At 58.8% G+C, this 57671-nt stretch carries 41 protein-coding genes, 1 tRNA gene, 2 rRNA genes and 2 pseudogenes (2 of these 46 only partly in view); 19 read left to right on the forward strand and 27 right to left on the reverse strand.

The features are described from left to right. From FS819_RS22435 to FS819_RS22445, 3 genes are all read left to right on the forward strand, one after another. Window positions 1–1534, forward strand: a 23S ribosomal RNA gene (locus FS819_RS22435) (it extends 1265 nt beyond the left edge of the window). Between the two features lie 340 nt (window positions 1535–1874). Next, window positions 1875–1989 (forward strand): 5S ribosomal RNA (gene rrf / locus FS819_RS22440). 130 nt (window positions 1990–2119) lie between these two features. Further along, window positions 2120–2196 (forward strand) — tRNA-Met (locus tag FS819_RS22445). A gap of 20 nt (window positions 2197–2216) precedes the next feature. Here the strand turns inward: FS819_RS22445 and FS819_RS22450 are convergent. Both FS819_RS22450 and FS819_RS22455 read right to left on the reverse strand, forming a co-directional pair. Continuing rightward, window positions 2217–2909 carry a hypothetical protein gene (locus FS819_RS22450; RefSeq protein ID WP_156551626.1) on the reverse strand — a complete coding sequence of 231 codons (693 nt, stop codon included), beginning with the start codon at window positions 2907–2909 and terminating at the stop codon, window positions 2217–2219. Between the two features lie 43 nt (window positions 2910–2952). Then, complete coding sequence (locus FS819_RS22455) at window positions 2953–4491, reverse strand: IS3 family transposase (protein WP_234625165.1); 1539 nt, start codon at window positions 4489–4491, stop codon at window positions 2953–2955. Here FS819_RS22455 and FS819_RS22460 point away from each other — a divergent pair. The 3 genes and pseudogenes from FS819_RS22460 (at window position 4490) to FS819_RS22470 (ending at window position 7611) form a co-directional block, all read left to right on the forward strand. Next, entirely contained in the window at window positions 4490–4663 is a 174-nt protein-coding gene (locus FS819_RS22460) for a hypothetical protein (RefSeq protein WP_498724654.1), read from the forward strand. The genes FS819_RS22455 and FS819_RS22460 overlap by 2 nt on opposite strands. A gap of 61 nt (window positions 4664–4724) precedes the next feature. Continuing rightward, window positions 4725–5950: pseudogene (locus FS819_RS22465) on the forward strand (IS3 family transposase). A gap of 518 nt (window positions 5951–6468) precedes the next feature. Further along, entirely contained in the window at window positions 6469–7611 is a 1143-nt protein-coding gene (locus FS819_RS22470) for a polysaccharide biosynthesis/export family protein (protein ID WP_156549444.1), read from the forward strand. A 167-nt stretch (window positions 7612–7778) separates the two neighbouring features. Here FS819_RS22470 and FS819_RS22475 read toward each other — a convergent pair whose 3' ends face one another. The 14 genes from FS819_RS22475 to tssA form a co-directional block, all read right to left on the reverse strand. Next, window positions 7779–8666, reverse strand: a complete 888-nt coding sequence (locus FS819_RS22475; RefSeq protein ID WP_156549446.1) for a protein kinase domain-containing protein — start codon at window positions 8664–8666, stop codon at window positions 7779–7781. Beyond that, on the reverse strand, window positions 8653–10110 hold the full coding sequence (gene tagF, locus FS819_RS22480; protein WP_156549448.1) for a type VI secretion system-associated protein TagF: 1458 nt from the start codon (window positions 10108–10110) through the stop codon (window positions 8653–8655). Before tagF ends, FS819_RS22475 begins: the two co-directional genes overlap by 14 nt. 100 nt (window positions 10111–10210) lie before the next feature. After that, on the reverse strand, window positions 10211–13708 hold the full coding sequence (gene tssM / locus FS819_RS22485; protein WP_234624706.1) for a type VI secretion system membrane subunit TssM: 3498 nt from the start codon (window positions 13706–13708) through the stop codon (window positions 10211–10213). Then, entirely contained in the window at window positions 13708–15243 is a 1536-nt protein-coding gene (gene tssL / locus FS819_RS22490) for a type VI secretion system protein TssL, long form (RefSeq protein WP_156549450.1), read from the reverse strand. The genes tssM and tssL overlap by 1 nt, the downstream gene beginning before the upstream one ends. Further along, window positions 15240–16580, reverse strand: a complete 1341-nt coding sequence (gene tssK / locus FS819_RS22495) for a type VI secretion system baseplate subunit TssK (RefSeq protein ID WP_070163230.1) — start codon at window positions 16578–16580, stop codon at window positions 15240–15242. The genes tssL and tssK overlap by 4 nt, the downstream gene beginning before the upstream one ends. After that, window positions 16570–17829, reverse strand: a complete 1260-nt coding sequence (locus FS819_RS22500; RefSeq protein ID WP_156549452.1) for an FHA domain-containing protein — start codon at window positions 17827–17829, stop codon at window positions 16570–16572. The genes tssK and FS819_RS22500 overlap by 11 nt, the downstream gene beginning before the upstream one ends. After that, window positions 17826–18836, reverse strand: a complete 1011-nt coding sequence (gene tssG / locus FS819_RS22505; protein WP_156549454.1) for a type VI secretion system baseplate subunit TssG — start codon at window positions 18834–18836, stop codon at window positions 17826–17828. Before tssG ends, FS819_RS22500 begins: the two co-directional genes overlap by 4 nt. An 8-nt stretch (window positions 18837–18844) precedes the next feature. Continuing rightward, a complete protein-coding gene (tssF, locus tag FS819_RS22510; RefSeq protein WP_156549456.1) occupies window positions 18845–20626 on the reverse strand; it encodes a type VI secretion system baseplate subunit TssF in 1782 nt (593 codons plus the stop codon). Continuing rightward, the gene (gene tssE, locus FS819_RS22515; protein WP_156549458.1) at window positions 20619–21128 is read right to left on the reverse strand and encodes a type VI secretion system baseplate subunit TssE; all 510 of its coding nucleotides are present in this window, start codon (window positions 21126–21128) and stop codon (window positions 20619–20621) included. The genes tssF and tssE overlap by 8 nt, the downstream gene beginning before the upstream one ends. Beyond that, the gene (locus FS819_RS22520) at window positions 21121–21948 is read right to left on the reverse strand and encodes a type VI secretion system accessory protein TagJ (protein WP_156549460.1); all 828 of its coding nucleotides are present in this window, start codon (window positions 21946–21948) and stop codon (window positions 21121–21123) included. The genes tssE and FS819_RS22520 overlap by 8 nt, the downstream gene beginning before the upstream one ends. Beyond that, window positions 21945–23330, reverse strand: coding sequence for a type VI secretion system contractile sheath large subunit (gene tssC / locus FS819_RS22525; protein WP_234624618.1), 1386 nt, complete (start codon window positions 23328–23330; stop codon window positions 21945–21947). The genes FS819_RS22520 and tssC (FS819_RS22525) overlap by 4 nt, the downstream gene beginning before the upstream one ends. A gap of 84 nt (window positions 23331–23414) precedes the next feature. Further along, a complete protein-coding gene (gene tssC, locus FS819_RS22530) occupies window positions 23415–24896 on the reverse strand; it encodes a type VI secretion system contractile sheath large subunit (RefSeq protein WP_012654304.1) in 1482 nt (493 codons plus the stop codon). Between the two features lie 72 nt (window positions 24897–24968). After that, a complete protein-coding gene (tssB, locus tag FS819_RS22535; RefSeq protein WP_060716153.1) occupies window positions 24969–25484 on the reverse strand; it encodes a type VI secretion system contractile sheath small subunit in 516 nt (171 codons plus the stop codon). A 75-nt stretch (window positions 25485–25559) separates the two neighbouring features. Beyond that, on the reverse strand, window positions 25560–26636 hold the full coding sequence (gene tssA, locus FS819_RS22540) for a type VI secretion system protein TssA (RefSeq protein WP_156549464.1): 1077 nt from the start codon (window positions 26634–26636) through the stop codon (window positions 25560–25562). Window positions 26637–26855: 219 nt separating this feature from the next. Between tssA and tssH the strand changes: the two genes are divergently transcribed. The 5 genes from tssH to secD all read left to right on the forward strand — a co-directional run bounded on the left by tssH (window position 26856) and on the right by secD (window position 34278). Further along, on the forward strand, window positions 26856–29567 hold the full coding sequence (gene tssH / locus FS819_RS22545) for a type VI secretion system ATPase TssH (RefSeq protein WP_156549466.1): 2712 nt from the start codon (window positions 26856–26858) through the stop codon (window positions 29565–29567). Between the two features lie 62 nt (window positions 29568–29629). Then, on the forward strand, window positions 29630–30106 hold the full coding sequence (locus tag FS819_RS22550) for an Hcp family type VI secretion system effector (RefSeq protein WP_012654308.1): 477 nt from the start codon (window positions 29630–29632) through the stop codon (window positions 30104–30106). 177 nt (window positions 30107–30283) lie between these two features. Next, the gene (locus FS819_RS22555; protein ID WP_156549468.1) at window positions 30284–30790 is read left to right on the forward strand and encodes a hypothetical protein; all 507 of its coding nucleotides are present in this window, start codon (window positions 30284–30286) and stop codon (window positions 30788–30790) included. A 384-nt stretch (window positions 30791–31174) separates the two neighbouring features. Continuing rightward, the gene (locus FS819_RS22560) at window positions 31175–31588 is read left to right on the forward strand and encodes a hypothetical protein (RefSeq protein WP_156549470.1); all 414 of its coding nucleotides are present in this window, start codon (window positions 31175–31177) and stop codon (window positions 31586–31588) included. A gap of 170 nt (window positions 31589–31758) precedes the next feature. Continuing rightward, the gene (secD, locus tag FS819_RS22565) at window positions 31759–34278 is read left to right on the forward strand and encodes a protein translocase subunit SecD (protein WP_156549472.1); all 2520 of its coding nucleotides are present in this window, start codon (window positions 31759–31761) and stop codon (window positions 34276–34278) included. 46 nt (window positions 34279–34324) lie between these two features. Here the strand turns inward: secD and FS819_RS22570 are convergent, their stop codons facing one another. From FS819_RS22570 to sfnG, 3 genes are all read right to left on the reverse strand, one after another. After that, the gene (locus FS819_RS22570) at window positions 34325–35779 is read right to left on the reverse strand and encodes an FAD/NAD(P)-binding protein (RefSeq protein ID WP_156549474.1); all 1455 of its coding nucleotides are present in this window, start codon (window positions 35777–35779) and stop codon (window positions 34325–34327) included. A 76-nt stretch (window positions 35780–35855) separates the two neighbouring features. Further along, window positions 35856–37094 carry an SfnB family sulfur acquisition oxidoreductase gene (locus FS819_RS22575; protein ID WP_156549476.1) on the reverse strand — a complete coding sequence of 413 codons (1239 nt, stop codon included), beginning with the start codon at window positions 37092–37094 and terminating at the stop codon, window positions 35856–35858. A 43-nt stretch (window positions 37095–37137) separates the two neighbouring features. Beyond that, window positions 37138–38247, reverse strand: coding sequence for a dimethylsulfone monooxygenase SfnG (gene sfnG, locus FS819_RS22580; RefSeq protein ID WP_156549478.1), 1110 nt, complete (start codon window positions 38245–38247; stop codon window positions 37138–37140). Between the two features lie 290 nt (window positions 38248–38537). On the opposite strand from sfnG, the gene FS819_RS22585 reads away from it, so the two are divergent. Genes FS819_RS22585 through arsK form a run of 6 tightly spaced genes read left to right on the forward strand, consistent with a single transcriptional unit; the run spans window position 38538 to window position 42899 of the window. Then, a complete protein-coding gene (locus FS819_RS22585; protein ID WP_156549480.1) occupies window positions 38538–38879 on the forward strand; it encodes an ArsR/SmtB family transcription factor in 342 nt (113 codons plus the stop codon). Between the two features lie 9 nt (window positions 38880–38888). Next, window positions 38889–39425: an arsenate reductase ArsC gene (locus FS819_RS22590; RefSeq protein ID WP_156533535.1), complete on the forward strand. Its 537-nt coding sequence runs from the start codon at window positions 38889–38891 to the stop codon at window positions 39423–39425. Between the two features lie 13 nt (window positions 39426–39438). Beyond that, a complete protein-coding gene (gene arsB / locus FS819_RS22595; RefSeq protein WP_156549482.1) occupies window positions 39439–40527 on the forward strand; it encodes an ACR3 family arsenite efflux transporter in 1089 nt (362 codons plus the stop codon). Window positions 40528–40529: 2 nt separating this feature from the next. Then, the gene (gene arsC / locus FS819_RS22600; RefSeq protein ID WP_070148456.1) at window positions 40530–40952 is read left to right on the forward strand and encodes an arsenate reductase (glutaredoxin); all 423 of its coding nucleotides are present in this window, start codon (window positions 40530–40532) and stop codon (window positions 40950–40952) included. Further along, complete coding sequence (arsH, locus tag FS819_RS22605; protein ID WP_156549484.1) at window positions 40945–41652, forward strand: arsenical resistance protein ArsH; 708 nt, start codon at window positions 40945–40947, stop codon at window positions 41650–41652. The genes arsC and arsH overlap by 8 nt, the downstream gene beginning before the upstream one ends. Continuing rightward, on the forward strand, window positions 41649–42899 hold the full coding sequence (gene arsK, locus FS819_RS22610; protein WP_234624619.1) for an arsenite efflux MFS transporter ArsK: 1251 nt from the start codon (window positions 41649–41651) through the stop codon (window positions 42897–42899). The genes arsH and arsK overlap by 4 nt, the downstream gene beginning before the upstream one ends. Window positions 42900–42920: 21 nt before the next feature. Here the strand turns inward: arsK and FS819_RS22615 are convergent, their stop codons facing one another. The 7 genes and pseudogenes from FS819_RS22615 to FS819_RS22645 form a co-directional block, all read right to left on the reverse strand. Then, complete coding sequence (locus FS819_RS22615; protein ID WP_156549486.1) at window positions 42921–43607, reverse strand: response regulator; 687 nt, start codon at window positions 43605–43607, stop codon at window positions 42921–42923. Continuing rightward, window positions 43604–46312 carry an ATP-binding protein gene (locus FS819_RS22620; protein ID WP_156549487.1) on the reverse strand — a complete coding sequence of 903 codons (2709 nt, stop codon included), beginning with the start codon at window positions 46310–46312 and terminating at the stop codon, window positions 43604–43606. Before FS819_RS22620 ends, FS819_RS22615 begins: the two co-directional genes overlap by 4 nt. 9 nt (window positions 46313–46321) lie before the next feature. Then, the gene (gene kdpC, locus FS819_RS22625) at window positions 46322–46897 is read right to left on the reverse strand and encodes a potassium-transporting ATPase subunit KdpC (RefSeq protein ID WP_070163489.1); all 576 of its coding nucleotides are present in this window, start codon (window positions 46895–46897) and stop codon (window positions 46322–46324) included. Between the two features lie 2 nt (window positions 46898–46899). After that, window positions 46900–48963, reverse strand: a pseudogene (kdpB, locus tag FS819_RS22630) (potassium-transporting ATPase subunit KdpB). Between the two features lie 18 nt (window positions 48964–48981). Then, a complete protein-coding gene (kdpA, locus tag FS819_RS22635; protein WP_156549491.1) occupies window positions 48982–50691 on the reverse strand; it encodes a potassium-transporting ATPase subunit KdpA in 1710 nt (569 codons plus the stop codon). Window positions 50692–50843: 152 nt separating this feature from the next. After that, window positions 50844–50930, reverse strand: coding sequence for a potassium-transporting ATPase subunit F (locus FS819_RS22640; protein WP_070148480.1), 87 nt, complete (start codon window positions 50928–50930; stop codon window positions 50844–50846). 246 nt (window positions 50931–51176) lie between these two features. Then, entirely contained in the window at window positions 51177–52979 is a 1803-nt protein-coding gene (locus FS819_RS22645; protein WP_156549493.1) for an FUSC family protein, read from the reverse strand. 356 nt (window positions 52980–53335) lie between these two features. Here FS819_RS22645 and recQ point away from each other — a divergent pair, with 356 nt between their 5' ends. Then, window positions 53336–55192 carry a DNA helicase RecQ gene (gene recQ, locus FS819_RS22650; RefSeq protein ID WP_156549495.1) on the forward strand — a complete coding sequence of 619 codons (1857 nt, stop codon included), beginning with the start codon at window positions 53336–53338 and terminating at the stop codon, window positions 55190–55192. A gap of 15 nt (window positions 55193–55207) precedes the next feature. Next, entirely contained in the window at window positions 55208–56473 is a 1266-nt protein-coding gene (locus FS819_RS22655; RefSeq protein WP_156549497.1) for an FAD-dependent oxidoreductase, read from the forward strand. A 7-nt stretch (window positions 56474–56480) separates the two neighbouring features. Here FS819_RS22655 and FS819_RS22660 read toward each other — a convergent pair whose 3' ends face one another. Continuing rightward, window positions 56481–57671, reverse strand: partial view of a D-amino acid dehydrogenase gene (locus tag FS819_RS22660; RefSeq protein WP_156549499.1) — the 3' portion only. The gene runs 75 nt beyond the window's last position; only the last 1191 of its 1266 coding nucleotides appear in the window; its start codon lies off the right edge, out of view — the gene reads right to left on this strand; its stop codon occupies window positions 56481–56483.

Here is a 57671-nt window from a genome sequence, read left to right on the forward strand (position 1 = left end):
AGACATCCTGGAGGTATCGGAAGTGCGAATGTTGACATGAGTAACGATAAAGGGGGTGAGAGACCCCCTCGCCGAAAGACCAAGGGTTCCTGCTTAAAGTTAATCTGAGCAGGGTTAGCCGGCCCCTAAGGCGAGGCAGAAATGCGTAGTCGATGGGAACCACGTTAATATTCGTGGGCCTGGTGGTAGTGACGGATCACACAAATTGTACAGTCTTACTGGATTGATTGTGCAGTGGAGTGGTTCCAGGAAATAGCTCCACCGTATAGACCGTACCCGAAACCGACACAGGTGGTCAGGTAGAGTATACCAAGGCGCTTGAGAGAACTATGTTGAAGGAACTCGGCAAATTGCACGCGTAACTTCGGAAGAAGCGTGACCCCTTTTTACGCAAGTGGAGAGGGGTGGCACAGACCAGGGGGTAGCGACTGTTTATCAAAAACACAGGGCTCTGCGAAGTCGCAAGACGACGTATAGGGTCTGACGCCTGCCCGGTGCTGGAAGGTTAAAAGGAGAGGTGCAAGCTTTGAATTGAAGCCCCAGTAAACGGCGGCCGTAACTATAACGGTCCTAAGGTAGCGAAATTCCTTGTCGGGTAAGTTCCGACCTGCACGAATGGCGTAACGACTTCCCCGCTGTCTCCAACATAGACTCAGTGAAATTGAATTCCCCGTGAAGATGCGGGGTTCCTGCGGTCAGACGGAAAGACCCCGTGCACCTTTACTATAGCTTTACACTGGCATTCGTGTCGGCATGTGTAGGATAGGTGGTAGGCTTTGAAGCTTGGACGCCAGTTCGAGTGGAGCCATCCTTGAAATACCACCCTTATCGTCATGGATGTCTAACCGCGGTCCGTTATCCGGATCCGGGACAGTGTATGGTGGGTAGTTTGACTGGGGCGGTCGCCTCCGAAAGAGTAACGGAGGCGCGCGATGGTGGGCTCAGACCGGTCGGAAATCGGTCGTCGAGTGCAATGGCATAAGCCCGCCTGACTGCGAGACTGACAAGTCGAGCAGAGACGAAAGTCGGTCATAGTGATCCGGTGGTCCCGCGTGGAAGGGCCATCGCTCAACGGATAAAAGGTACGCCGGGGATAACAGGCTGATGACCCCCAAGAGTCCATATCGACGGGGTTGTTTGGCACCTCGATGTCGGCTCATCGCATCCTGGGGCTGGAGCAGGTCCCAAGGGTTTGGCTGTTCGCCAATTAAAGCGGTACGTGAGCTGGGTTCAGAACGTCGTGAGACAGTTCGGTCCCTATCTGCCGTGGGTGTAGGAATATTGACAGGATCTGTCCCTAGTACGAGAGGACCGGGATGGACATATCTCTGGTGGACCTGTTGTCGTGCCAACGGCATAGCAGGGTAGCTATATATGGAATGGATAACCGCTGAAGGCATCTAAGCGGGAAACCAACCTGAAAACGAGTATTCCCTATCAGAGCCGTGGAAGACGACCACGTTGATAGGACGGGTGTGGAAGCAGGGTAACCTGCGAAGCTTACCGTTACTAATAGCTCGATTGGCTTAATCGTTCTCATTGACCATGCTCATCAAAGCCTTCGGCTTTGATGATGCCATCTGTTTTGTCCTGACGCTGTCGGCTCTTTGAGCCTTCGCTGCGGACGGCCCGCACCATCAGGTGCGACGGCCCTTGGCCTTGCGAGCGGAGCTCGTCACGGCCACGGAAACAAAAAAGACGTGTTCACACAATAAGAAAACGGGCAACGCCCACCAGCTTCTCAATTATGCAAAGCATCAATACGGTTCCGTATCAACGCTTTGGCACCCTTCTGAGCGCAAGCGAAGAAGATGGGTTTGCCAAAGAAAAGGGAACAATGTTGATGCGAGAGCATCAACATTGCCCTTAGCTGACCTGGTGGTCATGGCGGGGCGGCCGCACCCGTTCCCATTCCGAACACGGCCGTGAAACGCCCCTGCGCCAATGGTACTTCGTCTTAAGACGCGGGAGAGTAGGTCGCTGCCAGGTCTGCTAATGGCAATGTTGTAAAGACATCAATCAAATCAATCATCTTCTCTCCAAAAATTCGGCCCTGCCGACAACAAAAAGGGTCGCATAAAGCGACCCTTCTTACGTTGAAAAATACACTAAAATATAACGCGGGGTGGAGCAGCCCGGTAGCTCGTCAGGCTCATAACCTGAAGGCCGCAGGTTCAAATCCTGCCCCCGCAACCAAATAAATCACCGCAATACCATCAAAGCCCCTCAACCGCAGGGGCTTTTTTGCGTTGCTTGGCTTCAATCCCACCGGCGCGGCGGCCCATGAGTTCTTCGAGGATTACCCTCTCATTCAGAAACTCGGGCTTCTTCTTGCCTGATGCGAAGGTGAGGATCGCGGCCAGATCGCCGCGCAGCACGATCACCAATTCCGCACCATCGGGCACGAGATCGATGAGACTGACCAGCGTGCGGAGTTTGTCGGCCGCCAGTGCCCGCGTCTCCTCGTTGCCAAGCTGCCTGTGTAGAGCAGCGATCTCCTCATGATAATACTTCGCTAGATTGGGATGCAGCAGGGGAGGCGGTTCTTCTGCGCCGTCGAGGAAGCCGGCCAGCTCTTTCTTGCGGGCTTCGAGCGCCACCATCTTCGCGTTGATCCTGTCGGCAGCACCACCCTTCAGAATAAGGTCGAGAAGGGTATCGAGCTCGCGGTCGATCCGTTTGATCTCGGCGGCCGATGAATCGAGCGACGCGCGGGCTTCCATTCGCGCCTTGTTCATTTCAAGTGTGAACTCTTCGCAAAACTCCTTGTAGAGGTCCGGTTCCATCAGATGCTTGTCGAGCCCGTTAAGAACGGGTTGTTCGAGCGTGTCGCGGCGGATGTTCAGCCGATTTTCACAAGTCCCCTTGGTCCGGGCATTGGTGCAGCCGAGCATGTCCTTCGAAATCATCGAATATCCGCCACCGGGGGTGCGGATAAAAAGTTGGACTGCTTCATAATAACAGGCCGAGGCTTTTACGATATTCGACCGGGCTGAGCGATCCCAGCGATATCTTGATACGCTTCTCATTGTACCATCGGATATAGGCATCCACCTCAGCCACGAACTGTTCGATTGTGATGGCCTTCCAGTCTCGTGGATAGAAGAGCTCGGTTTTCAACCGACCGAAGAACCCTTCGCACGCGGCGTTGTCTTGCGAGCAACCCTTTCGGGACATCGAGCGAACCAGTCTTGCTTCGCTGATACGGGTTAACCAGCCGGGCCATCGATAATGGGCTCCGCGATCAGAATGGATGATTGTCCGTTCCTCGCCGTTGGCGACGGTTCCGATGGCTGCATCCAGCATGGTGTTGACAAGCCCCGCATCTGGTTGCGTTCCGATCGACCAACTGATGACCATGCCGTCAAAGCAATCGATGATAGGCGAAAGGTACACCTTGCCAGCTGGGATCTGGAACTCGGTGATGTCTGTCAGCCACTTCACGTTCGGCGCTTTTGCATGGAAGTCGCGATTGATCAGGTTCTCGGGCGCTGGACTGATCTCTCCCAGATAGGATCCAAACCGCCGTCGACGCGGCCTGGCAACGACCAACTGCTCCTGCTTCATCAATCGCTGGACAACCTTTTCCGAGATTATCACGCTCTGTCTGGCCAGCGACGCCTGCAGTCGTCGATAACCGTAGCAACGACGGTTCGCTTCAAAGATCTCCGCTAGGCTGTGGCGGACGGCGGCATACTTGTCTGCCAGGCACATGCGGGCGCGATGGTAGAAGTAGGAGCTGCGGGCAATCCGAAGCTGGGCAAGCAGCTCTGGCAAGCGATAAACTTCCTTAAGGGCGTCAATCAGTTGTGTCTTCTCCCGATTACTCAGGATCTGCGGATCGACGCCCAGGTCTTTTTTTAGGAGTTCGTTGGCCTTCTTCAGGAGATCATGCTCGAGTTGTAACTGGCGGACATCACGCTGGAGGGCTTCAAGCTGTCGCTCGAGCTCTTCACGTTCAGGCACCTTGGGGTTGGATTTGCGGCGTTTCATGGATGAGGGAGCCTCGTGACCGAGTAGCTGATCTTTCCAGCTGTACAGTGTCGGCCTTGAGACGCCCAGTCGGTCAGCTACCTGTTGAGCGCTTTCATCTCCACTGCATAATCCGATGACCCCCGCTTGCCGGACCTCCTCGCAATAGCCAGGGTGCCACGATCGACCGACCATCGATGTCCGCGCCTCCGGAAACGCCTCACGAACCCATGCGGTTAGAGTTCCTCGACCAGGGTAACCAAGCGCCCTCATCGTCGAAGAGATGCAACGATCGTGAGTGCGGTAATGCTCAAGGGCAGCCTGCTTTTGAGCCTCGGAAAACTTTGGCGGTCGAGCTACCGCCTGAACACGCAAGTCGTGATTCTCGACGTACTCGCGGTACCAGCCCCTCAGGGCATTTTTCGTGGGATAACCCAACTGGCGAATGGTCGCCTTGAGCCGCTTGCCAAGTCGGATATAGAGCTCAACAGCTCGAAGTCTGTCTGCGTAGGAATACATGAACTACCTCCTGGTGGTCCAAGTTTTCGTCCGCACCCCCAACGGGTCAGTTCTCATTGAAAATCAACAGCTTGGGATAGAGTTGGGAGAGCTCAAGACCTTTGCCCGCGATCTGATGGGAGATATGGAGCGTGATCTTGGCACAAAGCTCGATTGGATTGGCGTCGATTGACCTTGCCCCGTTTAAATAATCCATTTTGAAGTAAGCTCTGGCCCATTGAGAGGACCAGGGAATGAAGCGCAACCGTTTTACAGACGAACAGATCATCGGCATTCTGAAGGAGCATGAGGCGGGCACGCCGGTCTCGGAGCTTTGCCGCAAGCGCGGTGTCAGTGATGCGAGCATCTACAAGTGGAAGGCCAAGTTCGGCGGCATGGACGTATCCGAAGCCAAGAGGCTGAAGAAGCTAGAAGATGAGAACGCGAAGTTGAAACGGCTACTGGCAGACGCCATGCTCGACAATGCCGCTTTGAAAGACCTTTTGGGAAAGAAGTGGTGACGCCCGCAGCCAAGCGGAAAGCTGTCGCACATCTGATAGATCATCACCAGATGAGCGAACCATTGCCCGGCAGGCGGTGTTTACACCGCTGAGAGGGGCGGGCGTGTAAAGCCATCGGCTTTTGCCGGATGACGATCCGTTATGAAACCAGGCGCAGCGATGACCATGATCTTCGCGAGCGAATGAAGGCGCTGGCGCATGAACGCCGCCGCTTTGGATATCGGCGCCTTCATGTGCTGCTCAGACGCGAGGGCCACCTTGTGAACCACAAGAAGCTCTTCCGGCTCTATCGGGAGGAGAGGCTTACTGTGCGCAAGCGTGGCGGACGTAAGCGGGCGATAGGCACCCGAGCGCCGATGTTGATCCCGACGGCTGCCAATGATCGCTGGTCGCTGGACTTCGTGTCGGATCAACTCACTGATGGCCGCAGGTTCCGGATTCTGACGGTCGTGGATGACTGCACAAGGGAATGCCTGGCTCTCGTCACCGATACGTCCCTTTCCGGGCTACGGGTTGCCCGTGAGTTTGATCGGATCATCGAAGCACGCGGCAAGCCGAAGATGATCGTCAGTGACAACGGCAGTGAGTTCACCAGTAACGCAATCCTGCATTGGGCGGATCGGACCAAAGTGGAATGGCACTACATCGCCCCTGGCAAACCAATCCAGAACGCTTTTATCGAAAGCTTCAATGGACGGCTACGAGACGAACTCCTGAATGAAACCCTCTTCTCGTCATTGATCCATGCGCGATCAGAGCTTTCAAATTGGCGAGGCGATTACAACGAGCATCGACCACACTCTGGACTTGGCTGGATGACTCCTGCCGAGTTCGCTCAAACCATCAACCCGCGACGTGATGCGGTGCTGCGCAGCCGAAATGGCTCCGCACCGCAACCCGCCGCTACCGCACCAAATACAGCAACCCAAAACCGCCGGAGCGAACTCAAAACTGGATAAAACTTGGGGGCAAGGTCAACACCATGCCACTCGAAGACATTAAAGAGGGCTTCAAGCTGATGCATTCCGGCGAAAGCATCAGCAGCGTGGTTCTGTAGTTCGCCACGAAACCGATCTCACCGAAAGTCGCCTGGTGCCATCCTGCTGAGCCGCGACACCTGTCGTCGACCGGAGAATGGCACGGACGAACTTGATAATTGTTAGTTTGCTTATGGTCGACGCTACACAATCGCCCTTCGCGATGACGTCTTTGGAATGTAGCTGCATTCTCCGCGAATTGCTTGGCGTCTGTCCCGTTCAAATACACCTGACAGACTCTCAACATCCTCAATGTGGTTCTTAACGTCGCAGCAATTGCTGGACGTGAGCTATCTTCGATTTCCACTCTTGGGGTTGCGCAAAAGCAACATGTGTTTTTTGAATGTCGTTTTTGCGGCATTTGTCGTTTTTTGCAATTGTTAGTTAGACATCTGCTGCTATCTATTTTTTCTATTGATTCTTGGATTTTGGAGCAGCGAATGCGCAAGGTTTTGCCAGTTCTTTTGATTGCGATTTTGTCGAGCTGTGCAAAACCATCGGATGGACCAAGTGCTGGGGCCATCCGGTCTGCGACGTTCCCGGGCAGTTCAAGCAAAGTGCCGGTAATTGAGCTTTCCAAGGCGCCAGCGGTCACGGCTGTCGCACCGCAGTCTGGTTATTCGGCCTCCGAGCCGGGCTTGTCTGTGCTTCGTGGCGCCTATAATCAACAGAGGCTGCGACCGGGCGATGTGTTTGACGTGACCTTGCTGGACACTGGCGAAGAAGGTTTGTTTTCCTCCACCCATAGCAGCACCCTTAATCTTGGTCGCTTCACTGTGGATCCCCAAGGTAGCGTCACCATGCCCTTCGTTGGCAAGCAGCGGGTGACGGATTCCACCCCGGAAGGCCTACAAAATCGTATTGTCCAGGGCATGAAAGGCTCGGCGGTTAACCCACAGGCCGTCGTGACGGTTGTGGACAAACCGTCCAGCGCCGTTCTGGTCAGCGGTGGTGTCAAGACCCCCGGAAAAGTGGCGCTGACAGCGCGGCGCGAGCGGGTTCTGGATATCATTTCGCAGTCAGGCGGGGCGTCTGTCGCACCGCAGGCCGCCAAGGTTACCGTGGTGCGCGGTCGCGAACGTGCGACCACGACGCTGGATCGGGTGATGAGCGATGAAAAACAGAATATCGTCCTGCTGCCCGGCGACCAGGTGATCGTCGATGGTGAACCGGCCAGCTATACGGCCCTCGGCGCCTTCAAAAGCACGGGTGAATTCCAGTTCGAAACCGGCAAACTCACCCTGGCTCAGGCGGTTGGCCGGGCTGGCGGATTGCTGGATGACCGGGCCGACGCCCGCAATGTCTATGTGTTCCGCAACCAATTGATCCAGGTTCCGGCATCGACGGTGACCGCAAGCGGCGCCAAGGGACCGGTAGCTATGACCACCAGCAGCAAGCCGGTGATCTACCATGTCAACATGAAGGACGCCTCCAGCATCATGCTGATGCAGCTGTTCCAGATGCAGAAGGGCGACGTGCTCTATGCCAGCAATTCGGGCATGGTTGATGCCGCCAAGTTGTTGACCGTTTACCAGAAAGTGCCATCAACATCGGCGGCACCGCTCCCCGGCTCCTCCAATTGAGCCTTGTAAGCTGAACCAACGGGCTGCTGGTTCTATGATTGAAAATGACCGTTAGAACTCCGGTCTTGGACACCTCAAATTCTTGACGGATTTGAGGTGTCTTCAATGCTTTGAGGGCGAGAACGCGTAAGCGTTGTTACGCTTTGATATCATTCCGTTGCCCCTATCTACGAGAGTTTCGCCAAGGCTTCTCTGGCAGTCTTTGGCCTGTTGGCAGGATCGACGCTACAGAGGTGATCCGCGAGCTGTGCAAGATCGACGTTCTGGCCTTCAGGCGCGGTGTCGAGCATTCGTAAGAGCACGCGACCTGCGCCGTAGAGATCCATCGTCGCCGATGCCTTGCTGGAAGTATTTTGTTCCGGGGCGCGATATTGTGGGGAGCCAACCTCTGCAAGACCGAGATCGGCCCAGCTAGCACCGCATTCTATGGTCAAACCAAAGTCGGCTAATCTTGCTATCCGCTGCTGCTGATCGAGAATGATGTTGCCAGGGGTAACATCACCGTGGACAAGACCGCGATCATGCAAAGCCGCAAGTGCCGTCAGCAGATCATGCAGGATTTGGGCTATGTCTAGGTCTGTTTCATCTGCCTTCTCCAGCCTCTCGCGCAGCGAATACCCAGCCCAGGGCTGGATGAGGCCTGGGCTGCCATCGTCCAGTCGCAACAGCATTGTGGTGCCGACCAAACTGGAATGGTGCAAGTTGAGGCCGATCCGGGCTTCACGGATCAGCAGTTCGGCCTGGCTGGCTGACGAAGCCCCATCCGTGGTCAGTGTTTTCAGGACATAAGCGGTTCCCAGATCCCGGTGCCGTAATCTCAGAACGCGGCTATGGCGTCCCTCGTAAAGCAGGGTTTCGACGGCAAATGTTCCTGCAATGAAGGTGGGGTCTGAGGGAGCCAATGTTTCGGCCCGCCGGTCGAGGGCGTTTCTCAACTGGTCGATCAGCAGCCGCTGCTCCCCGTCAGTATGGGGTGTCTCCCTATCCCCGCGCACCGCTTGTATCAGCGCGTTGAAACGGGCGGCAACTTCGTTGAAACCGTCAGGCAGAGGCATCGGTACGCGCCAGGCTCACGACGATAGCGCTCACATTTTCGCGCACATTGGCAATCAAAGCCTCCTGAACCAGCCGCTCGGCACTTTCGGCATCGGTGCATTGGTGCAGAATTTCCGCAACGGTGCGCTCCGTCAGGACCTGGATCAGCGGAAAACTGCATAACAACAGACGATCGCCCGGTAATATGTCGGTGGTCAGCGTTTCCGGCAAAAATTGCTGATCCAATCCAACCCCACGCCGCAGTCGTTTTTGCAGGCCGATGGCTATATGGTCGCGGGTCAGTGGTACCATTGTGCCGTCACGCAACAGATAGGCCCTGGCATCCCCCGCCCACACCAGCAGAAGTTGATGACTCACCAAGGCTGCAACAATAACGCTTGCAGCGGGTGCGGTTCCGTCTGTGCGTTGCGTGCGGGCTTGCAACAGGCTATTGGCCCGGCCAAGCTTGCCTTTGATTTCCTGCAACATGGTGTCCAGATCGGCGGTCTCACCGATTTCGGCCAGTTGGCCGGCAGTATAGCGTGCGGCTTCCTGCGACGCGGTGTCATCTCCGACACCGTCGGCAATGGCGAAAATCCTCGGTTTTTCGCAGATGAATAGCCCGTCCGCATTGATCGAAAACCGCGTACCGGCATGGGTGGCGTAACTGTAACGTAGCCCTGCTGTTTGCGGCTCAGCTGTTTTAGGGTCTCTGGGTGGCTTATCCGGGCTTGGAGCGGCCCGTTGAGGTGCAGGTTTTGCCTCGGCTGGTATCGGGACTGACGCTGGGGCCCGGGCTGTGGCAGGGGTGGACGCGGTATTGTCTTGCGGTCGGGACATAAGACCGGCGCTTTGCCGGAAAAGCCGCAGAAAGTCCTCGGCTTTCATCTGGCTTGAAAAGCGAAGTCCCTGCGGTTTTGAGGTTTGCGGGTCGATATACCACCAGAGCGCGGTGCCATCCTTGCTGGCTGAGGCGGTGCCTTCTTCCTCCTGGGGACGCGGCATACGCATGCGCTTCAGGGTTTCAGTAAAGCGGTTAATGTCGAATTCCCGCGTCATCGTTGATTCAGCTAGGCCTTCGGCGGCCATGAACCAGGTATTGTCCAGAAACAGCGTGCGGGGATGGTGGGTGAAACGGTGCATCTGCGCCATGATGATCAGCGGAAAACTGCGACCAACCCGATCACGGCTGGCCAGCATGACACCCGCATGAGCAACCTGGCCCCAGACGCCTTTTTCGACGATGAACCGCCAAGGAGGCGATGCACTGAACAGCTCCGGCCAGGCCGCGCCGAATTCCTGTTCACAGGCATGCAAGCCGCCGCGGATCCAGCCATCGAGCGTCGCGACCATTTCCCGTTCCAGGCCTTCCGAGAGGAAATCCCCATGGCTTGGTAATTTGCCGAAAAACCCGATCCGGTCCTGACCGGCGGGCTTTTCTGTCTGGGCAGGTCGCAATGCCATGGCTTGCCTCTTCCTCAGGATGCATCCCGGCGGAGTGATCCGGGGTGCCTTTGACAGGGAGGTATGACCCGGCCATCATGCCGGGTCGTACGATTGCGGGTCAGAACTGGGTCGGGCAGGTAAATTCGGACAGCGCCTTCAGCCTGAAGGCATTCAGCACCGAACCGAACTGCACATCGAATTCCGCCACCTGGTTATCGTTGGTGAATTTCGCCCGGAACAGATCGTCGCCTTGGTTTTGGATATTTGCATCGTCAAACAGGCGGAAAGGCGACCAGTCGCCATTTTCTGTTTTCGCCTGTTGCCAGCCGCCGGGCTGGAAGGCAATCCGCGACATGCTGGCGGCATCCTTCGATGGCCATGTTATGGTTTTCGCCTGGACTGGCCCATGGAAGTATACCACCCGTTCGCCCTGGATTTCCAGCATCACCGCCGTCGAGGTCTCGCCAAGCGACACCGGCTTGACATTGATGGCAATCGCCGGCGTCTCGCTGCCATTCGGGAAGAAGGCGCGGAAGATCTGGTCGGCCCTTTCAAACTCGGCAATACCCTCGCTGGGAATGCCTGCCGCGCCGAAGGTGCCTTTCCAGCCCCACGGGGAGATCGACTGATCGACGAAGGGCTCCATCCTTTGCTTGAAGAAGGTCTGGAACAGGCCCTTCGGTCCAAAAAGCCGGATGAAGTCGTTCATGGCGACATCGCGGCTGGAGGCGCGGTCGAAGGGATAGCGGCCCGTGACGATGGAGCCGCACAGGCCTGCCCCTTCGCTCGACCATAGGTCGCCAATCCGGCTGCGGGCCGATTTGACGGCAAGTGAGCCAGTATCGGCGGCAAGTCCGGCCATCCAGCCATCCAGCGGTCCCGGCAGGCGGCGGGCATCCTGGAGCAGGTCCTGATTGGCCCGTGTCAGTTGGCTATCGACATCGAACACTTTCGCTACCTCTGCTGAGGACGTAACCGAGCGGGCGAGCTGGTCATGCAGCGCCGTGATGACAGGCAATATCGCCTCGACCTGGGAGGCGGGCTTGTCCTGATTGCCTGTTGTGGCCTTGCGGTTATCGTCTGCGGCAGGCGTGTCCAGCGCCTCGCGCAAGCGGCTATAGGGATCGGGCGCGGCCATGGAGGATGCCAGCATGGCGGCCACCGTGTCACCGCTTGCAGATGAGACCAACGTGGTCATGCCCGCCGTATCGCCCTTCGGGCGCAAATCCGTTGCATCGGCAATCGAGCGGGCTGCCTGGGCGACGATATTGCGGTCATTTGAAAGGATGCGCGTAGTTTCTACCGCATCACCAAGACTTTGCGACGGCCTGACGGCGAGATCCCCCAGCACGGAGGCCCAGCGCTGTTCAAGCCGGTCATAGTAGATCTGCAAGGCCGCCTGGGCTACCGATTCCAGCGTCTGGCCGCGCAATTGCGCATTGGAGCCGCGCACCCATTCTTCTTGCAGCGCTTCGCGGGCGGCGTCGGCAATATGCGGCAGGACGACGGTGCGGTAGCCGGTCGCGGTAAACAATCCCTCGACCCCTTCCGTCAGCAGCGCGCCGGACTTGCGGATGAAGGCTTTCTCCCCCAGCGCGCCAAAGGCAAGCGATGGCTGCCACGGCATCAGCGCCTGCGCTTGTTTCGATCCGGCGAGGATGTCGAAAGCCCGTTCGGCAACGGTCTGGTTGCGGATGGTGTTGCGGGCCTTTTCAATAAGCCGCTTGTCGATTTCGACCGGCGGCAATACGCCTGCCGCCATGGCGCTGGCATGCTGGATCAGCGCTTTGCGGGCCGCTGTCCGGCCTTCGCCCGGATAAAGGGCGTTAAACATCTGGGTTGCCTGGGCAGAGACGAATTCCCGGTCGAGCCGCCCCAGTCCGCCGAGCATTTCATACAGCTTCAGCGCATTGAAGGTTCGCGTGACATCGCTTTCGCCGGTCAGGTCCTTTTGCAATTGTACCAGCATCCGGGGCAGCAAAAGGCTGTTCAGAGCGCGCTGATAGGCGTCGCGCTGGCGACCGGCAATCTTGTCGCGCTGGCTGAGACCGAAACTCGCTGCCCAGACATAGCGGGTGTCAAAACCGGTTGGAACTGCACGCAGATTGTCCAGCGCGGGCAGAACACGCAGAAAATCGGCATCCGACACATTGCGCACCGGTACATCCTGGATCAGCTTGTCATAGGCGTTCAGATGGTCTTCGGCCTGGGCAAGAGCGGCCCGGTTCTGGAAAAACGTCATGGTCCACCCGGCAAACACAATGACCACCGCCGCCACTGCCAGCCCCCAGACGGCCTGGCGCAGCAGAACCTGACGGGAGGAAAGGCGCTTGTCGCGGGCAACCAGGGCGGCCTCGTTGAAAATCACCTCGCTGAACAGTTTCGGCAGGAAATAGCTGCGCCGTGTCCGGTTGGCATTCGCATTGGTGCGGGTGAGGTTTTCCTCCGGCTGCGTAGCAGAGACGAAGTAAATGCCACGGATCAGGGGCGCCTCGACCAGTGAAGAGCCGGTGCAAAGCTCGCTGATCGCTTCACCGAGCTTTTCCTGCAAACTGGCCAGTTCGGCTGGAAAACGGAAAATCCGGCCGCGGATGTCAGCACTTTGTTCCTGTTGCAGCCGTTCGATCAGCATGGCATCGACACGCTGTTGCAACAGGGCGAATTCCTCGGCAAAACGCTCCGGCAAGGTCTTTGCGCCGTAGCTTTCCTCCAGGCCGAAGGTCGTACCCCAGACCTGTTCGCGGTCGCTCTTGTTGAAACTATCGTAGAATTCCACGAAACCGGTCAGAAGATCGGCCTTGGTCAGCAGGATATAGACCGGAACGCGGGCGCCGAGATGGTCGTCCAGTTCCGCCAGCCGCTTGCGGATCGCCCGCAATTCTTCACGCTGGGCTTCCGGGTCGCGGGTCAACAGGTCGCCGATGGAAAGCGTGAGGAGCGCGCCATTGACCGGCTGCGACCGACGATAACGGCGCAACAGGCCGAGAAACCCTTCCCATCCGGCTTTCGATGATCCATCGAGGTCGTCCTGGGTCGTATAGCGACCGGCGGTGTCGATCATGATCGCCTGATCGGCAAACCACCAATTGCAATTGCGGGTGCCGCCGATGCCTTTGACGGCATCGCTGCCAAGCGCGTCGCCAAGCGGAAATTGCAGGCCTGAATTGGTCAGGGCCGTTGTCTTGCCGGAGCCAGGCGCTCCGAAAATCACATACCAGGGCAGTTCATAGATGTAGCCGAAGCGCTTTTTGGTAATGCGCCGCAGCAAGGCCAAAGCTTCCTTCAGCCGGTTGCTGATTTCGCTGACCTCGGCCTGCTGATTGGCCAGCGCCTGTGCCTCGATACTATCGACCAGTTCCTTGTCCTGGCGCTTGGCGCGCACCATGGTGACGATCATATAGGCCGTCCAGATGGCAAAAATTACCACCATGGTCCAGATGCGGGCAGAGACGCTGGCGAGCGGCTTGAAACTGCCGAAGGCGGCCAGATAGCCGTAGAACCAGATCAGCACGCAAAGGGCGATGACCCAGATCAGCGAGATAAAGCGCCGCCCCACGACACCCGCGTAGGAATCGACATAGGAGCGTATGGTGTAAAACCAGCTGAGTGGATTGATCACGGCTTGGCCCCCTGCTGCGTCTTTATATCTGTGTTCGGCACTTGAGTATTTTGACCGTTGTCTATGCTTTCGACGGGTGGGGTCAGAATGCCGGCATCGGTGATCTTCTCGTCAGGATTGGTCAGAACAAGGATTTCCGTGCGCCGGTTCATTTCACGGCCTTCCGGCGTGTCGTTACCGGCAATCGGGTCGCTATCGGCGCGGCCTTCGGTCAGGATGGCATCCGGTCCGGTAAAGCTGGAAAGGATTTCGCCCACTGCCTTGGCGCGCGCCTCCGACAGGTGCCAGTTGGACGGAAACTGCACGGTCTTGATCGGCACATTATCGGTATAGCCGATCACCACCGCCCGGAATTTTTCCGCCGCCAGCGCCCCGCCGATGCGTTGCAGCAGATCGCGGAACTGGCCCTTCACATCGGCGCTGCCGGTGTCGAACAGGCCGGAATTGTTGATGCGAACACGCAGCCGTCCATTGGCGTCCGACAGCGAGACCAGCTTCTTTTCGACTTCCGGCTGAAGGAAGGTAATGAGGTTTTTCAAGCGGCTTGGCGGCGGCGGTGCCGGGGGCTTGACCGGCTGCGGTTCCGGTTCTTGTGGCGTAACCGTCGACTGGGGCTGCGGTTCCGGCACGGGAACCGTGATCATCACGCCCGGCGCCTCATGCGGACCAAGCCCGGCCAGCCGCTCGAAAGTCCGGTCGGAACTGTCGTTCAGGGTCAGGGTGAAAAACAGGTAGCCAAGCCCAAGCGCCAAGGCCAGCAGCGACAGCACGGTCCACAGCGCCGCCATGGTGCGAAGCGGCTTGTGGCGGGCATGGACACCCTGCCAATGGGGCGAAAGCTCCCGTTCAAACACGCCATATTGGCCAAGCAGGGTCTTGTAGAGACTGTCGCGAATGCGGGAAAGCTCAAGCGGTCCCTTGGAGGAAACGCGGGTGCGGCCTTCGAATGCCAGCGACAGGGACAGGTAGATCAGCAGCAGCAGATCCTTGGCAGACCCAGGCGATTGATGGAAATGATCGAGAATATCGAACACCCTGTCGCCGCCCGTCACGTCATTGTGGAAGGTGGAGACCAGGCCTGAGCGCGCCCATCCGGCCCGCACCCCCCATGGCGTGGACAGAACCACATCGTCGATGGTGGCGCAGACGACATAATGGGCGGCGCGCGCCCGTTCCGGGCTGATACGGGCGCTGGCGAGGTCACGCTCATAGCGGTTGACCGCGTTGATGCAGACCTGGCGCAGTTCCTCGATATCCGGTTGTTCGGCGCGGTAGCGTAGCGCATGGGCAAGGTTGAGCAGCGGTGCTGCCGAGCGCACCAGCACCGGCATTTCGCTGCTGCCGAAGCGGAAATTGTCGATCAGATGCGCGACAGGCATGCGCGCCGTACTATCGGCTGGCACCGGTTGCGATGTTTCGCCGTCGAGCAGGTCGGCGACCTTACGGGCGTTGTCGTCCTGGAGGCGTTTTTCCTCCGTGACTTCCACCACGGTCGGCAGATCCTGCCAGGAAGGAGGCCGTTCGTTGCTCATTCTCTCAAGGCCCACATTTCGAGTTCAAGACCAGGGAAGTCGCCTGCCAGGTGCAGGGCAATCGCCCCGGATGTTTCAAGCTGTTTCCAGAGCGGCGTCTTGGTATCCAGCTCGAAATAGATGGTCCCGGCCCGGTAAGGCAGCTGGCGTGGCAGAACGGGCAGCGGGCGCACTGGAATGCCCGGCAGCGCGACATTGACCAGTTCGGCGATCCGCTCCACCGGCCCGACCTTGATGCGGGCGGGAAGGGTACGGCGCACGTCTTCCGCCGACATGTCTGCCCGCACTGCCAGCACAAAACCAGCATCGCGCAGCAGGCTCCGGTCGTTGATCGTGCCGACCCGAACGCCGTGGCGACGCTCCACCAGCTCGATAGCAACAGCCGATTGCGCCAGCACCGAGGACAGCGAGGTGCGCAAATCCTCGAATACGGCGCCGAACGTCGCCTTCAGATCGTCATGGCGATAGGCCGGAAAATCCGTCGCCCGCTTGCTCTCCATGGTAAACGTGGCCAGCTCACCGGCCAGCTGGATGCATTGCTCGTAAAACTGCATGGGATGCAGGCGGGTGGCATTGGCCAGCGCATGTTTCAACAGCGGATCGGCGCGGTTGAGGATCTGCAACAGAAAGTAATCGCCGACTTCGGCGGTGCCGCGAATGGTTGGATCGCCGATCCGTTCGGCAATCGCTTCTGCTCGGTGCCGGACGATGCCCAGCAATTCGGTCATCAATTCATGCAGCCTTGAAGACGCCGTGCAGTTCAGGCTGGCTGGAATGAAATCCGGATCGAGGAGAACAGCCTTGTCGGAGCGCACCTCGACCACGCGGGCAAGCCCCAGCAGTTCATAACCAGCCAGATCGTCGCCGGTCTTCAACAGTTTCAGGTTCAGACGTCCGACATCGATGGGCGCCAGGAAATCGGTTTCCACATTGGCATCAGGCGCTTCATAGGGTGAAGCAACAAGCCGCACGCTGTTGACCGCCGAGGTGCCAGTCTGGGCCATGTCGGCCTTGCCGGGCTGGCGGGCGGGCAGGGCCAGATAGATCACCGCGTTCTTGACGGATTCGTCCAGCTCCAGGGCGGCTGGCAGGTCGGTATCCTCAGGCGCATCAAAGGGCGTGCCATCCGGCAACATGCCGCGCAGGCCCGATAGCGCAAACTGGCCGATGGCAAGGGCGCTGCGGTCGAGGCCAATTTCCAGAATGCCCCAGGGATAAGGTGTAAGGCTGCGCGCCACCGAGCGCACAAGGCGCTCCGTCCAGCGGTCGGACTGCTGGAAATGTTGGACGCGAAGGAACATGCCTTCGGTCCAGGCAACCCGGTTTTCATGTCTCATTTGATGTTTCAACCCCCATTATCCTGTCAGCCTGAACAGGTGCGGCAGGCTCTTCGGCCTGCTCGCCCATTGCGGCGCGACGCATGAAATCCCTGAATGAAAGAATACGGCCCTCGGCCTGAAACAATTGCCGATAGGCTGCCCAGTAGTCGCGCTCGGCAAGGAAAGGCAGCCGCATCGGCATGTTGGCGTCCACCTTGGCCTCCAGCAGGCGGGGGTCCAGCGAGCGGCCTGCCGCCTGCATCATGGTTTGCAAAATCGCCGCAAAGGCCTCTTGCTGTCCGGCAAAGGCTTCCAGCCGAGCCGCAAGATCGGTTCCGCTGCTGGGCGACAGGGCAGGCACAGCATCACCCGGCAGGTCGAAGGCCGCGATGCTTTCAGCCAGCGCCTCCTGGGCGCGGGCGAGCGCCGCCATCATCCGCTCCGCTTGCAAATCTGAAGCCGATGGGCTCTGTCGCTGATCCGGCTCATGATCCTCGGGATCGGCGAACACAGCGTCAAACTCGTCCTGCGGTTTTGACCGCTCCTCCTGCGGAGGGGGCAAGTCCTGCGGCGGACGGCGAACGGGTGGCGCGATGGTCACGAAGGTTTTCGGCGCGGCCAGATGTTCCATGGCGCTTCCGCCGGCATCTTCATCGAACCAATTGTCCGGCAGGACGGGTTTCATGCCGTCGGTCTGCGGCGGACCGCTCCAGCCGATATCGACATGACGGGTAAAGCTCTTTTCCTTGTCCGCCCGACGGTCAGATTGTGTGGCTCCTCCAGACATGCCTCGCTCTGAGGGCCGAGGTTGCTTCCACGGTTCCTCCACCTGCCGGTCTCCCAAAAGGCCGCGGGCGGTGGTGCCATTCGGGGCGATATCGGCAAGAATCGAGGAAATCGTCAGCGTCTCACTGCTGAGCGGCATGGTTGGATCGGGATCAACCGCTTCGGGCGCCGCCTCGCCGGTGATCGAAACGGTAAAGCGATAGCCGCGCACATCGATGCTGGCACCGTGTTTGAGCCGGATCGTATCGCCTTCCAGCAGCAGCTTGCCATCGACCAATGTACCATTGGCGCTCTGGTCGCTCAGGACATAACCGTCCCGGTCCCGGCTGATGGTGCAATGCAGTTTGGAGACGCGGCATTCATTGTCCGTCACTTGCCAATCGCAGGCAGGGGCGCGGCCAATGGTGCGGCGGCCATAGTCCAGCGTCCAGGTGGTCTGGCCTTTGGTAACTGGCTTTTCGGGGCGAAGTTCCAGCTTCATGCCCGGCCTCCCTGCGGCATGGCCTGATATTCGGTGACTACGGCATCGCGGCTGTCACTGCTTGCCGGGGCCAGCCGCGCCCAGCTGTTCCAGCCGAGCCGGGCAGGCATGGTCGCAGACCCCATCTGACAAAAAGGAATGTCTTCTTTCTTCAGGACGACCTGGGCATCGATATCGAAGCCGTTGCCGATAAACAGCCGGGTGAGGGCGAAGATTTCCGCAAGACGCGGCTTGCCAGGCGACAGGCTGATATAATCGTCATAGCCAACCGGACCGATGACGAGCCTCAGCGCTCCGCTCCGGTCCATGACGGATGCACCCGCCATAGCATTGACGCCGAGCCTTGGCCCGGACCCCTTGCCCATCTGGCTCAACTCGGCGGACGGAATGGAGACCCAGCGCGGGCGGAATTGTTCAATCGCCACCGCCATGCCGGTAAATTCCTCCAGCATGGCTCGAAGACTGGCGACATTGCGGGTACGATCGGCAAAAAATCCGGAAAACCGCAGGATCACATCTTCATCGACACCGGCTTTTTCGACCAGTCCGGCGGTGCCGAAGCCGGTCAGCGATAGCAGCACTTTGCGGAAGGTGTTTTGTTCCTTGGTGGCGCTCCAGCGCAGCCGCCGCGCCAACCGGTATTTTTCGCAGGCCGCCACGAACAGTTCGGAAAACCGGATGGCAAACAGGTTGAGAAAGCTGATCAAGGCGCGGGAACGGCGCCGCTCTTCGCGCAGCAGCAATTCGTTATATTCCGGCGGCAGCGCGCCGAGCGGTCCGACCAGTGGCGCAAAAGCCGATTTGACGACATTGCCCTGCAACTTGCGGCGAAAACCGCTGACGGCAAGGGGGGCTGGTTGAATGCCGGAATGGGGACCGACCTCCAGCTCCGTTCCCGATGACAGGTGCTGTGCCACCCGAAATGCCGTGGTTGGTTCAAAATGGCCGGGGTCCTGCTCCAGCAGGCGGGCCAGCTTATCCTCATTGGGTTTGATCTGGATATTCATCGCCACCCCTACAGCAAAGGCCGCTCGGCGGCCCGGGCGGGCCAGCGGACAATTGGCTCGGACTGGCCGCGCATGGTCAGGGTCAGCCGGGTGAAACTGTTGACCGAGGTATAGAGCCCGCAGAAATGATCAATGATGCTGCCGAAGATGAAGGCGGCTGCCCGGTCGATCATAGCCGGGTCAAATTCGATAGTGACATCGGTGCCTGGCACCATGGCGGGGCCAAGCCGGGCGAGCGCATGCTTGGCCTCGACACGGCTGATGGCTTCGACAAGCTGTCGCGTTTCCGGCGCATCGCGCAGGGCATAGAGCGACAGAATATCCTTCAGTGCCGAACCATCATTGTCGAACAGTGACAGATGGTTGAGCAGAAGATGGGAGACCAGCCGCCATTGGCGCGCCAGTTTTTCATGGATACGAATGGCGGGCGTCGGCGGTAAAAGCGCCTTGATCTCGGCTACGCTTTCGCTGCGCTTGACCAATTGAAGGTGTGGATGGCCACCGCCGAAAGGCAATTGGCTGGCCAGGTCTCTGTTCAGGCATAGGGTCTCGACGCTGGCCGTCAGTCCGGTCGGCTCAAGCGGGCCGCGATTGCGATCAACGAAGGCGATCTGGGTGTCCGATGATCCGTCATCCTCATCGAACCGGCGAACCGCCTGCCAGAACACACTGCTATTGGCGCCACGCTGGCTGCTTCCGAAAAACGGCCGGGCATCCTGTTCTTCGCCGGAAGGCGCCGAAAGCCGGACCTGTTCGACCATATAGATTTCCCGGGTGGTTTGTCGGCGGCTGTCGGGCAGCAGCGAATATTCCGTGCGGCTGCCATCCAGGGTCAGCGGTTCCGAGCTTTGCCGGAATAGATTGATGACCGGGGTGGCATTGAGGGCGATGTCGCTGGCGGAAATCATCCGCTCCAGTCGGGCGTCGCTGGTGTCCAGATAGATGTAAAGCTCGACATCATCGCCCTGCCAGCGATCCATGCCGGATACTTCCAGGAACAGAAATTTTTGCGGCAACGTGAAAAACTCGGTCAACAGCCGGTATCCGGCAAAACTGCCCGGTGCCGTGGGCAGCATCGCCTGCTCCGGCGCAAACCCCAGCGGGCGCAGATTTTCCGCTGGCAAAAAGACCGCATTGCGATCCTCCGAATGGCGCGCGAGTGCCATGCCGATGCAGTGATTGGCCAAAAGCTCGAACAGGGCGGCAGCCTGCGCCCATGCGGACGCAATGAAAAAAGTAAGTCGCTTGACGCCAAGCCCGGCCATGCTGTCCTGCTTGGGTGCGGTGGAGCGCAGGGACAGCCGCAACACGCCTGCCGCGCCTGCAAAGGGTGCCGCCGGCGCATCGAGCGGCAAGCCGGTCAGGCTGGCTGTGCTGACCGTCATCGGGACAATTTCTACATCCTGAGTTGTGCGAAACTGGCAGGGATCTCCGCCGACCGGTTCGGTGACGATGTCGGTATGGCGTGGCAGCAATTGCATGCCGGCCAGCATTGCGCCTGGCGCAAATTGCACGATGCTCATCGGCGGCACCGGTGCCAGATAATGCGGGTAGAGGGTTTCCAGCAGGCTGTCGGTCAGTTCCGGAAATTCATCGTCCAGTTTCTGGCGAACGCGGGCTGCGGAATAGGCGAAACTCTGGATAATCCGCTCCACATGCGGATCGTCGGCCACGTCACCCGACAGACGCAACCGCCCGGCAATTTTCGGGAAGGCGCGGGCGAATTTTTCCGCGCGCCTGCGCAGCGCGAACAATTCGTCATTATAGCGTTCCAGAAAGGTTTCAGCCATTCGACGCCTCGATGCGGAAAGCCTGGGTGGAGGGGTCAATGCGGGATTCGAAACTGACCGGCGGCATCCCGTCATAAAGACGGAACGCACCGTTGATGCGCATCCGCAGAGCGCGGTCGCCCTCTGTATTGCCTTTGAGGATCGTGACCTTGACGTCGGCGAGGCGGGTCTCAAACAGCGCAATGCGCCGTTCCACCAGTCTTGCCAGCCGAAGTTTGGATTCGTCGGTGGAAAGATTGGCCGAAAGAATACCATCGACGCCATAGGCGACCAGCGCGTCCTGCAATTCGCCAAGGCCATCCGGCGGCGCTTGCGGGCAGCGGCGGGTGTTCAACAGCGCTTCAAGGTCGCGACGGATCACTTCGCGCATCTCGCGCACCTGTTCGCTGACACTGGTTTGCGGATCGCTGTCCATGTCCGGCGTATCGTCCAGCAGCCGGTCCAGGACGGATCGGTTCAATACCCGTTCAGAGGCGCGAAACCGCTGTAGTGGATCAACCATGAGCAGCCTGCCTTTCGCCGGTCGCATCCGATTGCAAGCTTTCAAGATCGTGGAAAGACACCAGTTCGTCGCCCGCCAGCAGGCACCGCTGGCCAAGACCGGTGACGATCCCATCCACCGCATCCACCCACTCGGTCTGATGGCCGAGTTGCAGGGCAGGGCTGGAATCGGTGCCGTAATAAATGGCGGGGAGAAGCACGCTCGCCTCGGCGCCGCTTTCCAGGGTCAGTTCCGCCGGGCGGAAGGCTGTGTCCCGGGGGCGGCGGATCGGTTGCGGGGTAACCGCAGCGATCCTTGAGAAATCGACCCAGAGATAGGCGCCGCCGGTGGTCAGCACTTCAAGCGCATGAGGGATACGGTCGTCGAGATCACGAATATCGGCAACGGCGGCGCCGTTCCACAGCATCGGTACAGTGCCCCGGCTCTCTTCCAGTTCGGCAAGCAGGGCCACGGCCTCCCTTGCCGCTCCTTCCTTCAGGGCCAGGTTGAGCTTTAGCGCAATCTGGTCGCTGGCGGTTGGGCCGCCGGGAAAATCCGGTAGGGCACCTGTTTCAAACCAGGCTTTGCGGGCTGCCATCCCACGGATCTGCTGGCGCAGCATGGAAAAGCCGACGGCATCCTGCGGCTGGAAGCGGACGGCCAGTTCGCATTGGCTATCGGCCTTTTCATAATCGCCAGCCAGAATCAGCAGGTCGATATAGAGATGGCGCAGGTCATGATCGCTGGCCGCCGTTTTTAATTCGGTTTTGACGGCATCCATGGCCTGGGCAAGATCTGCATCATCGAGCAGGCTGGCAATGCGGCGGGAGGCGGTACTCATGCAACTATCCTTTTCGGTTCCGTCTGCCCGGCGCTAGCGCCCATCGCGGCAGCGCCCGAGGTTTCGGCGACGAGATGAAAACTGGTGGAGATATCATCGAGCTGGAAATGCGGCTGCAATCTGACCGTGCAGGAAAAGGCGCCGGGTTTTCCAGGAATTTCCGTGACGTGTATGCCTGCTGAACGCAGCGGATAACGGCTTCTGAGTGTCACATCCGCATCGTCATTGCCAAGCGTGTAGCCCGACAGCCAGTCTTCCAGCCGCCGCTGAATGACATTGGCGGTGCTGAGCTGGCCAATATTGTCGCGCATAATCACCTTCAGGTAATGCGAGAAGCGTGATGCGCAGAGCACATATTGCAGCATGGCCGCCAGCCGGGCATTTTGCCGGGCGGTTTCGCTGGAATAGTGGCCGGGGGCGTGCAGCGACTGGTTGGCGTTGAAAATGGCGGATGATGAAAGATAGGTCGTGGCAACGGGGACGATGCCGAGATCGGATAGCTGCAATTCCTGGGAGCGGGTCAGTTTGACCTCGACGGGCGGCTGGGCAGACAGGCCCTCGCTTTCCACACCGATATCAAGGCCCGGCAATTGCCAGGACGCCAGCATGCCGCCATCGATCTCGTCCTGGGTGACGCCGCGCATGTCGGCAAACCAGCCGGAATCGATAAAGGTGCGCAGGATAATCGCTGCAAACGCGAAAGCACTGTTTCCCCAGAGCAATGTCTCTCCGCTTTCCCCGATATGTTCACGAAACGGAAAACCGTCATTGCGTTTGCGCCAGAATGGTTTGTGCGGCGGGCGCATCAGCACGCGCGGGGCAACCAGGCCCAGGAACCGGGTATCGTCACTGCCGCGCAAGCTGTTCCAGCGCAGCCGCGTCTTGTCCTGTTGCAACCAGGAGAAATCGGAAACCCGGTTCAGTTCGCGGAAAGTTTCAAGCCCGATGGCCTGCGGCGATGCACCGGCTATGAAAGGACAAAAGGCTGCTGCTGCTACCGTTGAAAGGCGCGCAAGTGTACTGACGGTATCGGCGCCGTCGATGGTGGCGGGAGAGAGGTCATAATCGCCGACCAGAAGCCCGAACGGTTCGCCGCCCGGCATGCCGAATTCGCGGTTATAGACCAGTTCGAACAGGTGGCTCTGGTCGAAATCAGTGGCGCGTTCCATGCTGCGCGCCAATTCTTTCCAGCTGGCGCTGATCAGCTTGATTTTCACCTCGGCGCTGCGCCCGGCCTCGCGGACCAGCAAGTCAAGGCCAAGCCACCGCGCTTCCATCGCCTGGAAGTCGGGATGATGTAGAATTGCATTCACCTGCCGGTTCAAAACCGCGTCGATTTCCGCGATCAACCGATCCGCCAGCATCCGTGACGATGTCCTCACTATACCCCCCGGTGGACGTGCATGCCTGATGACGTTGACGATAGAGGTCTGCGCGAAACTCCCGCGCAGACCTTTGCTGATGGATCAGTTTTTCGATGGAATACGGGCAACCATGCGCAGCGAAGTCGTCAGCTCTTCCATCTGCAACCATGGACGCAGCCAGGCGACCGCATTGTAGGAGCCCGGTTTGCCGGGGATTTCCTGCACCGTCACCTTGGCATCACGCAGCGGATATTTTGCGCGGGAATCTTCGCCTGCATCGTCATTGGCATTGACGTAATTGGAGATCCAGCGATTGAGCCAGACCTCGCAATCATCTGCTTCCATGAAGGAGCCGATCTTGTCGCGGCCCATGACCTTCAGATAATGGGCGAACCGTGAGGTCGCCATCATATAGGGCAGGCGGGCGGACACGGCGGCATTGGCCGTCGCCTCGGGCTTGTCATAGAGTTTTGGCTTATGGGCGGTTTGCGCGCCGAAGAACACGGCGTAATCGGTGTTCTTGTAGTGGCAGAGTGGCAGGAAGCCCAGCTTGCCAAGTTCGGCGTCGCGCCGGTCGGTAATGCCGACTTCGGTCGGGCATTTCAGGTCGAGATCGCCATCATCGCTGGAAAATACATGCATGGGCAGGTTTTCCACCTTGCCGCCGTTTTCTGCGCCACGGATCGCGGTGCACCAGCCGTTCTTCGCAAAGGCTTCGGTGAGGCGCGTTCCCATCACATAGGCGGCATTCATCCAGCAATAGCTGTCGTGATGCAGCTCGCCGCTTGCCTCGCCCAAGGTCTCGTCAAAACCGAACTCGTCGATCTGGCTGGTTTTCGGGCTGTAGGGCATGCGCGCCAGCACTCGCGGAAGGGCCAGCGTGACGAAACGCGAATCATCGCTTTCGCGGAAGCTGCGCCATTTGGCATATTCCACCGTCTCGAAGATCTTTTCGAGATCGCGGGGCCGCGACAATTCCCGGAAATCGTCAAAGCCGAACATGCGCGGGCTTGCTGCCGAGACAAACGGAGCGAAGGCAGCGGCGGCAATCGAGGAGACGCCCTGAAGCAATTGCACGTCTTCGAAGGAATTATCGAATTCGTAATCGCCGACCACAGCACCCATCGGTTCACCGCCGGGTGTGCCGAATTCGTCTTCGTAAATCGACTTGAACAGCCGCGACTGGTCAAATTCAACCGCTTTGGCCAGGTCTTTCGACAATTCGCGCTTGGAGGCGTTCAGCACCCGGATTTTCAGGTTGACGCTGGTTTCAGAATTCTTGACCAGATAGTTCAACCCCCGCCAACTGCCTTCCAGCTTGGTAAATTCCGGCGATTGCATGATGGCGGCGAGCTGGGTGGAGATCACCTTGTCCAGCTCAGCAATGGCATTGTTCAAGGTGACCGTCAGGTTGCGGTCGTATTTGACCGTACCTTTCAGCGCCTGATCCGTCAGGGTGCTCAAAAGGTTGCGGGCGCGATCCGGCTCCGTCTGACGGGTGGCGGCCACGACCTTCGACAACAACCCCTGTTCTTCGGTGGCGGCGGTCGGTTCATTCGGCTTCAAAACGCTTTCAGCGCTCATCTCTTCAATCCTTTCAAAGCGGCGTCACACAAGGGCCGCCAGTCAAAGAGTTTTGGGTTGGACCGGCTGGTGTCAGCTCTGGCCGTTGCTGTCGGGCCGGTCTTTCAGCTCGGCGACGAGCTTTGAAAGATCACCACGGTTTTGCAGAATGTCTTCGAGAAGCCGTTCAAGATCTTCGGAACGGTCCGCCTTGCTGAGCAGGTCGCGCAATTCATTGCGGGCATCCAGAAGCGCTTTCAGCGCCGGAACCTGCTGCACCACCGATCCCGGCAGGAAATCGTCCATGCTTTCAAACTTCAGATTGACGCCGATGTCGGTGCCATCATTGTCGATGGTATTCTTCACCTGGATATTCAGGCCCGGCGTCATGCGGCGCATCACATCGTCGAAATTGTCCCGGTCGATCTGGACGAATTTCCGCTCGTTGAACGGCTTCAGCGGCTGGGTCGGGTTGCCCGAGAAATCGCCGAGCACACCCACCACGAAGGGCAGTTCCTTGACCACCATAGCACCTTCGGTTTCCACCTCGTATTTGATGTGGACCCTGGGCTTGCGAACCCGCTCGAGCTTTTCATGCACACTTGCCATCACTGACCCTCCTTGCGTGCCCCCTGGGCATCGAAAAAACTGCAGGCGGAATGCCGAAGCCTCCGCCGATATGTGTTAGTTTCCGCTCTCCTTGGCCGGTTTGATGCCGGCGGCGATGAGAATGGCATTTCTGGTCTGTGCTTCCGGCAGCAACTCCGTCAGCAATTCGGAAAAATCCATGCGTCCGCGCCGCACCAGGGTTTCGATCGAAAGCGAAATCGGCGAATGCGGTTCCGTGCGGCGGAAATAGCGGGCGACATTCATCAGGAGATCGAAGGCATCTTCACGCGAAGCAATGCCTTCAGGACCCTCGGCTGGACGGGCGGCGGGCTGAACTACGCCAGCCGCAGCACTTTGTTGGGTCGTCTGTCCATCTTCACCAGAAGGGGTGCCATTCTGATTGGCAGGCAAAGTCGCGTCGTCGCGTCCGCCAAGACTGCGAATCGCTGCAATGATTTCCTCGAGCACATTGCGGATATTGGATGCAGGCGGCGCAAACTGTCCGTAGCGCTGGGTGACGAGCGCATTGAAGCTATTGAAGGCAGCGAGGCATGTATTGACCTCGGCCAGATGAGCGGAGAGCGCAGCTATTCCTGCCTCGGCTGCGGCCTGATGCAGACTATCGCGCAAACCCGTTTCATCGCTGCGCTGGGCCAGTTGATAATCCCAAAGCGTGAATTCCCCGAATTTTCCAAACGGCAAAAGCGAAGACAGGCGCAAGGGCTGAATCAATGTTCCCTCGGCGCCAAAACCGTTTAATCCGGCAAAAGGCGCCAGCTTTTCCTCGATATCCTCATCATCGATCGAATGAAGTTCGTCGCTATGTCGTTCTATAAGCGACGCTGTCGCTTCATAGACTTCACTCAGGCCGGGAAAGCCTTCAAGTCGCAAACGGGATTCTGCAAGCCAAGCCAATACTTCGAGATCTTTGCTGACGGAAGAAGTAATTTGCAATCCAAGATTGCTCACAAGGTTCCAGCTTTGGGAAACTTTGATAACCTCTCCCGGTGTTGTAGATCTTTCTTCCGTCCTTGCTTGGTTTCTTGCGTCCTTAATTCTATAGTATACCTCACGATAATTGGCATCCATGCGAATATTTATTCCGCAAGGTCCATTTTCTACTAATGCTGTAGCCAATTCATTGTCGATCAACGATAGACTAGCCCCGTTTTGAATTAACTAATATATGCTACTTGTTAATGTGGGGCGCAGTTATATTTTTGTCAACCTGAGGTCATTTGTTTGATGCCGGAGATGATGCCTGGCTTTGCATATCTTAAAAAATTTATCTGACGCTCTGGACAGGGTGGGGTAATCGCCTTAGTTGTTCATTCCAACGAAGGTAAGGTCGTTGCTGGGGAGGCTTTTTGCATGTCGCATATTGACCTCAATCGATTGATTGAATCGCTTGAGCCTAATTTGCGTGTCGCGCTTGAGACGGCTGCATCCACAGCAGCCGGGCGCGGACACGGACAAGTTGATATTGCTCATCTGCTTGCCGCAGTCATGGACGCGGCGTCATTTCAACCGGTGTTGGAACAATTGGGCTTGCCCATTGCAGCGCTTCGCCGCGAAGTGGGCGATGCACTCGATGACACTGTCGTATCCGGGTCTGGTCAGCTCGCTTTGTCCCAGAATATCCTGACCCTAGGTCGGGAAGCATGGATTTGCGCTTCGCTCCAGTCTGGACGACGCGCCATTACGCTTGCCGATATATTTGCGGCCATGGACGATGAGCCATCGCTTCGAGCCTTGACCCGTGGTCGCTTCCCGACGCTGCGAATGCTGGATCGAACGGCGCTAGAAACTCTTTTGCAGGCGGATGTTGTAGCCGAGACGCCAAAATCGTCGCTGTCTCCGGCCTCCGCCCGGGAAGACGAGTTCCTGCGGCTTTACACTCATGATCTTACCGAGGACGCGCGGGCGGGACGGCTTGATCCGGTCGTCGGCCGTGATGGCGAGCTTCGCCAGATGATCGACATCTTGTTGCGCAGGCGACAGAATAACCCGATCCTGGTCGGTGAAGCGGGCGTTGGCAAGACAGCGGTGGCCGAAGCACTGGCGCTGGAGATTGCTGCCGGACGCGTGCCGGAAAAATTGCAATCCGTACGGTTGCTGATGCTCGATCTGACGTTGTTGCAGGCGGGCGCTGGCGTGAAGGGCGAGTTCGAACGGCGGTTAACCGGCGTTATCGAAGCGGTGAAGCGCTCGCCGGAACCTATCATCCTGTTTATCGATGAAGCGCATGGCCTGATCGGTGCCGGTGGGGCAAGCGGGCAGGGCGATGCTGCCAATATCCTCAAGCCCGCGTTGGCGCGTGGCGAAGTGCGCACCATCGCTGCCACGACCTGGAGCGAGTACAAGAAGTATTTCGAAAAAGACGCAGCACTGACGCGCCGCTTCCAACCCGTGCATGTGCGTGAGCCGGGCGAGGAAACCGCAATCCGTATGCTACGCGGCATTGCGGAGACCTTCATGGTCCATCATGGGGTGAAGATCCGTGATGAGGCTATCGTTGCTGCCGTGCAACTTTCTGCGAGATTCCTGCCCGCTCGCCAATTGCCTGACAAAGCGGTCAGCCTGATCGATACCGCCGCTGCCACGGTTTCGCTGGCGCGCCAGACAGTGCCGGAACAATTACTGCTTCTTAAAAGCGAGCTGTCCCATCTCACGGTTGAGACCGACTGGCTTGCCCGTGAGCCTGATGATACGGATGTGCTGGAGCGCCGCCAGGCGGTTATCGTTGAAATGGAGCGTCTGACGAGGGAAATCGATAGCCTTCAAGCGCGCTATGACGCTGAAATTGCAGCGCTTGCAGTCAGTGATGAAGCGGCAGCGGTAGGCGGTGATGCGACGGCGTCCAAGGATGTTCCTGACGTCAACGTCACACCATTGATCACCCCCCTGCGCACTCGCGGACTTGCCCGCCGGGCAGCGTCCCTAGCGCCGACCTCCGCTGGCGAGGAAAAGCTCATACCGCATGAGGTTGATCGCAATGTCGTGGCCGCCGTCCTGGCGCGTTGGACCGGCATTCCTCTCGGCAAATTGCTGGCCGATCAGATCGAAAGCGCAAAGAGCCTCGACATGAGGTTGAAGGAAAAGGTGATTGGCCAGGATGCCGCGCTGGAACGGATCGGCGACGCCATGCGCGCGGCGCGCGCCGGGCTTTCCGATCCGCGGCGCCCGCCTGCCGTGTTCATGCTGGTCGGCATGTCGGGAACCGGTAAAACCGAAACGGCGCTGACCCTGGCTGACCTGATGTATGGTGGCAGCCAGCATCTGACGACGATTAATATGTCGGAGTTCAAGGAAGAGCACAAAGTATCGATGCTGCTTGGCGCGCCTCCGGGCTATGTCGGCTATGGCGAAGGCGGTGTGCTGACCGAAGCCGTGCGGCGTCGGCCCTACGGTGTGTTGCTGCTCGACGAAATCGACAAGGCGCATCCCGGCGTTCAGGACATTTTTTATCAAGTCTTCGACAAGGGAATGTTGCGCGACGGCGAAGGCCGCGATGTCGACTTCCGCAATACCACGATTTTCATGACGGCCAATACCGGCTCTGAATTGCTGGCCTCCTTGGCCCTTGATCCAGACACCATGCCCGAAGGCGAGGCTTTGGAAGCACTGCTGATGCCGGAACTGCAAAAGCAGTTCAAGCCGGCGTTCCTCGGGCGCACGTTGCTGTTGCCGTTCATGCCGCTGGGCAAGGATGCCCTGTCGCGGATCGTCGATATCCAGATCGACCGTATTCGGGAACGGATTTCTTCGGCCTATGGAACAGATCTTGTTCTGTCCGAGAAGGCCCGCGATGCGCTGGTCGGACGCGCCGTTGCAAGTGAGATCGGAGCTCGCGCCATCGAAATCATGATTGGCCGGGATCTGCTGCCGCCGCTTTCCAGTTTCTTCCTGGATATGGTCGGGTCGGGCGAAAAGGTTGCCGAAGCTCAGGTGACTCATGACGAAAATGGGTTCGGCGTTCGCGCCGGGGCCGCTGGGGGAAACGAGGAATTCGTCGATGCCTCGGGTGCATCGGTGGATAAGGATGCCGCGTCGGAAGGGGTATCCAGACGCATGCGGCAGTGAGTGAAAGGTGAACCATACCTCGCCGTGAACGAGGTGATTTCAATTTATATAGGAGAATTTATATGCCGATTTATCTGAAGGTCGATGGTATCCAGGGTGATGCGACGCACGAAGAGCACCGCAACTGGATGGACATTGAGGCTATTCACTGGAATGTCAGCCGCGCCATGAACACCACGGCTGGTTCTACCGCCAATCGTGAAGCCTCTGAACCCGCAATTTCCGAAGTCATCCTGACCAAGGTCAGCGATTCCTCTTCCACGAAATTGTTCCAGGAAGCCTGCGCTGGCCGCACCGGCAAGCAAGCGGTGATCCACATGGTCACCACCGGCAATCCCGGCAATACCTATATCGAATACACGCTCACCAACACGCTGATCGCCAATTATTCCGTCGATTCCAGTGGTGATCGTCCGGTCGAAACCATCAAGCTGAACTTCACCAAGATCGAAGTGAAGTATACGCCTTACGACGACCAGAACAACCCGAAGTCGCCGATGATCGCATCTTACGATCTGTCGACCACAAAGGCTGCGTAATCCGCCTTTCTCTTGCCGCGGCACCGCCTTCGGGCGGTGCCGTATTTGTTGTGATGCCGATATTTCGGATGCGTGCGTTCGAGCGAATGTTCCCTGATAGCGTCTTCAAGGTGAGGGTGCGTGAGCAACTTCGGCCTTCGGTATCAAGCACGTCTATCGTGATCCAAGGAGAAGGCTATGCCTGATTTCGATGTTTCTTCATCACGTTTGAAGATGAAGCCGTTCAACAGCAATGATGTATCCGAGCCCATGAGCCGTATGGGACGAGGTCCGTCACTGGATTATATTACCTATGCACCCGGCCCACGCGAGGTTGCATCTCGCAACGCCGTTGGAGGGGCCGCGGCGTCTGCGCTCCGCATGGGATCTGAGGCTCTGAACAGCTATGCATTGACCCATTGGGCAAAGAAGTGGCTGGAAAACAACGAGACCAAAATCCTTGCAAAACTGATGGAAACCGGCGATGGCGCCTTTGTCGTTCAAGTGAACTACATGGAATCGGACGCCAATGAGACCCGGACCTATCTCAGCCGCGATATTTACCTGCTGGGTACCGTGCCAAAGGCTTCTGATGCCGGTCGGATACTGACGGCGGACCTGATGTATGGTCCGAAGATCGACGCGCAACGCCCCAATAATTCGATCAAGTTCCGCTATGCCTACCTGGTGGGCGAGCGCCTCTGACGGATTGGATTTTCTCACTCTGTTTGCACCGTATGCTTTCGTAGGCGACGTTTTGTCTCCTGCCCATCATTCTGGCCAGCCGTTTGGGGACGACCAGTTTCCAACGGCACTGGTGATGGTATGCGTCAATCGCTTGTTCGAGATACCTCGTCGGTACGTGCTACGTGAACGGCATAAGGATTGGCGAATGCTCCTCGCTCTTAGAAAGTGGAGCGATTATGAGCAGTACGGAGAACAAGCATTCGTCTGTTTTCCGCACCCCTGTCCTCTGTGTAGTGCTTAATCACAAAGTCGAGCGCGCATCGCGGTGAACTGTCGTTTAACCCCGCTCCGATCCAAACTCCTCAGGGTCGACAGCGTCCTGCTGCTCTGGTAATCACAGCCATGGCAATTAACCAAAATATGGTGTCGGGGGACGAGGAACAGACTTTTTCAAAAGGTCTGAAGCCCGGCGTTCTCATTGCGATTATTGCTCTTGCGGTTGCCTATCTCGGGTTCTTCTTTGCATCGCCTTTGCCAGCGTCGCCAGGCACGCATGGGGCGGCGCTTTTGCATGCGCCACAGCAGACCCAGCATCTGGCTGCAAGGGAAAATGGCAGCCGCGCCGTTGCGCTTGCTTCGCGGCACGATCCACGGGTTCCTGTCCCGCCACCTTTGGCTGTGTTAAGCTCGGGAGCTGAGCATTTCCTGTTTGTCGGGCGGTCTTCTGCCCAGCTTGTCGCAGGTTCTTCGCTGTTTGTTTCCGGGCGCATTTCTCGCGCCAACCTTGCAAGGGCCCCACCATCCTTGTCTGCCTGATCCCGTTTTTTGATCAACGCGCGACCGCGCGCCGACCGTCTGTCGTGACATGCCTGTGACCAGGATTATGCCGCAGACATCCAGCGTTTCATGAAAGCCCATCGCCTCTTCGTGGTGACTGGCTTGTGAATCCACCTCGGCAGCAGCGGCGCAGGTATGGATACTGTTCTATGAAAACCTCTCCCTGGCTTGTGGCCACCTATGTGGTCATCATTGCCTTTGGCATTCTAACGGCACTGCCGAATATTCTCTCGACAAACACTCTCAATAGCTTTCCCTCCTGGTTCCCGAAGGACAAGGTCGCACTTGGCCTTGACCTGCGCGGCGGCTCTCATCTCGTGCTTGAGGTTGATAGCGCCGATCTGGTGCAGGAAAGACTGCAAAGCCTGATCCAGGATTCGCGCCGTGCGCTACGCGACGATGGCGTTGATGCCGCGACAGTGCGCAAGAGCGGCTCTTCGCTGGTCGTGACCCTTCAATCGGCAGAGCAAAGAGCCGCAGCTTTGACTGCCTTGGGTAAGCTTGCCCATCCGGTCGGCCTGACGGGCGCGCCCGATCTGGCGTTTACGGGCGAGGGCACCACCATATCCGTAACGCTCGCCGAGGCCGGAATTACCGACCGGGCCAATGCCGGGGTGGAGCAGAGCCTGGAAATCATTCGCCAACGTATCGACCAGGTCGGCGTTGCCGAGCCAACGATCCAGCGCATCGGCGGCGATCGTATTCTTGTACAGCTTCCCGGCACGCAGGACCCGGCGCGCATTCGCGAACTTCTTGGCTCCACCGCCAAGATGAGCTTTCACATGCTGTCGGAAAGTGCCACGGATGGTACAGCCGTACCGCGCGGCGTCACCATGCTGAAGGATGATGAGGGCCGCGCCTATCCGGTTGATGACCGGGTGGAACTGGCAGGCGACCGTCTGACCGATGCCCGCGTCGGCTTCGATCCGAACACCAATGAGCCGCTGGTCAGTTTCCGCTTCGATACGGCGGGTGCGGCGCGTTTTGCCGAAATCACCCGTGCCAATGTCGGCAAGCCCTTTGCGATTGTGCTGGATGACAAGGTTTTGTCTGCCCCTGTCATCCGTGAGCCGATCACAGGCGGTTCCGGCCAGATTTCCGGGAATTTCACGGTGGAAAGCGCAACGGACCTTGCGGCATTGCTGCGCGCTGGGGCGTTGCCCGTCAAGCTCACGGTCATTGAAGAGAGGACGGTTGGCGCTGACCTGGGCGCGGACGCGATTAAGATGGGCGTCTATACAGGCTTGATCGGTTTTGCCCTGGTCGTCGGATTTATGATCGTGCTCTATGGCGGTTGGGGGATTATTGCCAATCTGGCCCTCGGTCTCAATGTCATCCTGACCTTCGCCTGCCTGTCGCTGATCGGCGCGACGCTGACCCTGCCGGGTATCGCGGGCATCGTGCTTGGTATTGGCCTTGCGGTTGACGCCAACGTGCTGATTAACGAGCGAATTCGGGAGGAAACCCGCAAGGGGCGTGGCGCCATGGCGGCGCTGGATGCGGGTTTCCGTCGGGCCTATTCTACCATTATCGATAGTAACGTCACGGCGCTGATCGCCACGCTGCTGCTGTTTTGGTTCGGCTCCGGCCCGGTTCGCGGTTTTGCCATCACCATGGGTCTGGGCATTGCCATATCGATGTTTACAGCAGTTTCGGTGGTGCGTGTCGTCATGCTCGCCATTGTCCGGCGCTACAAGCTGAAGCGTCTCGATATCAAGCCGCTGCTTCCTGTCCAGCTCATCCCCGACGGAACGCGCATTCGTTTTATGAAGGCGCGTTTCATTGGTATCGGCATTTCTGCCTTCCTTTCGATTGCCTCTCTCATTCTGTTCGTCACACCGGGCTTGAACTATGGCGTCGATTTTCGCGGTGGTATCCAACTTGAAGTGGTGACCCAGGACCGCGCCGATCTCGCGGCCTTCCGCTCTGGCTTGGATGGGCTCGGGCTGGGCGATGTCACCCTTCAGGAATTCGGCGATGTCCGCCATCTCTTGGTTCGCGTCGAGCGTCAGCCAGGTGGTGAAGAGGCGCAGACCACGGCGGTCGAACGGTTGAGAGCCGAGGTAAAGGTCATTGATGCAACGGCCTCGGTGGTGCGCACCGAAGTGGTCGGCCCGAAGGTGTCGGGCGAACTGGCAATGGCCGGTATTCTTTCGGTTGTCCTCGCCAGCCTGGCAATGCTCGCCTATATCTGGGCGCGGTTCGAGTGGCCTTTCGCTGTTGGCGCTATCGCCACGCTCGTTCTCGATGTTACCAAAACGATTGGCTTTTTCGCGCTTACCGGGCTTGATTTCAACCTGACGGCCATCGCGGCGCTGCTGACCCTGGTCGGTTACTCCGTCAACGACAAGGTCGTGGTCTATGACCGGATGCGGGAGAATATGCGGCTTTACAAGACGATGCCGTTGCGCGAACTGATCGATCTGTCGATCAATGAAACGCTGGCCCGCAGCCTTTACACATCGGCCACCGCGTTTCTGTCACTGCTTCCCATGGCCATTTGGGGCGGTAGCGCGGTTGAGAGCTTTGCCGTTCCGATGATTTTCGGCATTGCCATTGCGGCATCATCGTCGGTGTTTATTGCCGCGCCGATCCTGCTGTTCCTCGGCGATTGGCGTCGCAAGCGGGCGGCAGCTCCGGAAAAGCCAGCCGGTTCCGTCGAGGCTTGATCAACAGATCCCGGCTGCCGTCCACGGACGGCAGCCGGGCTATCGTTTATGCTGCGTCTTCGGCGGTTACTGGCGCATCGCGATGGGTTTCCTCAAGCCGCGCATATAGATGATCGGCGATGTCGCGGGCATGGTGCGCGACCTGGGGCAGACCCATCAATTCGCCAAATGTCCCACGGGCAAGCGGCCCGGCGACCAGTAGGCCCGGCGTTACCGCTCCATTTTGGTCGAGAAGGCGCGATTGACGATCGCAATGTAGCCCAAGACCGGTTGGGTCGAGGCCAATCAAGCCCTTAAGGGCAAGGTTGCGGAGATAGGGTTGGTTATCGATGATGGCGCCATGCGCTGGACCGGTGGCAATGACCACGGCGTCCACAAGCCGCGACACCTTTTCGGTGCTGCGCGCCAGACGGAGCGAAACTCGGATTTTCGAGCCATCATAGGTGGCTGTTTGTACCGAAGCTGCTAGTATCTCCATCTGGCCCCGGGTGATCGCCTGGTTGATGGCCCCTTCAACTTGCGGGGCGATGCGGAACCGATGCACATCCCAAAACGGGCGCAGGTGGCGCACCAGGCGCCGCCTGTCATCAAGCGGCAGGGCAGCCCAGATCTCCTGCGCCTGGGCGCGAACCGCGTCCAGCACAGCATGCCAACTGATGCCTTCCGCTGCGGCATGGTTGATCTGTTCACGGATGCGGCGGGTCAGCTGCCGGATTGACCGGCTGGGCGGGTCGATGAAGTCTCCGTAGGGCTCCTGCATCGTTCCGGCATGGCCCCTGGAGCGTAGGCCGCGTCTTGAAATGCCGGTGATCGGCCCGTGATGGCTTCGCGCCAGCAAGGACGCTGCGATATCGGCACCCGTCAGGCCATTGCCGACGATAAGAACGGCATCGTCCGGGCGAATGGCGTTGAGCGCATCCGGTACGGTCGCATCGGGAATGAAACGCGGGTGTCCTTCCAGAATGGCGGCAAGCGCCTTTGGTGGCCTGGGGGAGGGGTGGCTGGTGGCAATCACCACATCATCTGCTTCCAGTGTTGCTCCATCCGCTTGCGTTACGCGCCAGCCTCGCGTGGTTTGGTCCAGCGCAACGACATCGGATCTGACATGGTCGATCCGGCCATCGGCCAGATAAGGTGCCAGCTTTGAGGCGATATAGGCACCGAAATCGCGACGGCGCGGAAATATCCTGCCATCCTCCAAAGCCGCTTGCCTGTCGTCCTTATCCAGACGTTGCTTGCCGACCCAATCGAGGAAGTCGAGAGGCTCGTCCGGGTCGAGGCTCATCCGGTCTGCCGGGACATTGATGCGATGAGCCGGATCAGCCGTATCATAGGCAAGGCCGCCGCCAAGTCTGGCGCGCGGCTCAAATATGACAATGCGAACACTGCCGGGCTGTGTCCTGCGCGCCAGGTTCCAGGCGACAGCTGCCCCGGTAAAGCCGCCACCAATGATGGCGATTGTTGGTGGCTTTTTTACCTGAGGCATTTTAGCGGGAGGCATGAGGTTTCTCCACGAGATTTCATCGGCATTAGGCTACTGCATCGCGCAGAAAACCGGAAACGGCCCGATGCTTTTATCAACTCCAGGCATGCAGCGGCGGCTTCTCGCCATTCAGGTAATATTTGCCGAGAATGGAATATTTCCAGCGCACCGGGTCATGCAGCGTATGGGTTCGGGCATTACGCCAATGGCGGTCCAGATTGTGCTCGGCCAAAGTCGATCTCGTGCCTGCGAGCTCGAACAATTTATTGGTCGCTTCAATAGCAATCTCGGTGGATAGAATTTTCGCTTCAGCGGTGATGATTTGTGCCTGGGCCACAGTGTCGGCATTGGGGTCGGCAACAGCAACATCAATGGCTCTGCCAGCTTTTTCAAGCAATGCCTGGGCCGCATGCAGGCGGAGCGACAGGCTGCCAACCGCCTGGATCGTATAGGGGTCGTCGTTGGCACGCTCCAAGCCAGAATCCACCCAGGGGCGAGATTTGGTGCGGACGAAATCGATGGTTTCAACAATCGCCGCCTGGGCGATGCCGGTATCGACGGCAACCTGGATGATCTGGAAAATTGCGCCGTCTGCGGTCGGCACTTCATAGCCCTTGTAGCCTGGAACCAGCCAGGCCTTGTCCACTTTGACATTCTCCAGAATGACCGTGCCTGAAAGCGTGGTGCGCTGGCCGAAACTGGACCAGTCGTCGATAACAGTCAGGCCGGGTGCATCGCGGTCGGCGATAGCGTACCAGGCGCGGCCTTCCTCATCGAGGGCGACGATTGGCACCTTATGGGCGAGCAGCGCGCCGGAGGAGTAGAATTTCTTGCCGTTGACGATGACATGATCGCCGTGATCGCTAAATTTCGTTTCGAAATCGGCGGCGCGTTTCGAGCCGAATTCCGAAAAGGCATTGCCCAGTCGCAAGCCTTTCAGCACTTCTCCGAAGAGCAATTGCTGCTGGGCTTTGTCGGACACTGTGCGAATTGCTGCCACGACGCCCAGATGGTTTTGCGCCACCTGTCCAATGGAGGAATCGGCCTGCGAAATGATTTCAATGACTTTGGCCAGCGTCGCATAGGAAAGCTCGGGGCCACCGAATTCCTTTGGCACATTGATCGACCAGAGGCCGCTCTGGGAAAAAGCGTCGAGTTCCGCAACCGGCCAAATTCTGTCCCGGTCCCGGATTGCCGCATCCTTGGCGAAATCTGCTGCGAGGCGATGGGCGATCTCGATGGCTTCCGCATCGCTTCTGATCACATGTGCGGGCTCAAGGGGACGCGGGATGGCAGGTATTCCAACTGTTTCCGGCTTGGCAATGATATTCATGAAAATCTCCCTGGGTTAACGGGCAACTGTGTGTGGTGATCGGTTATTCGGCAGCTTGCAGTGCGCTGTCTTCCCGCGCTTCCAGTTCGCGCACCAACGGAATGACCTTTTTGCCGAAGAACTCCACCTCTTCCTGGAAATGCAGGAAGCCCATCAGGATCAGGTCCGCACCGGCGCGCTTATGCTCGATGATCCGTTCTGCGACCTGTTGCGGCGTGCCGATCAGGTTGGATTTGAAGCCATCGTTATATTGAACCAGGTCCTGGAAGGTGGATTTTGCCCAATTGCCTTCGCGCTCCGGCGAGGCGTTGCCTGCATTCTGAACTTCATGCTTGAAACCGTTGACGGCATCGGGAATGGCCTTGTCGATGATTTCCTTCAGGGTGTCCTGCGCTTCCTGCTCTGTGTCACGGACAATGCCGAAGGCATTCATGCCAATCCTGGTGCGCCATGTCTTACCGAACAGCTTTTCCTTGGCGCGGATGTCATCGACCTGGGCTTGCAGGCCTTCCGGCGTATTGCCATTGGTGAAATACCAATCCGATACGCGGGCCGCCATGTCGCGTGCAGCGCGGGAGGAGCCGCCCTGGAAGACTTGTGGAACGCCGCCTTCCGGCTTCGGTTTCATAGAGTAATCGTTGAAGCGATAGAAATCGCCGCGCAGATTATAGGTATCCTCGGTCCAGATGCCGCGAATGGCCCGGATGAATTCTTCTGAGCGCCGGTACCGTTCGTCATGGTCCAGCCACGGTTCGCCAATCGACGTAAATTCACCCCGGAACCAGCCAGAGACGATATTCACATCGACGCGCCCGTTGGTGAGGTGGCTGATTGTGGCGATCTGCTTGGCAAGCAGGGCCGGGTGCCAGGGGCCGGGAAGGACGGCGGCGATGACCCGCAGCTTTTCCGTCGCCGCCAGTAGGGCATGGCTGAAGGACACGGATTCGTGCTGGTTGTCGGCACCGTAACCGGCGGTGAAGCGGATTTGGCTGAGGGCGTAATCGAAGCCGCTCTGCTCGGCAATCTGCGCCAGCTTGCGGTTATACTCTATCCCCCAATGGGTCCGTTGTTCGATGGAACTGATGACCAATCCGCCGGAGACATTGGGAACCCAATAGGCGAATTTCAGCGGCTCTCTTTTCGGGTGTGGCATATCCGTCTCCTCCATTGGGTTTCAAAAACAACCTGCAGCACTGCATGCGGTCTCGGCGGCTGCATTGCGTAATATCTATAAACGATAGAAATAGTAGATAATAAATCAAAGGTCATAAGCGCTGTCTGGTCGCGGCCAGTTGGAATAATTTGCTCAAAAACACCGATGTATGAGACAGGTCTTGCCGCTTCAGTGCCTTACAATGCAGCCGTGCGGCCGCCGCTTTTTCTCTCTTGCATTTATTGGGAATCTTGAATAGATAAATTCAACTATTCAAGGAATATTGAAATATGGATCAAAAACAGGCTCTCTCCGCCTTTGCTGCTCTTTCTCAGGAAACCCGGCTGCTGATCGTCCGTATGCTTGTTGTGGCTGGGCCAGATGGCATGGCGGCCGGTGCGCTGGCCGAAAAGATCGAGGTGTCTCCCTCCAATATCTCCTTCCATCTCAAGGAGCTTGAGCATTCTGGATTGATTGGCGCGCAACGGCAGTCACGGTCGATTATTTATACCGCCAATTATGCCGCCCTTGGCGGACTTGTCCGGTTTCTGATGGAGGATTGCTGCTCAGGACATCCTGACATCTGCGTGCCCTCGATTGAACTTGCCGCCTGCTGTACTGTCAACGATTAAGGACCTGCCATGCCGACCGACCAAGTTTATAATGTGCTTTTTCTTTGCACTGGCAACTCTGCCCGCTCGATCCTTGCTGAATCCATACTCAATGCCGAAGGTGGCGGGCGCTTTCGCGCTTTTTCTGCCGGTAGTTATCCAAAAGGGGAGGTTCACCCATGGGCGTTGAAGACACTGGAGGCGCTTGGCTATCCCGCCACGGGGTTTAGCTCGAAAAGCTGGGGCGTGTTTGCTGAGGCGGATGCGCCGCAAATGGACTTCATCTTCACCGTTTGCGATGCCGCCGCTGGCGAATCCTGCCCGGTCTGGCCGGGGCATCCAATGACGGCTCATTGGGGTGTCGAAGATCCAGCCGCTGCCACCGGCTCCGACGTGGAAATCGGTCGCGCCTTTTCGCTGGCGGCGCGCTATTTGAAAAACCGGATCACGCTATTTATCAACCTGCCAATCGCCTCAATCGAAAAATTGGCGCTGCAAACCCAGTTGCGCCAGATCGGTACCGTCGAGGGCGCTACGCCTGGCCCGGTTGTGGCTACCAAGACATAGCCGGAGAAACATCATGTCCACATTCGAACGTTATCTGACGGTTTGGGTTTTCCTGTGTATTATCATTGGTATCGTCCTCGGACATGCCATGCCCGGTGTGTTTCAGGTTATCGGGGCCGCCGAAATCGCCAAGGTCAATATCCCGGTCGCGGTGCTGATCTGGCTGATGATCATCCCGATGTTGATCAAGATCGATTTCGCAGCGCTTGGGCAGGTCGGCCGCCATTGGCGCGGCATCGGCGTCACGCTGTTCATCAATTGGGCGGTCAAGCCCTTCTCCATGGCGCTGCTCGGCTGGCTGTTCATCGGCACACTGTTTCGGCCTCTGCTGCCGGCTGTACAGATCGACTCCTATATTGCCGGATTGATCATCCTGGCCGCCGCGCCCTGCACGGCGATGGTCTTCGTCTGGTCGAACCTGACGAAGGGCGAGCCGCATTTCACTCTTTCCCAGGTCGCATTGAACGATGCGATCATGGTCGTGGCCTTTGCGCCCATCGTCGGCTTGCTGCTTGGCCTGTCGGCCATTACCGTACCTTGGGATACCCTGGTGTTTTCGGTGGTGCTCTACATCATCCTTCCGGTGATCGCGGCGCAGATTTTGCGGCGTAGTCTGACTTCGTCCGGCTCGTCGGCCTCGCTCGACCGACTGTTGAAGGTGCTGCAACCGATGTCGCTTGTGGCATTGCTGGTCACGCTGGTGTTGCTGTTCGGCTTCCAGGGGGAGCAGATCATTGCCCAGCCGACCATCATCGCCCTGTTGGCGGTGCCGATCCTCATCCAGGTCTATTTCAATTCGGGCCTCGCCTACCTGCTCAACCGTATGACCGGCGAGCAACATTGCGTTGCCGGTCCTTCAGCCCTGATCGGCGCGTCGAATTTCTTCGAACTGGCGGTTGCTGCTGCCATCAGCCTGTTCGGTTTCAATTCTGGCGCTGCCCTCGCCACAGTCGTCGGGGTTCTCATTGAAGTGCCGGTCATGCTGTCTGTCGTCTGGATCGTCAATCGCAGCAAGGGCTGGTACGAGCGCGGCCCCGCTGTGCAGGCTGCCAGTCTTTCCAGAGCCGACATTCAGGACGCAAACACTCAAGAAAAGGCCTAGTCATGAACGCCACGATCTATCACAATCCCGAATGCGGCACGTCCCGTAACACCCTGGCAATGATCCGCAATGCGGGCATCGAACCGCAGGTCATCGAGTATCTGACCAATCCGCCAACCCACGCCGAATTGGCCCGGATGATCGCCGATGCCGGTCTCTCCGTGCGCGAAGCGATCCGGGAAAAGGGTACGCCCTATACGCAGCTTGGGTTGGATAATCCTGATCTCACCGACGAGCAATTGCTGGAGGCCATGCTGGAACACCCGATCCTGATCAATCGTCCGTTCGTGATCACCCCGCTTGGGACGCGCCTGGCCCGGCCATCCGAACGGGTCCTGGAGATCCTGCCCGAGACCCATCAGGGCGCGTTCACCAAGGAAGACGGTGAAAAGGTTCTGGACAGTGAGGGCAAGCGCATTGTCTGATTTGCCAGCGGCTGTCGAACAGCATTTGATGCAACCAGACATGGCGGCCTTGAGGCCGCCTGTCTCCACGCACAAGCCTCGAATCCTGATCCTCTATGGTTCTTTGCGGGCGGTGTCTTATAGCCGGTTATTGGCGCAGGAAGCGGGTCGGCTGCTGGAGCATTTCGGGTGCGAGGTGAGGATATTCGATCCTGCGGGTTTGCCACTGCCCGACGCGGAGCCGGTCAGTCATCCGAAGGTCCAGGAATTACGCGCGTTGTCTGCATGGTCGGAAGGCCAGGTCTGGGTCAGCCCGGAACGCCATGGCGCGATGACCGGTATTCTGAAAAGCCAGATCGACTGGATTCCGCTTTCCATCGGTGCCGTGCGTCCGACCCAGGGCAAGACGCTGGCCGTCATGCAGGTTTCGGGCGGATCGCAGTCGTTTAATGCGGTCAATCAGATGCGCATTCTTGGCCGCTGGATGCGGATGATGACCATTCCCAACCAATCCTCCGTTGCTAAGGCATTCCAGGAGTTCGACGCCGACGGACGCATGAAACCCTCCTCTTATTACGACCGCGTCGTTGATGTCTGCGAGGAACTGGTGAAGTTTACGCTCCTGACACGGGATGCATCCGGCTATCTGACCGACCGCTATAGCGAGCGCAAGGAAGCGGCTGAAAAGCTCGACACACTCACGGGCAACACACCATTATGAGCCTGAATAGGAGCAGTCGTGGCCGCTTATCGCTGTCGAACAACCGGAGCGAGATATTTGTGATTATCGCCTTGGGGCTGACGCAAATCATCGGTTACGGCACGCTCTATTATAGTTTCAGTATTCTCGCCCCCGCGATGGGGGTAGATCTTGGCTGGTCGAGCGAATGGATTTTCGCAACTCTTTCCGCTGCTTTGCTGGCAGGCGGATTGGCCGCGCCCTGGGTAGGGCGCGTTATCGATGACCATGGTGCAGGTCGGGTCCTGACGGTGGGATCGCTGATTGCGGCGCTGTCCCTGGTCGCCTGCGCGCTTGCGCCGGGCAAGATTACATTTGTGATAGCGCTGATCGTCGTTGAGATGGCCTCGACCCTGGTGCAATATACGGCGGCTTTTGCCTTTCTTGTCCAGTTTCGGCCGCAGAGTGCGCAACGCAATATAACCTATCTGACCTTGATCGCCGGTTTTGCTTCGACGATTTTCTGGCCACTGACCTCAGCCCTTCATGCCGGTCTCAGTTGGCGGCAAGTCTATCTGGTTTACGCGCTTCTGCATCTTGCCGTCTGCTTGCCGCTTCATCTGTGGTTGGCACGCCGGGTGGGTGAGCGCCATGCGCCAGTTATTGCCCCCAGCACCACGCCACAGCGTATCATGGAAGGCGGCCTGCCCGACAGGTTGCGACCTGTCGCCTTTCTCCTGATGGTGACAGGTTTTGCGCTTGAAAGCTTCGTGAATGCGGCCTTGCTCGTGCATATGGTGCCGCTGTTGACGGCGCTCGGCCTTGGCTCCGCCGCTCTATTGGTCGGAACCCTGTTTGGCCCATCACAGGTTCTCAGCCGCTTCACCAATATGATGTTTGGCCGCGATCTGTCTCAACTGACATTGGCGTTGGTTTCGGCACTACTGATGCCCACGGCGATTGCCGTGCTGTTGTTGACAGCCCCATCCTTTTCAGGCGCATTGATATTTGCGGTCCTGCTCGGCTTGGGCTCCGGCCTCGGCAGCATCGTCCAGGGAACCCTGCCGCTGGCATTGTTTGGCAGCGCCGGTTACGGCAGGCGTCAAGGCCAAGTCACCGCCGTTCGGTTGGTCGTGTCTTCGACGGCCCCTTTCGCTTTCGCGTGGATGATGGAAAAGATGGGTACGGATCTCGCTCTTACGATCAACACCGCCATTGGCGGTGTTGCGGTCATGGCCTTCCTGGCAATTGCGCATTTGAACCAGCGCCAGCGCACAATGCCAACATAGTCTCTCGGGAACTCAAAGCGGTTACGCCAGCACAAAGCGATACCCCACACCGGCCTCGGTGAGAATGATTGCTGGTTGGCTTTCGTCTTTTTCGATCTTGGCGCGGATCTGGCGAATAAAGACGCGCAGATATTGAAGATCGTGGGCATGGGCCGGACCCCATACCTCTTTCAGCAATGCGCCATGGGTCAAGACGCGACCCGCATGGGTGGCGAGCAGGCGCAGCAGATCATATTCCTTCGGCGTCAGCTTGACTGGCTGATCCGCTCTTGTGACGAGGCGGTGGTCGATGTCGATGACGAGTTCACCACTGCGGATGATGGATTGGGCGGGTTCTGCCTGCGGTTTATGGCGAAGGGCGACGCGAATGCGGGCCGTCAATTCGCCGATGCCGAAGGGTTTTTCGAGATAATCGTCGGCACCGAGATCAAGCGCTGCGATCTTTTCGATCTCTCGGTCGCGGGCAGACAGTACGATGATCGGGATCTGGTTCCAGTGGCGCAATTGGGCGATCACCTCTTTGCCATCCATATCAGGCAGGCCGAGATCGAGGATCAACAGATCAGGCACGGCAGTTGCCACCAGCGCCAATGCCTGCTTGCCGGTATCGGCTTCAATCACCTCGTAACCGGCCGCCGCAAGGGCAGGGCGCAGGAACCGGAGGATCTGCGGCTCATCATCGACGACGAGAATACGTTGCCCTTTCATGCCTCAGCCCGGTCCTTTTCCATATTCTCCAGCGGAAAACGCAGGGTGAATCGCGTCCCCATCCGTTTCACTGCCGGGCTTTCGACGGTGATCGTGCCGCCCATCGCCTCGACAAAGCCCTTGGCAATGGCGAGGCCAAGCCCGGTCCCCGGCTTGCGACCGTCCGCTCCTTTGCCACGACGGTAGAACTTTTCAAATATCCGGTCGATGTCTTTTTCCGAAATGCCCTTGCCCATGTCCGTTACCGAAAGCGATAGCACTGTATCATCGGCGCGGGCATAGACGGTGACCGGCTCGCCGCCACCATGCTTGCAGGCATTGTCGATCAGGTTGAACAATACCTGCCCCAGAAGCAGGCTATCCGCCCGCAGCAAAGGCAGGTCACGGGCAATGCTGGCGCTAATGTCGGTGCCTGGTGCGACACGGCGAGCGCGGGCGATAGCATCCGAGATCACATCGTTCAAATCTACCCAATCGTGTTTTGCTTCCAGTGCTCCCGCTTCGATGCGGGTCATGTCGAGGAGGTTGCCAACGAAACGCGACAGCCGCTCACCCTCTTCTTCGATGGATTGCAGCAGGTCTCGGCGGCTTTCGACGGGCATTCGCTCGCCGAATTCCTTCAGACTGGTGACGGCACCGGTAATGGTGGCAAGCGGCGTGCGCAGGTCGTGGGAGATGGAAGACAGCAGGGTCGATTGGAACCGCTCGCGTTCCAGCCGCGCCTGGTCCTCGACGCTGCGGATTGTCAGGTTGGCGCGGTCGAGAGCAATCGTCACCTGGTCCAGAATGGCGGAAAGCACTCGCTCCTCCATCGGATCGAGTGGCTCTCCAGTCATTTCATGGCCACAGACGGCCAATGTGCCAGCAGGACTGCGCAAGGGCCGAAATTGCAGTTTCGAATTTGGTAGAGTGCCGGTGCCAGCGCCCGCTACCTCGCCTTTTTCGAGGGCAAACCGGGCCGCTGCCATTTCCGCCACGCCAAGCTCAGTATCCGGAGGCCAGCACGAGCGTAAGGCGAGCGTGCCGTTTTGCGGCGAGAGCAAGGCGACGGGCCGCTTGATGATGCCATTCAACTGACTGACAGCGGTCCAGACCACGCCATCGGCATCCACCGTGCCAGCAAGCTTTGAAGAGACGTCGTAGAGGATCTGCGTCTGTGTGGCGCGACGGGCCGCGATCTGCCCCTGGGCGCGGATCCGTGCGGCAATGCCACCAGCGATCAGCGCCGCTGCGATGAACATGATGAAGGCAAAGACTTCATGCGGCGCGGCAATAGTGAGGGTAAAGACCGGTGAGATGAAAAAGAAATTATAGGCCAGCGCCGACAGCACGGAGGTCAGCACGGCGGCGGCATAGCCCTCGCGCAGAGCCGAAACCAGCACGGCGAGCAAGAACAGCATGGATACATTCGGCAGCGCCACGAATTCAATGATGCCGCGTGCCCCGATAGCCGCCACCGTGGTCGTGAGCAGAGCGGTGATGATGTCCCTTGGCCGAACCGGCAAGGTCTTCAGGGAAAAGGCTTTCGTCCGCTGGACGCGCTTGGTTGTGTCAGGCGCGGCTTCGCCGGTGATCAGATGAATGCCCATGCCGGATCTGACTTCCAGCAAGGCATCCGGCAGGGAGTGGCGGAACAGCCTTTGCCAACGGGAACGCTGTGGTGCGCCGATGACGATTTGGGTGACGTGTTCCTTCTTGGCGAGACGCAGGATCTCGTGAACGAAATCGCGGCCTTGGACTCGCCGGGTTTCCGCGCCAAGCCGCTCCGCCAGGCGAAACAGCTCTTCGATCCGGGTCTGATCGCCGGGGTTTTCATCCGCTTGGTCGGCTTGTTCCAGCGAAACGACCAGCCAGCGGGCATTCATGCCCGACGCGAGATTGCTGGCGGTGCGCACCACTTTTTCCGAAAGCGCATCCGGGCCGATACAGACGAGAAGCCGTTCACCGGTGCGCCACGGCCCCTCGATGGCATTCTGCTTGAGATAATCGACCATCTGGTCATCGACCCGGTCGGCGGTGCGGCGTAAGGCCAGTTCGCGCAACGCGGTCAGATTACCAAGCCGAAAGAAGCTGTCGGTGGCGCGGCGGGCATTATCGGGCAGATAGATCTTGCCCTCTCGCAGCCGGATGATCAATTCTTCCGGTGGCAGGTCAATCAGCACGACCACATCGGCTTGTTTCAACACCCGGTCCGGCACGGTTTCCCGCACTTGGACGCCGGTGATTTGCGTGACGATGTCCGAGAGGCTTTCAAGGTGCTGGATGTTCAGGGCTGTCCAGACATCGATTCCGGCGGCCAGAAGCTCCTCGATATCCTGGTGACGTTTGGGATGGCGGCTTTCCGGGACATTGCTATGGGCAAGCTCATCGACAATGATGATCGCAGGACGACGGGCAAGCGCTGCGTCGATGTCGAATTCCTCCAGCACGCGATCCTTGTAGGCAATCTGCTTGCGCGGCAGGATTTCGAGCCCGTCCGTCAGCAGTTCCGTTTCGCTGCGGCCATGGGTCTCGACCAGACCGATAACGATATCGATGCCCGCGGTCTTTTGACCACGGGCACGCGACAGCATGGCATAGGTTTTTCCGACGCCGGGCGCTGCTCCCAGAAAAATCGTCAGTTTTCCCCGTCCGTCCCGGTTGGCAAGCCCCAGCAGGGCGTCAGGATCGGGACGGCGGTTGGTGTCGCGCTGGGCGTCGGACATGAATAGACCTTATTGAGTGGCTCCCGCCGCATCGAGCGCCATGTTCAGCCGCAATACATTAACCCTCGGCTCACCGATCACGCCCAAAAGCCGCGGTTGCACCTGAGCTTCCACCAGCGCCGCCACCTCCTTTTCCGGCATGTTGCGGGCTTTGGCAACCAGCGCCACCTGCTGGCGGGCGTTTTCAGGCGTTATATCCGGATCGAGCCCGGAAGCGGAAGAGGTGACGGCATCGGCAGGCACCAGCCCACTGCGACCGTTTGCCTGCCAGGCGGTGACAGCGGCGGCAATCTGGTCCTTCAGCTTTTGCGAGGTTGCACCAAGATTGGTGCCGCCTGACGCCAGCGGATTATAGGGCGAATTGCTGGTCGCCGATGGACGCGAGGCGAAGTAGCGCGGCGACGTGAAGGCTTGGCCAATCAGAGCCGAGCCGACCACGGCATCGCCTTTCTTGACAATGCTGCCATTGGCCTGGGCGGGCAGCACCGCCTGGGCGACGCCGGTGATGGCCAGCGGATAGGCAAGGCCGCAAAGGCCGGTAAACAGCACGGTCATGGTGATGGCGGGACGAAGATGGGACAGCATGATTACACCCAATGCAGTGTTGTAATGGCGAGATCGACAATCTTGATGCCGATGAAGGGAAGGACCAATCCACCCAGCCCGTAAACCAGGAGATTGCGGCGCAGCAGTGCTGCGGCCCCAACCGGGCGATAGGCAACCCCTTTGAGGGCAAGCGGGATCAGTGCGACGATAATCAGCGCGTTGAAGATCACCGCCGAGAGGATGGCCGATTGCGGCGAGGCCAGCTGCATGATGTTGAGCGCGGCAAGTCCCGGATAGGCGGTGACGAACAGAGCCGGGATGATGGCGAAATATTTGGCGACGTCATTGGCAATCGAAAACGTCGTCAGCGAGCCACGGGTCATCAAAAGCTGTTTGCCGATTTCGACAATCTCGATCAGCTTGGTCGGGCTGGAATCCAGATCGACCATATTGGCGGCCTCACGTGCGGCTTGCGTGCCGGTCTGCATGGCGACACCGACATCGGCCTGGGCCAGCGCCGGGGCGTCATTGGTGCCATCGCCGCACATGGCGATCAACCGGCTGCCCTGCTGGGCCTTGCGGATATAGGCAAGCTTGTCTTCCGGGGTTGCCTGAGCCAGAAAATCATCCACACCGGCTTCAGAGGCAATCGCTGCGGCGGTAATCGGGTTGTCACCCGTGACCATCACCGTGCGGATACCCATGGCGCGCAGGGCGGCGAAGCGTTCCTTGATGCCGGGCTTGACCACGTCCTTCAGGTGAATGACACCCAGCAACCTGCTGCCATCGGCAACGGCCAGCGGCGTGCCGCCCGATTGGGCGATCCGGGTAACGGCCTCGGTAAAGGCGCGTGGTGCGGATGCCGCGTCGAGACCGGTAAAGGCCAGGACCGAATCCACCGCACCCTTGCGCAGACGCTTAGCCCCGATATCGACGCCGGAAAGCCGGGTTTCGGCGGTGAACGGGATCACCGCATCCGGTGCTGCATCGGGGGCGGACTGGCCATATTCGCCGGTGGCCAAGGCGACGATGGAGCGGCCTTCAGGTGTTTCATCAGAAAGGCTTGCAAGAAGGGCAGCCTCGGCAATTTCGGTGGCGCTGACACCGGGTACGGCGATGAAGTCGCTGGCCATGCGATTGCCGAAGGTGATGGTGCCGGTCTTGTCGAGCAGCAGCGTATCGACATCTCCTGCCGCTTCCACGGCGCGGCCCGAAGTGGCGATGACGTTGAAACGCACCAGCCGGTCCATGCCTGCAATGCCGATAGCCGATAGCAGGCCGCCGATCGTGGTCGGGATCAGCGTCACCAGAAGGGCGGCCATGACCGTGACTGTCAGCGCAACGCCGGAATAGCTGGCAAGACCCCAGAGAGTGACGACGGCGATCACGAAGATCAGTGTCAGCCCGGAAAGCAGGATCGACAGGGCGATTTCATTCGGCGTCTTCTGGCGTTCAGCCCCTTCGATCAGCGCGATCATCCGGTCAACGAAGGACGAGCCGGGAGCCGTGGTGATCTTGATGCGGATCTCGTCCGACAGAACCTGGGTTCCGCCGGTCACGGCGGACCGGTCGCCGCCTGCCTCGCGGATCACCGGCGCGGATTCGCCGGTAATGGCGCTTTCATTGACTGAGGCAACGCCTTCAATCACTTCGCCATCGCCGGGAATGAGTTCGCCAGCGGCAACCAGCACCACATCGCCAATCTTCAGCGTTGTAGCGGCAACCGTGGTTGTTTCCCGGCTGCTGGCGGTATTGCCCGACACTTTACGGGCCGAGAGCTCGCTTTTGGTGCGGCGCAGGCTATCGGCCTGGGCCTTGCCACGGCCTTCGGCAACGGCTTCCGCGAAAGTGGCGAACAAGACGGTAAACCAGAGCCAGGCGGCAATCTAGCCGGAGAACACCGCTGAATTGCCGGTAATCAGGTCGCGGACCGCAAGGATCGTAACGACCATAGCGACGATTTCGGTCACGAACATCACCGGATTACGGATCAATTGCCGTGGGTCGAGCTTCACGAAAGCGTCCTTGAACGCGCCCTTGAGGATCGATGGTTCAAACAGCCGTTGGGCAGGCCTGGTCTCTGAGGTGGATTGTGACTGTGTCATGATGACAGCCTCTTTCAATCAATAAAGGGTTCCGGCGAGCATGCCGACATGTTCTGCGATGGGGCCGAGCGCCAAGGCCGGGAAGTATTGCAGTCCGCCCAGGATGATGATGATGGCGACGAGCAGTCCGACGAAAAGCGGCGTGTGCGTGGGGAAGGTACCTGCAGATGCCGTGCCTTTTGTCTTTGCGGCCAACGAACCGGCAATGGCCAGAACAGGAACCGCATAGGCGAAGCGGCCAAGCGCCATGGAGATGCCGAGCGTGGTATTGTACCAGGGCGTATTGGCTGAAAGCCCAGCAAAGGCCGAGCCGTTATTGCCAGCCGCAGATGTATAGGCATAGAGGATTTCCGAGAGACCATGCGGTCCGGCATTGCCAAGCGAGGCCAGCGCATTGGGCAGAACGGCAGCAATTGCCGAAAATCCCAGGATTGCAAAGGGCAGGACCAATACGGCCAGCATAGCGAATTTCATTTCCCGGGCTTCGATCTTCTTGCCCAGAAATTCCGGCGTGCGCCCAACCATCAGGCCAGCGACGAAGACGGTCAGCACACAGAAGACAATCAGCCCGTAAAGTCCGGAGCCGACGCCGCCCGGCAGGATTTCGCCAAGCTGGATCAGAAACAGTGGCACGAGACCGCCAAGCGGGGTCAGCGAACCATGCATGGTGTTGACGCCACCGTTGGAAATACCTGTGGTGATCGCCGTATAGGCCGCACTCATCGCCTGGCCGAAGCGAACTTCCTTCCCCTCCATATTGCCGAGCGAGGGATCAAGCCCAAGCGCCAGATGGATGGGGTTGCCTGCGGTTTCAGCGATGTAGACCGCGGCAATGCCAGCAATGAGCAGCACCGCAACACTGGCAATCAGTGCCCAGCCCTGGCGCAGGTCGCCGACCATTTTGCCGAAAGCATAGATCAGCCCCATGGTGATCGACATCATTGCGAGAATATTGAGGTAATCGCTGATCGCCGAGGGATTTTCAAACGGATGGGCGGCATTGGCATTGAAGAAACCGCCGCCATTGGTGCCAAGCTGCTTGATGGCTTCCTGGCTGGCAATCGGCCCAAGGGCGATGGTCTGCTGGGCGCCGTCAAGCGTTGTGGCCGTGACCGAGGCGTCGAGTGTCTGGGGAATGCCCATCCAGACGAAAACCAGGGCCAGCACAATCGACATCGGCAGCAGCAGATACAGCGTCGAGCGGGTCATATCGACCCAGAAATTGCCAAGCGTATTGGTGGCCGAACGGGCGAAGGCCCGGGTGACGGCGAGTGCTATGGCGATACCGGTGGCCGCCGACAGGAAGTTCTGTACGGCAAGGCCTGCCATCTGCGAGAAATGGCTGGCAGCCTGTTCGCCGGAATAGGCCTGCCAATTGGTATTGGTGACGAAGCTGATCGCCGTGTTGAAGGCCAGATCCGGGGTCATGCCTGCAAAGCCTTGCGGATTGTAGGGCAGATAGGCCTGAAGCCGCAAAATACCATAGAGCGCCAGAAAGCCTGCGGCATTGAAGGCGAGCATGGCGAGCGTATAGGCTAGCCAGCCTTGTTCGCGGCGCGCATCAACGCCGGATATGCGCAGAAGCAGCCGCTCGATAGGGCCGAGAATGGGAGAGAGAAACGTCCGCTGCCCCTCGAACACGCAGGCGATGTAAAGCCCAAGCGGTTTGATGGTGGCGAAGACGAGAGCGAGCAGCAAGCCGATTTGCAGCCAACCGTTGGAAGACATGATGTTCTCCGAAAAGAGGGATTGCGTCCCCCATCATCGTCGCTGCCAGTATGAAGCGATGTGATGCGGGACGTCTGGTATCTGTCAGGAAAGAGGGGTGCCCGATGTCTCAAAAGACAAACCGGGCAAGAATGGTTGAAGCAGGTGTCGCTTCAAAAACGTTCGGGCCTGATCAGCGTTATCAGCAGGTAGACGCAGATGAACAGGGCGGCGGCAAGACCGAGCAGCGGTTCGAACATGGCCGCCTCACAAACTGTTTAGGGCGCGGGCATAGACCGCAAGAGCGACAAAGCTCCCCAGTCCAATGGCGATGAATAGCAAATCAGTCACATTGTGCTCCTGTCTGTGGTCAGGCATGCACAATCCTCCCGAATGACATTAAATCTCGATAGGGAATGCAAGGGCGGGAAATAAGGATTTCATAAAGACGCTATGGAAAGAAGAGCGTTTCCAGGTGCAGGTCTGAGTGACTCCGGCCTCGGTCGTTACCTGCTATGCCACAGAACAGCCGCTTCGCCAGCGAGTAGCCGCGCCTTTGCCAGTGTCTCGACATCGGTGGCGGGGGGCGTTTTCCCAAGGTAACGATCGGGTGCATGAAAAGCTATTTCAGCTTCCGTGCTGGCAATTCCGGCAGCGCGACGCGTGAGAGCGATCTGGGCCACGTCGCCGCGTTCGGCAGCGTCCCGGTAAGCACGATTGGCCTCCAGTGCACGGGCTGCCAGTTCTGACAGGGTCGGTGCCTTGTCGGGCCAGACGAGGAAGGTGACAATGATTGCGGCAAGACTGCCGACGATATTATCGAGCATTCGCGCCGAGGCTATGCCAGCGCCGGGGTGCAACATGTCCATGGTGAGAACGAACAGCATGGTCAGCACGGTAACGAACAGCGTATAGCTGACGGAGCGCAGGGCAATGGTTGCCGCCGCAAGGGGAATGATGATGGCGGTGAGTAGCCCTGATGCCGGTATGCCGGTCAGTAACGCTAGAGCCAGGGCGCTCCCCACCACCGAACCGACGATACGCTCCAGCGCCCGGCTCCAGCTCATCCGCCGGTCCGGCTGCAAAACCACGACGACGGCCATGGCGGCCCAATAGGGATAGTTCAAAGCCAGCAGATGGGCGGCGACAGTGACAACGGTCACGCCCATGGCGCTGCGAACCGCACCACGCAAAAAATGCTGCCGCTGCCGGGCCTGCGTCATCTTGTCCAAAGCGGCCTGTTCTGGTCCCGCCGCTCCCACAAAGTCCGGCGCTGCTTTCCATTGGAGTGCTGTTGCAATGCTCCGTACCGCGCCCGCGACGGCGTCATGGCGGTCAGAAACGCTCTGCTCCAGCACGGAAAGCCGGTTTTGCAGCTCGGCCATCGGCTCTGTATGCAGGGTGAGATTTTGGGCCGCCGCAATCAGGCTTGGCCGGATGACCTCGGCGCAAAGCTTGCCGATATCGGCCTGCCGCTCGGATGAACGTAGATGGTCAAGCGCCAGCAGGGCGTGAAAAATATCGTCTGCCGCCAGAAGCGCGACATGAAGGGTGGTCTTATCGCTTTGTTCAGAAGGGTGTGCTGCGCGGGCAAGGTGTGACCGTGCGCGCTCCATCGCATTGCGCACGGCGCGCCGATGCTGGCTGCTCTTGAAGGTCCAGACTTGCGTGGCTGCGGACTGAGATATCGTGTCGAGATCAAGCGTCATATCGGCCAGGCGGGCGTAAACGGCGGAAATGGCGCGCCGTGCCGGGCGCCAGGCATCTGTTGGCCAGAGCACAGTCAGCACGAGGGCAGCCCAGGCGCTGCCAGCCAGAAAAGAACAGGCGAGCAGGGCCGCTTGCGGTGCCGTGTGGGGATAACCCGCCGCCACAACGCCAACCACGCCAAGGAGTGTGGCGACAAGCGGCACGACAGGCCAGCGCACCGGCAGCAATGCGGTCAAACCGACGAGAATTGAGCCAGCGGCAAGCCCTGCGACAGGCCCGAAACCCGCAAGCCAGGATGCGAGGAAAGCCGTGAGGCTGCCAAGCAGCGCGAAGGTCGCCAGCATCCGCCGCTGAAACCGCTTTTCGCCGCCGGTATCGGCCAGACAGGTCCAGAACGCTGCAAAAATCGACCAGCCATATTGGCTCTGCCCTGCCGCGACGATGAGAATGGGAACGCCGACGATGAGGGCCGAACGAAGGCCATCCAAGATGTCGAGATGTTCAGGCGTCAGCCCGATTGCACGCAGTTCCAGCCAGCGCGCAACGCGGCGAACCCAATGTCCTGAAGGGCGGCGTGATTTGTCAGTATCTGATGTCATCGCCAAGCCAAGGACAGTTTTCACGATTTTCAGTCGCCCCGTTTAACATTTCTGATAGCATTTCCAAATGCATGCTGATGGGAAATTGTATCAAAGACAGACGCCCGATACCTCAGGCGAGTTTGCATGACTCATATGTTGAAGGATGGATTTCGTTGCGCTATGCAAAACCGTTCTGGCTCCCGTAATGGTTGTTTTTGGGGTTTGTTGACCCTGACTGTTTTCATCCGGCGCTCCCGAGGGTGATGCAGGTTGCACGGGGCCTGATATAACTCTATCTCTTGGCTTGCGTTGCCATCGGGCAGCCGGTTGAACAGCCCTGTTTGGGGCATCCATAATGTCTCGAAAGCAATGCCATGCCGTCAAGCCAGCCCCGCCACGAACCGACATTCGATAATGGCGAAAGACATCCGCTGTCCATCCTGAAGCGGGTCTATGGCTATTCGGCCTTTCGCGGCAAGCAGGCCGAGGTGGTTCAGCAGGTGGTGGTCGGTGGCGATGCGGTCGTGCTGTTTCCGACCGGTGCCGGTAAATCCCTGTGCTTCCAGATTCCGGCGCTGTGCCGCGATGGGGTCGGCGTGGTGGTGTCGCCGCTAATTGCCTTGATGCGCGACCAGGTCGAGGCGCTGAAGCAAGTGGGGGTGCGGGCGGCAGCGCTGAATTCCTCGCTGTCACGGGAGGAGTTTGTCGAGGTGCGGCGCGCTATTGCCGATGGCACGCTCGATCTGCTGTATGTCACGCCGGAGCGGATCGTCACCCCTGCGTTCAAGGATGTGATCGGCTCTGCGAAGATCGCATTGTTTGCCATAGACGAGGCCCATTGCGTCTCGCAATGGGGCCATGATTTCCGCCCGGAATATCGGGAACTGGGCAAGCTTGCCGAGGCCTATCCCGGCGTGCCACGCATGGCGTTGACGGCAACCGCCGATCCCCATACGCGCGATGACATTATCGACAAGCTTGGCCTGCAATCGGCCAAGGTGTTTACCACCTCCTTCGACCGGCCCAATATCGCTTATGAAATTGTCGAGCGCGACCAGCCACGCCAGCAGCTCCTGCGGTTTCTGGCGCGCCATGAAGGCGAGAGTGGCATTGTCTATTGCCTGTCGCGCGCCAAGGTGGAGGACACGGCGGAATGGCTCAATACGCAAGGGGTGCGGGCGCTGGCTTATCACGCCGGCATGGACCGGGTGCTGCGCGATGCCAATCAGGACGCCTTCCTGAAGGAAGAAAACCTTTGTCTCGTGGCGACTGTCGCCTTTGGCATGGGCATTGACAAGCCGAATGTCCGCTATGTGGCGCATCTTGATCTGCCGGGTTCTGTCGAGGCCTATTACCAGGAAACCGGACGGGCCGGGCGTGACGGACTGCCATCGGATGTATGGATGGCCTATGGTATGGCTGATGTCATCCAGCGCGGGCGGATGATCGATGGCGGCACTTCGGCGGAGGAGGTCAAGCGGGTCGAGCGGGCCAAGTTGAACGCGCTGCTGGCGATTTGCGAGACCCCCGGCTGCCGCCGCCAGTCAATCCTGGCGCATTTCGGCGAAGTGCATCCCGGTTCTTGCGGCAATTGCGACACCTGCCTGAAGCCGGTTGAAACCTGGGACGGAACCGACGCGGCGATCAAGGCGCTGGCGGCGATTTACCGGACCGGGGAGCGGTTCGGCACCGGCCATGTCATCGATGTGCTGCTGGGGAATGAAAACGACAAGACTGCCCGTTTCGGCCATGTTGACATGCCAGTCTTCGGTGCGGGCAAGGATCTGCCTTTGAAAACCTGGCAATCGGTGTTCCGGCAATTGCTGGCCGCCGGTCTGCTCCGGGTCGATCATGACGCTTTCGGCGCGTTGAAACTGGAGCCGGACGCCCGCGCCGTTTTCAAGCGGGAGCGTGAGGTGCGGTTCCGCAAGGACCGCCCGACCAAGGGCAAGGCGGCGCGCAATGCTTCGCCCGCTGCCGCAAAGGCGAAATCTGCGCTGGAGGGTGCCGATATGGAATTGTTTGAGGCGCTACGGGCTGCGCGCATGGCGATTGCCAAGGACCTTTCCGTGCCGCCCTATATGATCTTTCCAGATACGACGCTGATCGCCTTTGCCACAGAGAGACCGCAAAGCCGTAAGGCACTGTTGGGTATTTCCGGCGTCGGGCAATCGAAGCTGGAACGGTATGGCGATGCTTTCCTGGAGGTTATCCAGGCGCATGAGCGATGATGAGAGGCACGGATCATGACTGCACAGAACGATCTTATTCCTGCCGCGCCCATTGAGGAAAAGATTGACTGCGATTGCGCCATTGTCGGTGCAGGACCTGCCGGGCTGATGCTCGGCCTGCTGCTGGCCCGCGCCGGGGTTAATGTCACTGTGGTGGAAAAGCACGGCGATTTCCTGCGCGATTTTCGCGGCGACACCTTGCACCCCTCCACACTGGAAGTGATGCATGAGCTTGGCCTGCTCGAAGATCTGTTGAAACTGCCGCATGTGCAGGCGCCCACTTTGCATGCGGAAATCGGCGGGCGCGATGTGACGATGGCTGATTTCTCCCGATTGCCGACCCGCTGCCGGTTCATCGCCTTCATGCCGCAATGGGATTTTCTGGATTTTTTGGCCCGCGAAGCGGGTAAATACCCCAATTTTCGGTTGTTGATGAATGCCAGGGTGGAGACATTGCTGGAAGGTTCCGATGGGGTTGCAGGCTTGACGGCTTCCACCCCGCAAGGCCCGATGACGCTGCGATCCCGGCTGTTGGTCGGTGCCGATGGCCGTCATTCCGTGACTCGCGCAAAAGCGGGGCTGGAGGTGGAAAGCTTTGGCAGCCCAAGCGATGTGTTGTGGTTCAAGCTGTCCCACCAGCCGCAAGATCCGCCCTATACAATGGGCCATGGCGGCCCAAGGCAGGGTTTCGTGATGATTGATCGCGGCGACTATTGGCAATGCGGCTATATCGTCCGCAAAGGCAGCTTCGATACGGTCAAAGCCAAGGGGATCGAAGCTTTCCGTCAAGCCGTGGCTTTGGTTTCGCCGCTGTCGCCTGAGCGGGTGCAGGAAGTCACCTCATTTGACGATCTCTATCTTCTCAGCATCCGTATCGACCGGCTGAAACGCTGGTGGAAGCCCGGACTGATCTGCATTGGCGATGCGGCCCATGCCATGTCGCCGATTGGTGGTGTCGGCGTCAATCTGGCCATTCAGGATGCCGTGGCCGCGGCCAACCGACTGGCAAAACCACTACTATCAGGCGAGCCTTTGGACGCCTATCTCGCCGCCATCGAGAAGCGACGCCTGTTCCCAACCAAGGCGACGCAGAAACTGCAATTGATGATGCGCCGCAAGCCGAAGCCCGAGGATGAGACGGTTGCGAACGAAGCACCGGCCAAGCCCTCCGGCCCGCCTGCATTCCTGAAGACCATTGCCCGCTGGCCGCTGCTTGCCCATATCGCCGGGCGGTTGATCGGCCTTGGTTTCAGGCCGGAACATGTCCGGCCCTTCAAATAGGCCTTGGTTATCCGGCGCGACCAGCGGCATAGCGGCTCAGTGCCAGATCGGCATTGTCGATCTCGGTCTGGCGGCCACTGACGATGTCGCTGAGCAAACGGCCCGAACCGCAGCTCATCGTCCAGCCCAGTGTGCCGTGGCCGCTGTTGATGTAGAGATTGCTGATGCCGGTTGCGCCGATCACCGGCGTACCGTCAGGCGTCATTGGGCGAAGGCCGGACCAGAAATCGGCGCGGGCCATATCGCCGCCGGGAAAAAGATCGGTGACGGAATGTTCGAGTGTGCGGCGACGTGCAGCACCGAGATCATTGGTATAGCCGGAAATTTCCGCCATGCCACCCACCCGGATCCGGTCGCCCAGCCGGGTGATGGCGATCTTGTAGGTTTCGTCCATCACGGTGGATTCGGGTGATTTCGAAGGGTCGACAATCGGAATGGTCAGCGAATAGCCCTTGACCGGATAGACTGGCAGCGTGATGCCGAGCGGCTTCAGCAGCAGCGGCGAATAGCTGCCGAGTGCAACGACATAGGCGTCGGCGGTTTCGGTTCCCTTGTCGGTGACAACGCCGGTGACCTTGCCACCCGATACCACCAGCCGCTCTATGGTGCGGCCATAGTCAAACACCACGCCAAGCGAGGCTGCCTTTTCAGCGAGCTGGTTGGTGAATTTGAAACAGTCGCCGGTCTCGTCCTTCGGAGTCAGCAAGCCGCCAACAATCTTGTGGCGGGCTGCTGCAAGCGCTGGCTCGACCTTGATACAGGCTTCACGGTCCAGCACTTCATAGGGAATACCGTCTGCCGCCAGGGCTTTCACATCTTTCGCCGAGGCATCCAGCTGCGCCTGGGTGCGAAACAGCTGCAAAGTACCCTGCATGCGCTGGTCGTAGTCGATATTGGTTTCTGTGCGCAGTTGCGCCAGCGCAATGCGGCTGTAATCGGCCAGCCGCAGCATCCGGCTCTTGTTGATCGCATAACGCCCGGAGGTGCAGTTGGAGAGCATTTTCAGCATCCAACCCAGCATGGCGGTATCGATTTTCGGTCGCAGAATCAGTGGGGCATGTTCCATGAACAGCCATTTCAACGCCTTCTGCGGAATGCCCGGTGCCGCCCAGGGCGAGCAATAGCCGAAGGACACTTCGCCCGCATTGGCAAAACTGGTTTCAAGCGCCGGACCCGTCTGCCTGTCGATGACGGTTAC

Source organism: Allorhizobium sp. Av2 (assembly GCF_021462805.2).
Taxonomy (GTDB): Bacteria; Pseudomonadota; Alphaproteobacteria; order Rhizobiales; family Rhizobiaceae; genus Allorhizobium; species Allorhizobium vitis_G.

Bases quoted from the DNA above. Each gene is read 5' to 3' on its own strand.
- FS819_RS22585 (WP_156549480.1), top strand. From the start codon at position 38,538: ATGGATCAAAAACAGGCTCTCTCCGCCTTTGCTGCTCTTTCTCAGGAA.
- secD (WP_156549472.1), top strand. From the start codon at position 31,759: ATGAAAACCTCTCCCTGGCTTGTGGCCACCTATGTGGTCATCATTGCC.
- sfnG (WP_156549478.1), bottom strand. From the start codon at position 38,247: ATGCCACACCCGAAAAGAGAGCCGCTGAAATTCGCCTATTGGGTTCCC.
- FS819_RS22555 (WP_156549468.1), top strand. From the start codon at position 30,284: ATGCCTGATTTCGATGTTTCTTCATCACGTTTGAAGATGAAGCCGTTC.
- tssC (WP_012654304.1), bottom strand. From the start codon at position 24,896: ATGAGCGCTGAAAGCGTTTTGAAGCCGAATGAACCGACCGCCGCCACC.
- FS819_RS22550 (WP_012654308.1), top strand. From the start codon at position 29,630: ATGCCGATTTATCTGAAGGTCGATGGTATCCAGGGTGATGCGACGCAC.
- FS819_RS22615 (WP_156549486.1), bottom strand. From the start codon at position 43,607: ATGAAAGGGCAACGTATTCTCGTCGTCGATGATGAGCCGCAGATCCTC.
- FS819_RS22645 (WP_156549493.1), bottom strand. From the start codon at position 52,979: ATGACATCAGATACTGACAAATCACGCCGCCCTTCAGGACATTGGGTT.
- FS819_RS22655 (WP_156549497.1), top strand. From the start codon at position 55,208: ATGACTGCACAGAACGATCTTATTCCTGCCGCGCCCATTGAGGAAAAG.
- arsC (WP_070148456.1), top strand. From the start codon at position 40,530: ATGAACGCCACGATCTATCACAATCCCGAATGCGGCACGTCCCGTAAC.
- FS819_RS22620 (WP_156549487.1), bottom strand. From the start codon at position 46,312: ATGTCCGACGCCCAGCGCGACACCAACCGCCGTCCCGATCCTGACGCC.
- kdpA (WP_156549491.1), bottom strand. From the start codon at position 50,691: ATGTCTTCCAACGGTTGGCTGCAAATCGGCTTGCTGCTCGCTCTCGTC.
- FS819_RS22450 (WP_156551626.1), bottom strand. From the start codon at position 2,909: ATGATTTCGAAGGACATGCTCGGCTGCACCAATGCCCGGACCAAGGGG.
- FS819_RS22590 (WP_156533535.1), top strand. From the start codon at position 38,889: ATGCCGACCGACCAAGTTTATAATGTGCTTTTTCTTTGCACTGGCAAC.
- FS819_RS22460 (WP_498724654.1), top strand. From the start codon at position 4,490: ATGAACTACCTCCTGGTGGTCCAAGTTTTCGTCCGCACCCCCAACGGG.
- tssB (WP_060716153.1), bottom strand. From the start codon at position 25,484: ATGGCAAGTGTGCATGAAAAGCTCGAGCGGGTTCGCAAGCCCAGGGTC.
- tssL (WP_156549450.1), bottom strand. From the start codon at position 15,243: ATGAGCAACGAACGGCCTCCTTCCTGGCAGGATCTGCCGACCGTGGTG.
- FS819_RS22560 (WP_156549470.1), top strand. From the start codon at position 31,175: ATGGCAATTAACCAAAATATGGTGTCGGGGGACGAGGAACAGACTTTT.
- arsB (WP_156549482.1), top strand. From the start codon at position 39,439: ATGTCCACATTCGAACGTTATCTGACGGTTTGGGTTTTCCTGTGTATT.
- arsK (WP_234624619.1), top strand. From the start codon at position 41,649: ATGAGCCTGAATAGGAGCAGTCGTGGCCGCTTATCGCTGTCGAACAAC.
- tagF (WP_156549448.1), bottom strand. From the start codon at position 10,110: ATGGCATTGCGACCTGCCCAGACAGAAAAGCCCGCCGGTCAGGACCGG.
- FS819_RS22570 (WP_156549474.1), bottom strand. From the start codon at position 35,779: ATGCCTCCCGCTAAAATGCCTCAGGTAAAAAAGCCACCAACAATCGCC.
- FS819_RS22455 (WP_234625165.1), bottom strand. From the start codon at position 4,491: ATGTATTCCTACGCAGACAGACTTCGAGCTGTTGAGCTCTATATCCGA.
- FS819_RS22470 (WP_156549444.1), top strand. From the start codon at position 6,469: ATGCGCAAGGTTTTGCCAGTTCTTTTGATTGCGATTTTGTCGAGCTGT.
- tssE (WP_156549458.1), bottom strand. From the start codon at position 21,128: ATGGTTGATCCACTACAGCGGTTTCGCGCCTCTGAACGGGTATTGAAC.
- tssF (WP_156549456.1), bottom strand. From the start codon at position 20,626: ATGGCTGAAACCTTTCTGGAACGCTATAATGACGAATTGTTCGCGCTG.
- FS819_RS22575 (WP_156549476.1), bottom strand. From the start codon at position 37,094: ATGAATATCATTGCCAAGCCGGAAACAGTTGGAATACCTGCCATCCCG.
- tssK (WP_070163230.1), bottom strand. From the start codon at position 16,580: ATGAGACATGAAAACCGGGTTGCCTGGACCGAAGGCATGTTCCTTCGC.
- recQ (WP_156549495.1), top strand. From the start codon at position 53,336: ATGCCGTCAAGCCAGCCCCGCCACGAACCGACATTCGATAATGGCGAA.
- FS819_RS22640 (WP_070148480.1), bottom strand. From the start codon at position 50,930: ATGTTCGAACCGCTGCTCGGTCTTGCCGCCGCCCTGTTCATCTGCGTC.
- FS819_RS22500 (WP_156549452.1), bottom strand. From the start codon at position 17,829: ATGAAGCTGGAACTTCGCCCCGAAAAGCCAGTTACCAAAGGCCAGACC.
- kdpC (WP_070163489.1), bottom strand. From the start codon at position 46,897: ATGCTGTCCCATCTTCGTCCCGCCATCACCATGACCGTGCTGTTTACC.
- tssG (WP_156549454.1), bottom strand. From the start codon at position 18,836: ATGAATATCCAGATCAAACCCAATGAGGATAAGCTGGCCCGCCTGCTG.
- FS819_RS22475 (WP_156549446.1), bottom strand. From the start codon at position 8,666: ATGCCTCTGCCTGACGGTTTCAACGAAGTTGCCGCCCGTTTCAACGCG.
- FS819_RS22520 (WP_156549460.1), bottom strand. From the start codon at position 21,948: ATGAGTACCGCCTCCCGCCGCATTGCCAGCCTGCTCGATGATGCAGAT.
- tssH (WP_156549466.1), top strand. From the start codon at position 26,856: ATGTCGCATATTGACCTCAATCGATTGATTGAATCGCTTGAGCCTAAT.